The 54,078-nt window shown below is 63.1% G+C and carries 48 protein-coding genes, 1 tRNA gene and 3 pseudogenes; 18 read left to right on the top strand and 34 right to left on the bottom strand.

All coding sequences use genetic code 11. The annotated features are described in order from the left end of the window. Nucleotides 1-363: 363 nt before the first annotated feature. From clpB to HLH25_RS17810, 3 genes and pseudogenes are all read right to left on the bottom strand, one after another. Nucleotides 364-2,967, bottom strand: a complete 2,604-nt coding sequence (gene clpB, locus HLH25_RS17820) for an ATP-dependent chaperone ClpB (protein WP_182975351.1) — start codon at nucleotides 2,965-2,967, stop codon at nucleotides 364-366. Between the two features lie 176 nt (nucleotides 2,968-3,143). Beyond that, on the bottom strand, nucleotides 3,144-3,623 hold the full coding sequence (locus HLH25_RS17815; protein ID WP_246402694.1) for a GlcG/HbpS family heme-binding protein: 480 nt from the start codon (nucleotides 3,621-3,623) through the stop codon (nucleotides 3,144-3,146). 63 nt (nucleotides 3,624-3,686) lie between these two features. Then, nucleotides 3,687-4,746 (bottom strand): annotated as a pseudogene (locus HLH25_RS17810) (aldo/keto reductase). A gap of 101 nt (nucleotides 4,747-4,847) precedes the next feature. On the opposite strand from HLH25_RS17810, the gene HLH25_RS17805 reads away from it, so the two are divergent. Then, the gene (locus HLH25_RS17805) at nucleotides 4,848-5,756 is read left to right on the top strand and encodes a LysR family transcriptional regulator (protein ID WP_182975350.1); all 909 of its coding nucleotides are present in this window, start codon (nucleotides 4,848-4,850) and stop codon (nucleotides 5,754-5,756) included. Here HLH25_RS17805 and HLH25_RS17800 read toward each other — a convergent pair. The 3 genes from HLH25_RS17800 to HLH25_RS17790 are packed head-to-tail and all read right to left on the bottom strand — an operon-like array spanning nucleotide 5,741 to nucleotide 7,803. After that, nucleotides 5,741-6,436 carry a fumarylacetoacetate hydrolase family protein gene (locus HLH25_RS17800; RefSeq protein ID WP_182975349.1) on the bottom strand — a complete coding sequence of 232 codons (696 nt, stop codon included), beginning with the start codon at nucleotides 6,434-6,436 and terminating at the stop codon, nucleotides 5,741-5,743. The two genes, HLH25_RS17805 and HLH25_RS17800, sit on opposite strands and share 16 nt — an antisense overlap. A 33-nt stretch (nucleotides 6,437-6,469) precedes the next feature. Then, nucleotides 6,470-7,030 (bottom strand): GNAT family N-acetyltransferase, encoded by a 561-nt coding sequence (locus tag HLH25_RS17795; protein WP_182975348.1) that lies wholly within the window; start codon nucleotides 7,028-7,030, stop codon nucleotides 6,470-6,472. Next, nucleotides 7,030-7,803 (bottom strand): class I SAM-dependent methyltransferase, encoded by a 774-nt coding sequence (locus HLH25_RS17790; protein ID WP_182975347.1) that lies wholly within the window; start codon nucleotides 7,801-7,803, stop codon nucleotides 7,030-7,032. Before HLH25_RS17790 ends, HLH25_RS17795 begins: the two co-directional genes overlap by 1 nt. Before the next feature lie 87 nt (nucleotides 7,804-7,890). Here HLH25_RS17790 and HLH25_RS17785 point away from each other — a divergent pair, with 87 nt between their 5' ends. Next, on the top strand, nucleotides 7,891-8,706 hold the full coding sequence (locus HLH25_RS17785; protein ID WP_182975346.1) for an AraC family transcriptional regulator: 816 nt from the start codon (nucleotides 7,891-7,893) through the stop codon (nucleotides 8,704-8,706). A gap of 179 nt (nucleotides 8,707-8,885) precedes the next feature. Here HLH25_RS17785 and ilvC read toward each other — a convergent pair whose 3' ends face one another. The 4 genes from ilvC to miaA all read right to left on the bottom strand — a co-directional run bounded on the left by ilvC (nucleotide 8,886) and on the right by miaA (nucleotide 13,462). Further along, nucleotides 8,886-9,905 (bottom strand): ketol-acid reductoisomerase, encoded by a 1,020-nt coding sequence (gene ilvC / locus HLH25_RS17780; protein ID WP_182975345.1) that lies wholly within the window; start codon nucleotides 9,903-9,905, stop codon nucleotides 8,886-8,888. Nucleotides 9,906-9,951: 46 nt separating this feature from the next. Then, nucleotides 9,952-10,461: an acetolactate synthase small subunit gene (gene ilvN, locus HLH25_RS17775; protein WP_375272981.1), complete on the bottom strand. Its 510-nt coding sequence runs from the start codon at nucleotides 10,459-10,461 to the stop codon at nucleotides 9,952-9,954. 105 nt (nucleotides 10,462-10,566) lie between these two features. Continuing rightward, nucleotides 10,567-12,393, bottom strand: a complete 1,827-nt coding sequence (ilvB, locus tag HLH25_RS17770; RefSeq protein WP_182975343.1) for a biosynthetic-type acetolactate synthase large subunit — start codon at nucleotides 12,391-12,393, stop codon at nucleotides 10,567-10,569. 70 nt (nucleotides 12,394-12,463) lie between these two features. Continuing rightward, nucleotides 12,464-13,462: a tRNA (adenosine(37)-N6)-dimethylallyltransferase MiaA gene (gene miaA / locus HLH25_RS17765; RefSeq protein ID WP_182975342.1), complete on the bottom strand. Its 999-nt coding sequence runs from the start codon at nucleotides 13,460-13,462 to the stop codon at nucleotides 12,464-12,466. Nucleotides 13,463-13,492: 30 nt separating this feature from the next. Between miaA and serB the strand changes: the two genes are divergently transcribed. After that, nucleotides 13,493-14,389, top strand: a complete 897-nt coding sequence (gene serB, locus HLH25_RS17760) for a phosphoserine phosphatase SerB (protein ID WP_182975357.1) — start codon at nucleotides 13,493-13,495, stop codon at nucleotides 14,387-14,389. Between the two features lie 129 nt (nucleotides 14,390-14,518). On the opposite strand, the gene HLH25_RS17755 is transcribed toward serB, so the two are convergent. Continuing rightward, nucleotides 14,519-14,911, bottom strand: a complete 393-nt coding sequence (locus HLH25_RS17755) for a hypothetical protein (protein WP_182975341.1) — start codon at nucleotides 14,909-14,911, stop codon at nucleotides 14,519-14,521. Nucleotides 14,912-15,330: 419 nt separating this feature from the next. Further along, nucleotides 15,331-16,266, bottom strand: coding sequence for a cation diffusion facilitator family transporter (locus tag HLH25_RS17750; RefSeq protein WP_182975340.1), 936 nt, complete (start codon nucleotides 16,264-16,266; stop codon nucleotides 15,331-15,333). Between the two features lie 201 nt (nucleotides 16,267-16,467). On the opposite strand from HLH25_RS17750, the gene HLH25_RS17745 reads away from it, so the two are divergent. The 6 genes from HLH25_RS17745 (at nucleotide 16,468) to HLH25_RS17720 (ending at nucleotide 22,600) form a co-directional block, all read left to right on the top strand. Continuing rightward, nucleotides 16,468-17,307, top strand: coding sequence for a carbon-nitrogen hydrolase family protein (locus HLH25_RS17745; RefSeq protein ID WP_182975339.1), 840 nt, complete (start codon nucleotides 16,468-16,470; stop codon nucleotides 17,305-17,307). 28 nt (nucleotides 17,308-17,335) lie between these two features. Then, complete coding sequence (locus HLH25_RS17740) at nucleotides 17,336-18,139, top strand: NAD kinase (RefSeq protein ID WP_182975338.1); 804 nt, start codon at nucleotides 17,336-17,338, stop codon at nucleotides 18,137-18,139. 257 nt (nucleotides 18,140-18,396) lie between these two features. Beyond that, nucleotides 18,397-20,526 (top strand): TonB-dependent siderophore receptor, encoded by a 2,130-nt coding sequence (locus HLH25_RS17735; RefSeq protein ID WP_375288998.1) that lies wholly within the window; start codon nucleotides 18,397-18,399, stop codon nucleotides 20,524-20,526. Continuing rightward, nucleotides 20,510-20,809 carry a hypothetical protein gene (locus HLH25_RS17730; protein ID WP_182975337.1) on the top strand — a complete coding sequence of 100 codons (300 nt, stop codon included), beginning with the start codon at nucleotides 20,510-20,512 and terminating at the stop codon, nucleotides 20,807-20,809. The genes HLH25_RS17735 and HLH25_RS17730 overlap by 17 nt, the downstream gene beginning before the upstream one ends. Continuing rightward, on the top strand, nucleotides 20,806-22,263 hold the full coding sequence (locus HLH25_RS17725) for a PepSY-associated TM helix domain-containing protein (RefSeq protein ID WP_182975336.1): 1,458 nt from the start codon (nucleotides 20,806-20,808) through the stop codon (nucleotides 22,261-22,263). The genes HLH25_RS17730 and HLH25_RS17725 overlap by 4 nt, the downstream gene beginning before the upstream one ends. 1 nt (nucleotide 22,264) lies before the next feature. Beyond that, a complete protein-coding gene (locus HLH25_RS17720; protein ID WP_182975335.1) occupies nucleotides 22,265-22,600 on the top strand; it encodes a DUF3325 family protein in 336 nt (111 codons plus the stop codon). Here the strand turns inward: HLH25_RS17720 and HLH25_RS17715 are convergent. The 10 genes and pseudogenes from HLH25_RS17715 to aroE all read right to left on the bottom strand — a co-directional run bounded on the left by HLH25_RS17715 (nucleotide 22,573) and on the right by aroE (nucleotide 33,712). Then, nucleotides 22,573-25,278, bottom strand: a complete 2,706-nt coding sequence (locus HLH25_RS17715) for a TonB-dependent receptor (protein WP_182975334.1) — start codon at nucleotides 25,276-25,278, stop codon at nucleotides 22,573-22,575. The genes HLH25_RS17720 and HLH25_RS17715 overlap by 28 nt on opposite strands. Before the next feature lie 129 nt (nucleotides 25,279-25,407). Then, the gene (locus HLH25_RS17710) at nucleotides 25,408-26,343 is read right to left on the bottom strand and encodes a FecR family protein (protein ID WP_182975333.1); all 936 of its coding nucleotides are present in this window, start codon (nucleotides 26,341-26,343) and stop codon (nucleotides 25,408-25,410) included. Continuing rightward, nucleotides 26,340-26,864, bottom strand: coding sequence for an RNA polymerase sigma factor (locus HLH25_RS17705; RefSeq protein ID WP_246402685.1), 525 nt, complete (start codon nucleotides 26,862-26,864; stop codon nucleotides 26,340-26,342). Before HLH25_RS17705 ends, HLH25_RS17710 begins: the two co-directional genes overlap by 4 nt. Before the next feature lie 6 nt (nucleotides 26,865-26,870). Further along, on the bottom strand, nucleotides 26,871-27,572 hold the full coding sequence (locus HLH25_RS17700; RefSeq protein WP_182975332.1) for an ABC transporter ATP-binding protein: 702 nt from the start codon (nucleotides 27,570-27,572) through the stop codon (nucleotides 26,871-26,873). Further along, nucleotides 27,569-28,774 carry a hypothetical protein gene (locus HLH25_RS17695; protein ID WP_182975331.1) on the bottom strand — a complete coding sequence of 402 codons (1,206 nt, stop codon included), beginning with the start codon at nucleotides 28,772-28,774 and terminating at the stop codon, nucleotides 27,569-27,571. Before HLH25_RS17695 ends, HLH25_RS17700 begins: the two co-directional genes overlap by 4 nt. Before the next feature lie 59 nt (nucleotides 28,775-28,833). After that, a pseudogene (locus HLH25_RS20790) lies at nucleotides 28,834-29,016 on the bottom strand (cupin domain-containing protein); the annotation flags it as partial. A gap of 116 nt (nucleotides 29,017-29,132) precedes the next feature. Then, a complete protein-coding gene (locus tag HLH25_RS17690) occupies nucleotides 29,133-31,325 on the bottom strand; it encodes a pyrroloquinoline quinone-dependent dehydrogenase (RefSeq protein WP_182975330.1) in 2,193 nt (730 codons plus the stop codon). Beyond that, on the bottom strand, nucleotides 31,325-31,621 hold the full coding sequence (locus HLH25_RS17685; protein WP_375288999.1) for a glycerol dehydrogenase: 297 nt from the start codon (nucleotides 31,619-31,621) through the stop codon (nucleotides 31,325-31,327). Before HLH25_RS17685 ends, HLH25_RS17690 begins: the two co-directional genes overlap by 1 nt. Nucleotides 31,622-31,990: 369 nt before the next feature. Next, entirely contained in the window at nucleotides 31,991-32,710 is a 720-nt protein-coding gene (locus HLH25_RS17680; protein ID WP_182975328.1) for a DedA family protein, read from the bottom strand. Between the two features lie 144 nt (nucleotides 32,711-32,854). After that, nucleotides 32,855-33,712, bottom strand: a complete 858-nt coding sequence (aroE, locus tag HLH25_RS17675; RefSeq protein ID WP_182975327.1) for a shikimate dehydrogenase — start codon at nucleotides 33,710-33,712, stop codon at nucleotides 32,855-32,857. A gap of 233 nt (nucleotides 33,713-33,945) precedes the next feature. Between aroE and HLH25_RS17670 the strand changes: the two genes are divergently transcribed. Continuing rightward, nucleotides 33,946-35,091, top strand: a complete 1,146-nt coding sequence (locus HLH25_RS17670) for an SMP-30/gluconolactonase/LRE family protein (protein WP_182975326.1) — start codon at nucleotides 33,946-33,948, stop codon at nucleotides 35,089-35,091. 358 nt (nucleotides 35,092-35,449) lie between these two features. Here the strand turns inward: HLH25_RS17670 and HLH25_RS17665 are convergent, their stop codons facing one another. After that, the gene (locus tag HLH25_RS17665) at nucleotides 35,450-37,924 is read right to left on the bottom strand and encodes a TonB-dependent siderophore receptor (protein ID WP_310889143.1); all 2,475 of its coding nucleotides are present in this window, start codon (nucleotides 37,922-37,924) and stop codon (nucleotides 35,450-35,452) included. Between the two features lie 226 nt (nucleotides 37,925-38,150). Here HLH25_RS17665 and HLH25_RS17660 point away from each other — a divergent pair, with 226 nt between their 5' ends. The 4 genes from HLH25_RS17660 to mazF all read left to right on the top strand — a co-directional run bounded on the left by HLH25_RS17660 (nucleotide 38,151) and on the right by mazF (nucleotide 40,707). Next, entirely contained in the window at nucleotides 38,151-38,654 is a 504-nt protein-coding gene (locus HLH25_RS17660; protein ID WP_182975325.1) for an RNA polymerase sigma factor, read from the top strand. Nucleotides 38,655-38,909: 255 nt separating this feature from the next. Then, complete coding sequence (locus HLH25_RS20595) at nucleotides 38,910-39,875, top strand: FecR family protein (RefSeq protein ID WP_182975324.1); 966 nt, start codon at nucleotides 38,910-38,912, stop codon at nucleotides 39,873-39,875. A 248-nt stretch (nucleotides 39,876-40,123) separates the two neighbouring features. Then, nucleotides 40,124-40,366, top strand: coding sequence for an AbrB/MazE/SpoVT family DNA-binding domain-containing protein (locus HLH25_RS17650; RefSeq protein WP_182975323.1), 243 nt, complete (start codon nucleotides 40,124-40,126; stop codon nucleotides 40,364-40,366). Next, on the top strand, nucleotides 40,363-40,707 hold the full coding sequence (mazF, locus tag HLH25_RS17645; RefSeq protein WP_182975322.1) for an endoribonuclease MazF: 345 nt from the start codon (nucleotides 40,363-40,365) through the stop codon (nucleotides 40,705-40,707). Before HLH25_RS17650 ends, mazF begins: the two co-directional genes overlap by 4 nt. Nucleotides 40,708-40,849: 142 nt before the next feature. Here mazF and HLH25_RS17640 read toward each other — a convergent pair whose 3' ends face one another. The 11 genes from HLH25_RS17640 to HLH25_RS17600 form a co-directional block, all read right to left on the bottom strand. Further along, nucleotides 40,850-41,875: a DUF4268 domain-containing protein gene (locus HLH25_RS17640; protein ID WP_182975321.1), complete on the bottom strand. Its 1,026-nt coding sequence runs from the start codon at nucleotides 41,873-41,875 to the stop codon at nucleotides 40,850-40,852. Between the two features lie 329 nt (nucleotides 41,876-42,204). Further along, a complete protein-coding gene (locus tag HLH25_RS17635; RefSeq protein ID WP_182975320.1) occupies nucleotides 42,205-43,134 on the bottom strand; it encodes a DJ-1/PfpI family protein in 930 nt (309 codons plus the stop codon). Beyond that, complete coding sequence (locus HLH25_RS17630; protein ID WP_182975319.1) at nucleotides 43,134-45,323, bottom strand: TonB-dependent siderophore receptor; 2,190 nt, start codon at nucleotides 45,321-45,323, stop codon at nucleotides 43,134-43,136. Before HLH25_RS17630 ends, HLH25_RS17635 begins: the two co-directional genes overlap by 1 nt. A 119-nt stretch (nucleotides 45,324-45,442) precedes the next feature. Beyond that, the gene (locus tag HLH25_RS20695; protein ID WP_375289001.1) at nucleotides 45,443-45,697 is read right to left on the bottom strand and encodes a DUF2946 family protein; all 255 of its coding nucleotides are present in this window, start codon (nucleotides 45,695-45,697) and stop codon (nucleotides 45,443-45,445) included. A gap of 421 nt (nucleotides 45,698-46,118) precedes the next feature. Then, nucleotides 46,119-46,316, bottom strand: a complete 198-nt coding sequence (locus HLH25_RS20690; protein ID WP_310889144.1) for a DUF6538 domain-containing protein — start codon at nucleotides 46,314-46,316, stop codon at nucleotides 46,119-46,121. Between the two features lie 89 nt (nucleotides 46,317-46,405). Next, nucleotides 46,406-46,491: transfer RNA gene (locus HLH25_RS17625), tRNA-Leu, on the bottom strand. Nucleotides 46,492-46,554: 63 nt separating this feature from the next. Then, nucleotides 46,555-47,232 carry a M48 family metallopeptidase gene (locus HLH25_RS17620; protein WP_375289000.1) on the bottom strand — a complete coding sequence of 226 codons (678 nt, stop codon included), beginning with the start codon at nucleotides 47,230-47,232 and terminating at the stop codon, nucleotides 46,555-46,557. Between the two features lie 41 nt (nucleotides 47,233-47,273). Continuing rightward, entirely contained in the window at nucleotides 47,274-47,756 is a 483-nt protein-coding gene (locus tag HLH25_RS17615; RefSeq protein ID WP_182975317.1) for a YcgN family cysteine cluster protein, read from the bottom strand. 48 nt (nucleotides 47,757-47,804) lie between these two features. Beyond that, complete coding sequence (locus tag HLH25_RS17610; RefSeq protein ID WP_246402675.1) at nucleotides 47,805-48,251, bottom strand: hypothetical protein; 447 nt, start codon at nucleotides 48,249-48,251, stop codon at nucleotides 47,805-47,807. Beyond that, a complete protein-coding gene (locus HLH25_RS17605) occupies nucleotides 48,248-49,192 on the bottom strand; it encodes an extracellular solute-binding protein (RefSeq protein WP_246402674.1) in 945 nt (314 codons plus the stop codon). Before HLH25_RS17605 ends, HLH25_RS17610 begins: the two co-directional genes overlap by 4 nt. Nucleotides 49,193-49,277: 85 nt before the next feature. Beyond that, on the bottom strand, nucleotides 49,278-50,342 hold the full coding sequence (locus tag HLH25_RS17600; protein WP_343065508.1) for an ABC transporter ATP-binding protein: 1,065 nt from the start codon (nucleotides 50,340-50,342) through the stop codon (nucleotides 49,278-49,280). Between the two features lie 403 nt (nucleotides 50,343-50,745). Between HLH25_RS17600 and HLH25_RS17595 the strand changes: the two genes are divergently transcribed. The 4 genes and pseudogenes from HLH25_RS17595 to HLH25_RS17580 form a co-directional block, all read left to right on the top strand. Next, nucleotides 50,746-51,183, top strand: a complete 438-nt coding sequence (locus HLH25_RS17595) for a hypothetical protein (RefSeq protein ID WP_182975314.1) — start codon at nucleotides 50,746-50,748, stop codon at nucleotides 51,181-51,183. A 313-nt stretch (nucleotides 51,184-51,496) separates the two neighbouring features. Beyond that, nucleotides 51,497-53,731 (top strand): FUSC family protein, encoded by a 2,235-nt coding sequence (locus tag HLH25_RS17590; RefSeq protein ID WP_220791891.1) that lies wholly within the window; start codon nucleotides 51,497-51,499, stop codon nucleotides 53,729-53,731. Then, entirely contained in the window at nucleotides 53,731-53,925 is a 195-nt protein-coding gene (locus HLH25_RS17585; protein ID WP_182975313.1) for a DUF1656 domain-containing protein, read from the top strand. The genes HLH25_RS17590 and HLH25_RS17585 overlap by 1 nt, the downstream gene beginning before the upstream one ends. Nucleotides 53,926-53,967: 42 nt before the next feature. After that, nucleotides 53,968-54,078: pseudogene (locus HLH25_RS17580) on the top strand (efflux transporter periplasmic adaptor subunit); the annotation flags it as partial.

Here is a 54,078-nt window from a genome sequence, read left to right as displayed (position 1 = left end):
CAATCAAACCCAGGCTAAACCCAGATCAACCAATCCCAAATCAACCCACTTCCGCAGGCCGTCAGAACGCCGCCAACATATCCCTTCCATTCCATATTCTGTTGTCAAAGAACCGGTCCGAAGCGGTAGTGCCGTTCGGTGAGGCGGGTTTTACGGAGATCGGGGAGGGATGTCAACGCGCCGCAAAATCGCCCGCAAACACCCTGTTTTTCCCGGAAAACCGGCCCACCCAACCGGGAGCCCACACCCCTCTGTGGATAAGGAGTGGATAAGAAAATGAACTTTTTCTGCTTTTCCATGTCAGGGCGGCAAAAAGGGCCGCGGATGGGGCGGCGCATCGCAATGCGCCGCCCCGGCAACCGTTCAGCCTTCGGCGATCGACCGGCCGTTGATGGTCAGGCCCTTGTCGTCGGCCGACACCTTGATGCGCTCGCCGTCATGGATGGTGCCATCCAGCAGCAGCCCGGCCAGGGGGTTCTGCAACGTGCGCTGGATCACGCGCTTCAGCGGACGCGCACCGTAAACCGGATCATACCCTTCCTCGGCCAGCCAGAGATGCCCCGGCTCGTCCAGGTCCAGTTCGATATGCCGGTCGTCCAGCAGCTTGCGCAGACGCCCGATCTGGATATCGACGATCCGCGTCATGTCCGCCCGCTGGAGGCGGGAGAACAGGATGATCTCGTCCAGACGGTTGAGGAATTCCGGCCGGAAGTGATTGCGCACCACCTTCATGACCTCGGCCTGCACCATATCGGTGGATTCATTGTCCGGCAGATGCGCCAGAACGTCGGACCCCAGATTGCTGGTCAGGACGATGATGGTGTTGCGGAAATCGACCGTCCGCCCCTGCCCGTCCGTCAGGCGCCCGTCATCGAGCACCTGGAGCAGGACGTTGAAGACATCCTCGTGCGCTTTCTCCACCTCATCGAACAGGATCACCTGATAGGGCCGGCGCCGCACGGCCTCGGTCAGCACGCCGCCTTCCTCGTAACCGACATAGCCCGGAGGCGCGCCGATCAGGCGGGAGACCGCGTGCTTCTCCATGAACTCGCTCATATCGACGCGCAGCAGCGCCTTCTCGTCGTCGAACAGGAAACGGGCCAACGCCTTGCACAGCTCGGTCTTGCCCACACCGGTCGGGCCGAGGAAGAGGAACGAGCCGATCGGCCGATTGGGGTCCTGCAAGCCCGCACGGGCACGCCGCACCGCATTGGCCACCGCCTTCAGCGCCGGTTCCTGACCCACCACGCTGCGACGCAGTTCGTCCTCCATCCGCAGCAGCTTGGCCCGCTCGCCTTCCAGCATGCGGTCCACCGGCACGCCGGTCCAGCGTGACACGACGGAGGCGATGCCCTGCTCGGTCACGGCCTCGCTGACCAGCCCGGCACCGGCGGCGGCACTCTCGTTGGCCTCCTGCGCGCTGGCGATCTTGCCCTCCAGATTGGGGATCACGCCGTACATCAGCTCCGACGCCCGGCCCAGATCGCCGCGCCGCTGCGCAACCTCGACATCCGAACGCGCCTGATCGAGCTGTTCCTTCAGCTTCTGGATCGCGTTCACCCGATCCTTCTCGGCATGCCAGGCCGCCGACATGGCGTTCGATTTTTCCTCGATTTCCGCCAGTTCGGCTTCCAGCTTCACCAGACGCTCGCGGCTGGCCGAGTCCTCTTCCTTGCGAATGGCCTCGCGCTCGATCTTGAGCTGGATCAGCCGGCGGTCGAGTTCGTCCAGTTCCTCCGGCTTGCTGTCGATCTGCATCCGCAAGCGGCTGGCCGCTTCGTCCACCAGGTCGATCGCCTTGTCGGGCAGGAACCGGTCGGTGATGTAGCGGTTGGAGAGCGTCGCCGCCGCCACCAGCGCATTGTCGGTGATCCGCACGCCGTGATGAAGCTCATACTTCTCCTTGATGCCGCGCAGGATCGAGATCGTGTCGGGCACCGACGGCTCGCCGACATAGACCGGCTGGAAACGCCGGGCCAGCGCCGCGTCCTTCTCTATATATTTGCGATACTCATCCAGCGTGGTCGCGCCGATGCAGTGCAGCGTGCCGCGTGCCAGCTCCGGCTTGATCAGGTTCGAGGCATCCATCGCGCCATCGCTACGACCCGCACCGACCAGCGTGTGCATCTCGTCGATGAACAGGATCACCTGCCCCTCGGCGCTCTCGACCTCCTTGAGCACCGCCTTCAGCCGTTCCTCGAACTCGCCGCGGAATTTGGCACCCGCCACCAGCGCACCGAGATCGAGCGACAGCAGCCGCTTGTTCTTCAGCGCCTCCGGCACGTCGCCATTGACGATGCGCAGGGCCAGCCCTTCCACGATCGCCGTCTTGCCCACACCGGGCTCGCCGATCAGGACCGGATTGTTCTTGCTGCGCCGGGCCAGCACCTGGATCGCCCGCCGAATTTCCTCGTCGCGCCCGATCACCGGGTCCAGCTTGCCCTGCTGGGCAATTTCGGTCACGTCGCGGGCGTATTTCTTCAGCGCGTCGAAGCTGGCTTCGGCGTTCTCGCTGGTCACGGTGCGCCCCTTGCGGATGGTGGCAACCGCCTTGTCCAGCGCCTGCGGCGTCGCACCGCCATCACGCAACGCGCGACCGGCGGGTGTTTCCGACGCGGCGATGGCGACCAGAAGCCGGTCCTGCGCCACGAATTCATCACCAGCCTTCTGCGCCGCGCTCTGCGCTGCATCCAGCAGACGAACCAGATCCGGCGTCGCCTGAGGCTGGCCGGCCCCGCCACCCTGCACGCGGGGCAGCTTGGCCAGCGCCGCTTCGACCGCCGCCTGAATGGCCGGCACCTGCCCGCCGGCAGCACGGATCAGCGCGGAAGCCGCCCCTTCGGGGTCGTCCAGCAGCGCCTTCAGCAGATGTTCGGGCGTAAGTTGCTGATTGTACTCACGCACCGCAATGGTTTGCGCGGCCTGGAGGAACCCGCGCGACCGTTCCGTAAATTTCTCGATATTCATAATCCCATGTCCCTTTCACTCAGGCGACCTGAAGCTTGGGGGCGCCATCCCTGCACGAGGCAACGGCGCACCACACCAAGGCCGAGATGGGGATAATGGGACGTTGTTACAAGAGCATGGTGACGCGATGGCACATGGCTGCCACGCCCCTCACGCGGCCGCTTTCATGACACCGGTCATTGAAAACGGGGCGAGACCTCCTTGACCGCCGCAACCGCGCAGGCCTCGTCCAGTTCGCCGCCCGGCGCGCCCGACACACCCAGCCCGCCCAGCACAGACCGATCCGCCCGGCGCAGGAGCACCCCACCGGGCACGAAGAGGACCTGCGGAATCGTGTTCAGCGCCCCATTGGCTGGCCCGGTGACCTTGGCCGCGATCAGGGCGCTGGTCGTGTCCTTGTCGAAGGTCATGCCATAGGCATAGGCCGTGTAGGCCTTGCGGTAGGATACCGACAGCGATTGCAGCGGCACCGTGTCGCCCTTGATGATCACCTGCTCATGGCCGGACGGATCGACCACGGCGGCGGTGACGGACCAGCCCCGCGCGGCACAGATCCGCACCGCCGCCGCCGCGAGCTGGTCGGCGATCTCCCACGACAGTTTCTGGGTGGTGATGACGGCCGGCCCGGCGGCCCAGGCCGGTGCCACGTTCATCATGCCCGCGACCGTGCCGGCCGCGAGCATGCAGGCCGCAATGCGGCGATAGCGTGCCATGGCGCCTCAGCCCTTGCTGATCGAAGGGCCGAGCAGCAGCAGATCGGCCGCCGACAGGCGATCCGATGCCGTGCGCGCCTGATGCCAATTAAGGATAAAGCAGCGGCGGGGCACTGGCGGCGTCCAGACGCGCCATTTCCTCGGCCGACAGGGCCAGTTCGGTCGCCTTCAGATTGTCGGCAAGCTGGGCATCGGTCCGCGCCCCGATGACGACCGAAGTGATCGCCGGACGATGCGCGACCCAGGCCAGCGCCACCTGGGCCGCCGACACGCCGCGCTCCGCGCCGATCGCCACCAGAACCTCGACGACATCGTACAGCTTTTCGACATCGTAAACCGGCGGCTCGCCCCACTGGGCCAACTGGCGCGTGCCCTCCGGTTCGGGCTTGCCGCGCCGATGCTTGCCGGACAGCAGGCCACCCGCCAGCGGGCTCCATACCTGCACGCCGATGCCCTGATCCAGCGCCACCGGCAGCAATTCGTATTCCGCCTCGCGCGCCTGGAGCGAATAATAGATCTGCTGCGCCACCGGGGCGATCAGGCGATGACGTTCCGCCGTGCTCAACGCCTTCATCAGATGCCAGCCCGAGAAATTGGACACCCCGGCATAGCGGATCTTGCCCGAGCGGGTCAGCGTGTCCAGCGCCTCCAGCGTTTCGTCCAGCGGGGTCTGGCCGTCCCATTCATGCAGGTAATACAGGTCGATATGGTCGCGACCCAGCCGGCGCAGGCTGGCCTCGGCCGCCGCGACGATGTGATAGCGCGACAGGCCGGCATCGTTCGCCCCCTCGCCCATGCGGAAGCGCGTCTTGGTGCTGACCAGGATGTCCGAAGACCGCCCTTTCAGGGCCGCTCCAAGAATCTCCTCCGACACGCCGGCGGAATAGATATCGGCGGTATCGAAGATATTGATCCCGGCCTCGATGCACATGTCGATCTGCCGCTGTGCGCCCGCGAGGTCGGTATTGCCGGTCTTGGCGAACGCGCCCTTGCCCCCGAACGTCATGGTCCCGAGCGTGAAAGCCGAGAGACGCAGGCCGGACCGGCCGAGCTGACGATACTGCATGGATTGCCTCCTGTAACGGATCGGTCAGCGGGACTATGGGCGCGCCGGGCCGGGAATGATAACCGTCAAAACCGGAAAACAGTTTCCGGAGAAGGCGAACGATGCGCGACATCGACGAAATGCGGGTGATGGTCGAAATCGTCCGCCATGGCGGCCTGTCGCCAGCCGCGCGCCATCTGGGCCTGGCCCCCTCGGTGGTCAGCGACCGGCTGGCGCGGCTGGAACACCGGCTGGGCACGCGCCTGCTGGTGCGCACCACCCGGCGCCAGACCCTGACCGAGGCCGGGCGCATCTATCTGGATGAAGCGACCGCGATCCTGGCCGCCACGGAGAGGATGGAAGCAAGGGTGCGCGAAACGGTCAGCGCCCCCGGCGGCATGCTGCGCGTCACCGCCCCCACCCCGTTCGGACGCTTGCGGCTGGCGCCGTTCATCGCCGGTTTCGTCCGCCGCCATCCGGGCATCCGCGTGCATCTGACATTGGAGGACCGGATGGCCGATATCGTCGGCGAAGGGTTCGACATCGCCATTCGCGGCGCGCCGGTGGTGGATACCACCCTGACCGGCCGGCGCCTGATGGAAAGCCGCCGCGTGCTGGTGGCCAGCCCGGACTATCTGGCCCGCCGGGGCACCCCGAAGACGCCCGCCGATCTCGCCCACCATGACTGCCTGGTGGCCAACATGACCGGCCAGTGCCGGGCCACATGGCGCTTCGGCCGTGGGGATGCCGCGCGCCCCTGGCGGATCGACGGGCTGCTGGCCTCCAGCAATTCGGAACTGCCGGTGCAATGGGCGCTGGCCGGCATGGGCCTGACCCAGAAATCCCTGTGGGAGGTCGAAGAGGCCGTACGGGCAGGACGGCTGGTCACGGTGCTGGACGCCTGGGAACCGGACCCGGTGACCTTCTATGCCATCCACCCCGTCAGTACCGCCCATTCGCAGAAGATCGCGCTGTTTATCGGCGACCTGCTGCAACCGGGCGGCATCCTGTCCGATCAGGCGGCGTCGTAAGTCACATCCAGCGTACCGACCCCGACGCACCTTGCATGCAGCACATCCCCCGGCTGCACCGGGCCGACACCCGCCGGCGTGCCGGTCATGATCAGGTCCCCCGGCGCCAGCGCGACGAAGGCACTGAGCTGCGAGATGATATCGGCGACCGGCCAGATCATGTCCGACACATCGCCCTGCTGGCGGATTTCGCCGTTCACCGACAAAGCGATCGGCCCGCGCTCCGGATGGCCGATCGTGGCCACGGGCGCCACCGGCCCGATCGGGCAGGACTGGTCGAACCCCTTGGCCAACGCCCAGGGCCGGCCGGCCTTCTTGGCCGCCGCCTGAAGATCGCGGCGCGTCATATCCAGACCCAGCGCATAGCCATAGACATGCGACAATGCCTGATCCGCCGGGATATCCCGCCCGCCGATGCCGATCGCCACCACCAGTTCGACCTCATAATGCAGATTGGCGGTCTTGACCGGAAACGGCAGCGCCCCGCCGCCGGGAACGACGGCATCGCCCGGCTTGGCGAAGAAGAATGGCGGCGCACGATCCGGATCGCCCCCCATCTCGCGCGCATGCTCGGCATAATTCTGCCCGACGCACCAGATCCGGCGCACCGGGAAACGGGCCTCGGTCCCCGAAACCGCCAGGCTAGGCTGCGGCGGCTGCGGGATGACGTACTCGGTCATGGTCGGTGTCCTTGCTCCTGAACCTGCCCGACCTTATGCCCACTCTCCCGTCGCACGAAAGTCGAACAGCCTGCGCATCCGCACCAGCGGCACCATAATGCCGTTCACATTCGCTTCGACCGTCTCGACGGGCGCATACCCGCTGGCGGCGTAGAGCGGCTGACCGCTCAACGTCGCCATCAGTTCCACCGCGGAAAACCCCTCCGCGCGGGCGGCCTGTTCGCATCCGGCGAGAATCACCCGGCCGATACCCTGCCGTGCATAACGCGGGTGGGTATACATCGCCCGGATCTTCGCGGGGTCACGCGCAGGGTCGAGAAGCCTGGGGTCACGCAGGCTGGTGCTGTGATCGCCGCCATACAGCGTCGCGCGCCGGCTCCAGCCGCCGCATCCCACGATTTCGCCGTCCCGTTCAGCCACCAGATAAGTGCCGTCCGCGACAAGCTGGGTATCCAGCCCCATGATCGCATGGCTGGCCGCGACCTGTTCGGGCGAGAGAAACGCCGCCTGCAAGGTCCCGATCGCCAGCGCAATCAGACTTTCCAGGGCAGGAAGATCGGCCTCGCTCGCCCATCGCGTGCTGACAGCCTGCATCAGCCGGTTCCTTTCACGCAGTCCCACGCGACGATCGACACCGGAAAATAAAACCGGATTCCCGTCGAACCATGCCACGCCCCCACACCGAGGCGATCCCGCCCGCCCGCGATATCCGCCTCGAACAAGGCCGCCAGAGCCGGCATATCCCCGGAATCGGCCAGCGTATCGAGTTGCGCTTCCAGACGGTATCCATCGACCGTCACTTCCTCCAGCCCCGCCGCACGCCCGATCCGTCGCAATTCATCCAGCGTCAGGGCACTGGTATGAGACGGGTCCCGCAGCCGCTCCATCTCGTCATAGGCACGCTGCGTCTCGGATGACGGTGTCGCATCGATGACGATGATCCGTCCACCCGGACGGCATACGCGCACCATCTCGGCCAGCACTTCAGCCGGGTCCGGCATATGATGGAAACTGTAGCGCGTCGTCACCCGGTCGAAACAGTCATCGGGAAACGGCAACGCGGTCGCATCGCCGATCCGCCACGCCACATTCGCCAGCCCGTACGCGGTTTGCCGCGCCTGCGCCTGTGCGATCATGGCAGGCGTGATATCGATGCCGGTAACATGGCCCACCTGCCCCGCCATCGCGCATGCCAGAATACCGGGACCACAGGCGACATCGAGAACCGAGAGGTCCGGCTCCAGAGCACACGCGGCAAGGGTGCGCGCCATGGCATCGGCCTCGGCATGGATCGGCAGTTCGGCAAACGGCTTCGCCCACCGGGTAAACTGGCTGACGATACGCTGGTTATGCGTGATATCGGTCATCTCATCCTCATCGGTCTCCCAAGGAGATAGCCAGGAGACTGCCTGACCGGCTAACGCTCTTCGGTCATAAATGAACGAATGCCGGCCATGCGCATCCTCGACGACGAAGAAACCCACGCCATTCTCCGCAGCCATGGCCTCGACCGGCCCACCGGCATCGGGTTCGCCTTTCGCTACGCCGCCCGCAATGTCCTCTATGACTGGCACGCGCACCCGTACCATCAGTTGATCTACGCGGCGGCCGGCCCGGCGCAGATCGAAACCGAACAGGGCCGCCATATTCTTCCGCAGGGACGCGCGGCATGGATACCCGCCGGCACGCGCCACCGCTCCCTGGTCAGCGACGATCACGGCGCCTCGCTGTATTTCTCACCGGATTCCGTCACCGACACATCGTCCCATGTGCGCATCCTGGTCGCGAACCCGCTGATGCGCGAAATGATCCTGTACGCGACGCGCTGGGAACGCGGCGCCAGTGAAACCGATCCCCTCGCCGACAGCTTCCTGCGCGTGCTCGCCCGGCTATGCGGCGAATGGCTGGAGCAGGAACTGAAGCTGTTTCTGCCCAGCACCACCCATCCCTCCCTCCGTCGCGCCATGGATTACGCACTGGCCGATCTTGCCGGCGCGACCCAGACGGGCGCCATCGACCATGCCGCCGTGTCCGAACGCAGTTTCCGCCGCCTGTTCATGCGCGAAACCGGCCTGACATGGCAGGCATGGCTGGGACAGGCGCGGATTCAGATGGCGATGGGGCTGTTGATCCAGGGCCGGCGCGTCACCGACGTCGCGGCCGATGTCGGCTACGCTTCGCTCAGCGCCTTCGCGAAAGCTTTTGCCCAGACCGCCGGGGAAGGACCTGCACAGTTCCGGAAACGGCATCTGGCGGCTCAGTCCCGGTAGATGCCAGAGTTTCCGTTCTTTTTTGAAAAAAAGAACCAAAAAACTTTGATTCGTTCAGGAGTCTTGTGCTGGGGCACGCGATGGCCCCAAACAGACAGAAGTCTTTTTGCTTCTTTTTCTTCAGAAAAAGAAGACACACGGCCGGGCGGGCACAATCGCCCGCCCGGCCTGTATCATGATCAGTTGCGAGTCTTGTCGACCAGCGCGTTCTTGCCGATCCACGGCATCATCGCGCGCAGCTTCTCGCCGACCTGCTCGATCTGGTGGGCGTTGTTGCGGGCGCGGATGGCCTTGAAGCCGACATTGCCCGACTGGTTTTCCAGGATGAAGTTGCGCACGAACGTGCCGTCCTGGATGTCGGTCAGGACGCGCTTCATCTCGGCCTTGGTCTCGGAAGTCACGATGCGCGGGCCGGTGACGTATTCGCCGTATTCCGCCGTGTTCGAGATCGAGTAGTTCATGTTCGCGATGCCGCCTTCATAGATCAGGTCGACGATCAGCTTGGTCTCGTGCAGGCACTCGAAATACGCCATCTCGGGGGCGTAGCCGGCTTCCACCAGCGTCTCGAACCCGGCGCGAATCAGCTCGACCAGGCCACCGCACAGCACGGCCTGCTCGCCGAACAGGTCTGTCTCGACCTCTTCCTTGAAGGTCGTCTCGATGATGCCCGCACGGCCGCCACCATTGGCCGAGGCATAGGACAGCGCGATTTCCAGCGCGTTGCCCGACGCATTCTGCGCCACCGCGACCAGCGAGGGCACGCCGCCGCCACGCTGATATTCCGAACGCACCGTATGGCCGGGGCCCTTGGGCGCAATCAGGAACACGTCGAGGTCCGGACGCGCCTCGATGATGCGGAAATGGATCGACAGACCATGCGCGAACGCCAGCGCCGCGCCCTGCTTCAGGTTGGCTTCCAGATGCTCCTTGTACAGCGCACCCTGGCCCTCGTCCGGCGTCAGCACCATCACCACGTCGGCCCAGGCGGCGGCGGCGGAGGGGTCCATGACCTTGAAGCCGGCGGCCTCGGCCTTGGCCACGGCGGACGAGCCCGGACGCAGGCCGATCACCATCTCGGTGACGCCGCTGTCCTTCAGATTGTTGGCATGGGCGTGGCCCTGGCTGCCATAGCCGATGATCGCGACCTTCTTGGACTTGATCAGGTTCACGTCGGCGTCGCGATCATAATACACGCGCATGATAAGACCTCCTGTTGAGACGAAAGAAAGGATGCATGACCCGCGGTCAGATCGTCCGGGGACCCCGGATAATCGCGGCCACGCCCGTGCGGGAGACTTCGGCCAGGCCGAGCGGACGCATCAGGTCGATGAACGAATCGAGCTTCTCGGTCGCACCGGTCAGCTCGAAGACGAAGGATGTGGCGGTGGTATCCACCGCGCGGGCGCGGAAGGCCTCGGCGATGCGCAGGGCCTCGGTGCGGGGCTCGCCGCTGGAGACGACCTTCACCAGCGCCATTTCACGCGCGACATGCGGCCCCACCTGCGTCAGGTCGGCCACGCGATAGACCGGCACCAGCCGGCCCACCTGGGCCTTGATCTGCTCGATCACCTGCGGCGTGCCCGATGTCACGATATTGATGCGCGACTGGTGGCGCGACTGCTCGACCGGCGCCACGGTCAGGCTTTCGATATTGTAGCCGCGCCCGGCAAACAGCCCGATCACGCGCGCCAGCACGCCGCTTTCGTTTTCCACCAGAATGGAGATGACCGCGGAGACAATCGTCTCGTCCTGCATGGTCATGATGAGAATTCCCGAACAGAACCCGGCACGGGGCAAACCCCGCTGCCGGTATATATAAAAGGAAGCGGCCGCGCGGGCCGGAGGCGAGGAAGCGTCGGATCAGACCAGCATGCGGCCCTCGGCGCTGACCTTGACCTCGCCTTCCTGCTCCGGGCCCAGAAGCATCTGGTTATGGGCCGCGCCGGACGGGATCATGGGGTAGCAGTTCTCGTCCTGCGCCACGCAGATATCGGCCACCACCGCGCCGGGCTCGGCCAGCATGGCGCGGATCACGTCGTCCAGCTCGCCCACGCAGGTCGCGCGCATACCCTTGGCATGGAAGCTCTCGGCCAGACGGATGAAATCCGGCAGCGCCGCGCTGTAGCTTTCGGAATAGCGCGAGCCATGCAGCAATTCCTGCCACTGGCGGACCATGCCCATATACTGGTTGTTCAGGATGAAAATCTTCACCGGCAGGCGATACTGCGCGATGGTGCCCAGTTCCTGGATGTTCATCAGGGTCGAGGCTTCGCCCGCGATGTCGATCACCAGCGCATCGGGATGCGCGATCTGCGCGCCCACCGCCGCCGGCAGCCCGTACCCCATGGTGCCCAGCCCGCCCGAGGTCAGCCAGCGGTTCGGCCGGTCGAACTGGAAATGCTGCGCGGCCCACATCTGATGCTGGCCCACTTCGGTCGAAACGAACGTGTCGCGCCCGGTCTCCATCGCCAGTTCATACAGCCGGCGCACGGCATGCTGCGGCCGGATGATCGCCGACGGCGTCATGTCCTGGTCGAAATGCAGGCTGCGGATACCGCGCCATGCCTCGATCTGCTGCCACCACTGGGCCAGCGCCGCCGGGTCGGAGGCGCCGTCCTGCCGGTCCCATTCCTCCAGCATCATCTCGATCACCCGGCCGGCGTCACCGACGATCGGCACATCGACCTGCACGATCTTGTTGATCTGCGAGGGCTCGATATCGGCATGGATCTTGAACGATCCCGGCGAGAACGCATCCAGCCGCCCGGTCACCCGGTCGTCGAACCGCGCCCCCAGCGCGACCAGCACGTCGCAGCCATGGGTAGCCAGATTGGCCTCGTACGTCCCATGCATGCCCAGCATGCCCAGGAACTGCCGGTCGGTCGTCGGATAACAACCCAGCCCCATCAGGGTCGAGGTGCAGGGGAAGCCCGTCCTGCGCACCAGCCGGCCCAGCGCCTCGCTGGCCTGCGGGCCGGCATTGATGACGCCGCCGCCGGTATAGAACAGCGGCCGGCGCGCACGCTTCATCGCCGCCACCGCACGCACCACCGCCTCGCGCTCCGGCTCGCTCTGCGGGCGGTAGGACGGATGCGGCGCGCGCGATGCCGGGGCATAGGGCGCCGGCCCCACCGAGATGTTCTTCGGCAGGTCCACCACCACCGGGCCGGGGCGGCCGCTGCGGGCGATGTGAAAGGCCTCGTGCGCCACGCGGGCCAGGTCGGCCGGGTTCTTCACCAGATAATTATGCTTGGTGGCCTGACGGGTGATGCCCGTGGTGTCGGCCTCCTGGAACGCATCGGTGCCGATCAGCGGCACGCCCACCTGCCCGGTGAAGCACACCACCGGAATGGAATCCATCAGCGCATCCACCAGCCCGGTCACGGCATTGGTCGCACCGGGGCCGCTGGTCACCAGCACCACGCCGACCTTGCCGGTCGAGCGCGCATAGGCCTCGGCCGCATGCACCGCCGCCTGCTCGTGCCGCACCAGAATGTGGCGCACCGCGTTCTGCCTGAACAGCGCGTCGTAAATGGGCAGCACCGCGCCGCCCGGATAGCCGAAAATGACATCGACCCCCTGATCGACGAGAACGCGAAGCAGAACCTCGGCACCGGAGAGGACGACATCCGCTCCATGGGCATGCGTGTTCGGCTTCAGGTCGTTCAGGTTGGGTGTCGCGTTCATGTCCCTGCTCCTCCATCCGGCGTGTTTGACGCGGGACCAAAGGCCCCTCCGGACGGAATGTCGGCTGGGTTTAGGGAAACTGACGGCCCGCGTCAATCCGGTTTAGAATAAAAGAAATGACGCTAGCGTAATTTCTTTCCATTTGTTGCGCATCATTGCCGATCCGCGTGTCGATCACCCTCGTATCCGCCACCTCGGCGAGGCTATGATGCGCGAACCACGTCGTCTGCCGCCGCGTATAACGCCCGGTCGCCAGCACCGCGCGGCCCATGGCCTCCTCCAGCGACAGCTCCCCGCGCAGATGGGCGGCCAGTTCAGGCACGCCATGCGCCCGCATCGCCGGCAGGGCCGGGGACAGATCCTGCGCCAGCAATGCCCGCACTTCCTCCAGCGCCCCGGCCTCCAGCATCGCCTCGAAACGCCGCGCAATGGCGGCCCGCAGGATATCGCGCGGCGGCTCCAGCCGCACCGCCACCCGGCGGCAGGCCAGCGGCGGCAGCGTCGCGGTGCGGCGCCAATGGGCCATGCCATGCCCGGTGCCCGTCCACACCTCCCACGCGCGGGCCACGCGCTGGCTGTCGGAGGGGCGCAGGGCGGCCGCGCTTTCCGGATCGCCCGCCGCCAGCCGGGCATGCAGCGCCGCCGGCCCCTCTTCCTCCACCAGCCGCCGCGCCTCGGCCCGCGCTTCGGCCCCGGCATCGGGGATGTCGGTCAGCCCGTCGGTCAGCGCGCGCATATACATGCCGGTGCCGCCGCACAGCACCGGCAGCCGCCCGTCCTCCCACGCCGCCTCGATCGCGGCCATCGCGCTGGCGCGCCACCACGCGACGCTGCCGGTCTCGTGGGCGGGCAGCACGCCGTAGAGCCGGTGCGGCACGGCCGCCTCCTCCTCCGGCGACGGCCGGGCGGTCAGAACCCGCAGGTCGCGATAGACCTGCATCGAATCCGCATTGATGACCACGCCGTCCATCGCCCGCGCCACCGCCAGCGCCAGCGCCGATTTGCCCGAGCAGGTCGGCCCCGCGATCACCACCACCGGCCGCCCGGACAGATCCACCGCTTGCGTCATGCCGCCTTCCCTGTCACACGCCTGTTCGTCATGTCGCTGTCCTATACAATCACGCTCGTCGCCCGCCGCGACGCCACGACCCTGACCGACGCCGATGCCCGCGCCGCGCGGGACATGGTGAAGGGCGGCGTCCCCGTCATCCTCTCGCCCGGCGAGGCCGTGGACATCCCCAGTCCGGCGCCCCATGCGGGCATGCCGACGCTGGATACGATGCGCGCCGTTTTCGGCCCGCGCCAGATCGACGTCCTTCTGACCCGTTCGCGCGGACGACGCAAAGGGCTTCTCGTCGCGGACATGGACAGCACCATCGTCGCCAACGAAACGCTGGACGACCTCGCCGCCCATGCCGGCATCGGCGAGCGCGTCGCCGAGATCACCCGCCGCTCGATGAACGGCGAGATCGACTTCGCCGCCGCCCTGCGCGAGCGCGTCGCCCTGCTGGCCGGCCTGCCCGCCACCCTGCTGGAAAAGGCATGGAAGGACGTGAAGCTGAACGAGGGCGCGCGCGAACTGGTGGCGACGATGCGCGCCCATAACGCCCGCACCGCGCTGGTCTCCGGCGGCTTCACCTTCTTCACCGGCCGCGTCGCGGCACAGTGCGGCTTTGCCGAACACCACGCGAACGTGCTGGACATCCAGAAGGGCATCCTGACCGGCACGGTCGACGAGCCGATCCTCGGCCCCGACGCCAAACTGGCCCACCTGCGCCGCCTGGCCGAAGAGGGGCGCCTGAAACCCGCCGCCACCATGGCCGTGGGCGACGGCGCGAACGACCTGGCGATGCTTAAAGAGGCCGGGGTGGGCATCGCCTTCCACGCCAAGCCGATCGTCCGCGCGGCGATCGGCAACCGCGTGGACCATGCCGGCCTGCGGGCGCTGCTGTTCGCGCAGGGCTATCCGGCGGCATCTTTTGTGAGTGGCGAGTAAGGGCCTTCTTTTTCTGAAGAAAAAGAAGCAAAAAGACTCTTAATCCTTCCGGGGCACTATCAGCTCATCGAATAGACGCTTCGCACTCGCCATCCTACTGTGGCGGATATCCGCATAGTGCAGCGGCACTTATGCTTGGTCGCCATGGTGGGGATTGGAGAGTCCTGTGCTCTTGCCCTCCCTGGTCGCCTTTACCTTTATCTCTCGATAAAGGAAACTTCCAACAACCGTTATTGCAGTTGAACTTCCAACTGCAATAGCAGCATTATCATGTCCGGATATTGCAAGAAGATATGTACAATACATAGCAATAGAGAACGCTGAAAGTGCAAATATACGCTGCACCAGCGCATCGCAAAACTGAAACACTTGCGCTCTCAAGCGCATCTTTCTTTCAGCTTCAGAATTTTTCTCCGCCATCGACATAATTCTGTCCGGGAGGTCTTCTCTGACCTCCTTATACCCAGACATTTCTTCAGATGCGGGAATCGGTCCGGTGACGGTCTTTTGCGCAGCCATCATGATCGCGCCCGCCCCAGAAGGAAGGGGGCCATAGATCGGCGTCTGCGGTATATGAGCCGGATTAGTGATTGACGAGGGGATGGGAGACGCGTCCGATTTCGGCATCAATCTGATTCATCGAATGGCGCATTGATTCCCCCGTCGCCTTCCACGCCGATGATGTGATATCTTCGGCTGTTGAGACAGGGTAATCTCTCGCAGGGGCACCCAGATCAAGCAATTCATTGAATGCATTCAGGATTGAGCGCGCCGAAACTGATTTTAGCATTGCTTCCTCCGTCACCAATGGTTGCTATCCACATCAAGTTGGACATGGCACAGTTTTCCGTCAAGTGAACTCTGCCGTCTCAATTCGGTTGCCCCAAACGCACCTTCCTATTCGCTTCCATATCTCCCGTATCATCTGGCTTCAGCCATCCCTACTGCCGCCCCTTCGCCAGCCGCGCCGAGGCATCCTGCGCCTCGATGAACACATGCGTCACTTCCGGCACGGCGGCACGGATCTGTTCCTCGATCCGCGAAACCGTCTGCTCCACCTGCCCGGCGCTCAACCCGTTATCGAAATCCAGGCTCAGCGCCACCAGCACGTCCGACGGGCCGAAATGCATCGAGCGCATTTCGTTCAGCCCCAGCACGCCGGGTTCACGCAGGGCTAGCCCCCGAACCCTGGCCTGCGATTCCACCGCCATGCCCTCGCCGGTCAGCAGGGACTGGGTCTCCCGCGCCAGGAAGGCGGCGGTCACGGTCAGGATCACGCCGATCAGGATCGAGGCCACACCATCGAGCATCGGCAGATCCAGCGTTTCCGCCAGGATATTGCCCAGCAGCGCCACCCCAAGGCCACACAGCGCCGCCGTATCCTCGAACAGCACGGTAAACACGGTCGGGTCCTTGCTGTGGCGCACCGCCTCCAGCCAACCCCGCCGCCCCTTGCCGTTGCGGCGGAACGCCCGCAGCGCCGTCAGCCACACCGAGCCCTCGAACAGGATGGCCAGCGCCAGCACCACGTAATTGACGACGACATGATCCACCGGCTGGGGATGGCGAATACGGCTCACCCCCTCGATCACCGAGACCCCGGCCCCGAGCCCGAAGATCAGCAGCGCCACCACGAAGGTCCAGAAATACAGTTCCAGCCCGTAGCCGAACGGATGCAGGGCGGTGGCCGGCCGCGCGGCGCGGCGTAGCCCCACCAGCAGCAGCATCTGGTTGCCGGTATCGATCAGCGAATGGATCGCCTCGCTCAGCATCGCGGCGCTGCCGGTCATGAAAGCGGCAACGAATTTGACGACCGCGACCAGCAGGTTCCCCCCCAGGGCCGCATAGATGACGAAACGGGACGACGAGGGGGCCATTGATCACTCCGGACAACGGCCTCCTATAGACCGGATTCCGCCCGCGTCGAAGCGATCCGAAACGAAAACCAGCCCCCTCGAGCGGGCGGCAGTTGCGGGCGGATCGGCCAGCATCTTATAAAGAGCCGCTGACGATCCCCCTCGCGGATCGGACCAATGGATCGGCCGCCCGGCCGCATCCGCCTTCGCACGGAGTGTCAGGTGCGCACCACTGTCGTCCAGATGGCCCCCGGCTCCTCGCTGCCGGACAATATCGCCCAGGCACGCGACCTGATCGCGGCCGCCGTCGCCGCCGACCGGCCCGACCTGGTGGTGCTGCCCGAAATCTGGAGTTGCCTGGGCGGCACGGCAGAGGTGAAGTTCGCCAATGCCGAGGAACTGCCCAACCCCGGCGCCACGGCGGGCGCAGGCCCCCTCTACCGCTTTCTGTCCGAGACCGCGCGCACGCACGGCATCACGCTGCATGGCGGCTCGATCGGCCAGCGCCACGGCGACAGGCTGCTGAACACCAGCCTGGTCTTCGGCCCCGACGGGGTGGAGCGCGCGCGCTACAGCAAGATCCACCTGTTCGACATCACCACCCCCGGCGGCGAAGGCTACCGCGAGAGCGATACCTACGCGCCGGGCAGCGAGATCGTGACCGTCCCGGTCGGCGCGTTCACCGCCGGGCTGGCCATCTGCTACGACCTGCGCTTCGCCGAACTGTTCCTGGCCCTGCGCCGGCGCGGTGCGAACGTGATCGTGCTGCCCGCGGCCTTCACCGCCGAAACCGGCGAGGCCCATTGGTCCACGCTCCTGCGCGCCCGCGCAATCGAGACCCAATGCTCGGTCGTGGCCTGCGGCACCACCGGCACCCATATCGACGCGGGCGGCCATGCCCGCCGCACCTACGGCCACTCCATGATCATCGACCCATGGGGCACGATCGTCGCCCAGGCCTCGAACGGCACCGGCTGGGCCACGGCGGCCCTGAGCCTCGATAAGGTCGAACATGTCCGCGCCGGCATGCCCGTCCTCGCCCATCGTCGTCTGAATACGTGACGGCGCCACACCCGGCCATGACCGCGCGATGACCGAAGTTCACCCCCCCGCCTGGCCCCACAGTGGCGCCCCGCGTCGCCTGAGCTTCATCTCGGCACCCAACGAGCAGGCGCGCCGGACGCACGACGAACTGGTCGCGCGCTACGGCCAGTACGCACCACACGACGCCGATGCCGTCATCTGCCTGGGCGGCGACGGCTTCATGCTGGAAACCCTGCACAGCATGCTGGGCGAACCGATCCCGGTCTACGGAATCAATTGCGGATCGGTCGGGTTCCTGATGAACCCGTCCCTGCCCGACGACCTGCCGGCGCATCTGGCCCAAACACAGGCCGCGACGCTGCACCCATTGCGCATGTGCTCGATCGACCGGGCCGGCGTTGAGACAAAAGCCCTGGCCCTGAATGACGTGTTCCTGTTCCGCCAGACGCGTCAGGCCGCGAAGATCGAAATCGCGGTCGATGGCCGGGTCCGCATGCCCGAACTGATCTGCGACGGCGTGCTGGTCTCCACGCCCGCGGGGTCCACCGCGTATAATCTGTCCGCCCACGGCCCGATCGTCCCGCTCTCGGCCAACCTCCTGCCCCTGACGCCGATCAGCGCCTTCCGCCCCCGGCGCTGGCGCGGCGCGCTGCTGCCCTCCACCGCACGGGTAACGCTGACGATCCTGGAAAGCGAGAAACGCCCCGTCGCGGCTGTCGCCGACTTCACCGAAGTCCGCGACGTGGTGCGGGTCGAAATCGAGGAAGACCGCACGCTGCACGTCACGCTGCTGTTCGACGCGGGCCAGAGCCTGTCCGAACGGATTCTGGCGGAACAGTTCACGGTCTGACCCACAGTCCGGGGCAAACGCGCCCCTTGGAATGCGCACCAAGGCACGCCCACGTCGCAAACCGCTTATAAATCAGACGAAAACAAGTGTTGCTTCACAAAATGTAGTTGAGATTAATTATCATATGCATAATAGTGCGCCTCCTGAAACGGAGAGCGCAAGTGTCAGCCGAAACGCGACATTCCAGACCTATTTCCCTTGCCGTCGGTTTACTTCTGGCAACCACACCGGCCCTGGCGGCGGAAAGCAGCCAGCCCGTGCCGACCAGACAGGCGCCGGACGGCAACACGCCCGCCACTGGAGCGAAAACGACCGATACGAAATCCAGCCCGACAGAGGCCGAACAGATCGTCGTCAGCGCACGCCGCGCCGCGACCGTGGCCGCCTCGGCCACCAAGAGCGACACTCCGCTGATCGACACCGCCCAATCCGTCACCGTCGTCACCCGCAACGAAATGGACGTGCGTGGCGTGCTGAACCTCAACCAGGCCGTTCGGTACGCGGCGGGCATCACCCCGGACCTGCGCGGCGGCGTGGGCACGCGCTACGATCAGTTCCTGCTGCGCGGGTTCATGGTCCCGACCTTCCTCGACGGGCTGAAACTACAGGACAGCCCGACGGGTTACGCCGTCGCGCAGACCGACACCTCACGTCTCGACCGTCTTGAAATTCTCAAAGGCCCGGCATCGGCTTTGTATGGTCAGTCCAGTCCGGGCGGACTGGTCGCGCTCTCCAGCAAGCTGCCCACCAACCTGCGCTCCTATGGCGGCGTGGCCGCGACGGGCGGCATGTTCGATCTTTATCGCGTGGATGCCGATGTCGGCGGCTACGCGACGGATGACGGCCTCGTCCGCTACCGGCTCTACGGCACCGTCAACGGCCAGCACACCCAGCTTGCCAGAACGGGCAGCCGGCGCTTCTCGATCAGCCCGTCCTTCACCTTCGGCGGCGACGGGCCGACGACGCTGACGCTCCTGGGCAATTATCAGTACGACCCCGAGAACGGCACCTATGGCGGCGTCCCGCTGGTCGGCTCGCTCAGACGCGCATCGTTCGGCTACCTGCCACGCGATTTCTATGACGGCGACACGTCGTACGAGAAGTTCAACCGCCGCCAGGGCGCGATCACCTACATCTTCAACCACCAGTTCAACACGGACTGGAGCTTCACGTCCCGTGGCCGCTACGACGATATCATGACCGAATATCGCAGCGTGTACGACATGGGATATTACGACAACGAAGCCGTAGGTCTCCTGAGCCGCTCCGCGATCGCCACGAAGGAGCACGCGCACAACCTGGCCTTCGACAGCCAGTTCAAGGGCCACGTCCGGACCGGCCCCCTGCACCATACGATGATGTTCGGTTTCGACTACATGCAGCAGAGCGCCACGGAAATCGGACAATATGGCGCCGCCCCCAGCCTCGACGTCTTCCACCCCGACTACCACATGGTCATTCCCACCCCCGGCCCGTGGGTGAACTACCTGACGGATTCCCACCAGGCCGGCGCCTACGGTCAGGACGAAATCCACTGGGACCGCCTGATCCTGACCGGCAGCCTGCGTCACGACTGGTACCGTTCGAAGCAGACGGACAGGCAGTCGGGCAGCGGCACGACGCGGCAGAGCCCCGGCCAGATCACCTGGCGTGCCTCCGGCCTGTATCATTTCGATTTCGGCCTGGCGCCGTACATCAGCTATTCGACATCCTTCCAGCCGCAATCGGGGCTGGTCTCCGCCGATGGCGGGCGGACGCTCCACCAGGCCAGTCCATCGGTCGGCAAGCAGCTTGAAGGCGGCCTGAAATACCAGCTTCCCGGCACCTCGCTCCTGCTGACCGCCGCCGGCTTCCATATCGAACAGACGAACGTCCTCGTTTCCGTCGCCAACGCCGGCTATTCGGTCCAGAGCGGCCTGGTGCATTCCGACGGCTTCGAGTTCGAAGCCCACGCCGAAGCGTTCAAGAACCTGATGATCGACGCGGCCGTCAGCGTCCAGAAGGTCCATGACGACTCGACCGGCAAGCCGCTGATGCAGTCGGGCAAGGGCAATGCCTCGCTGTTCGCCTTCTACACGATGCCCTCCGGCCCGGTGAAAGGTCTCGGTTTCGGTGGCGGACTGCGCTACACGGCAAAATCCTATGGTGGAGAAGCCAATTACGGCAGCGTCTGGGTGCCGCAATACGCCGTTTTCGACGGATCCCTGCGCTACGACCTGTCGAATGCTTCCCGTTCGCTTCGTGGCTGGACGGCATCGGCCAGTGTCCGCAACCTCTTCGACACGAAGTTTGTCGCCAACTGTATGGCCTATGCATCCTATGGGCAGGCATTCTGTTACTACGGCGAACGCCGCAACGCCCAGGCCACCATTGGCTACACCTGGTAATGCCCGCCAGGCCGCCATGCGCATGGGCATGATCCTGCGCGTGGCGGTGGCCATCGTCGGCGGCTACGCCGTCGCGGCCCTGGCAGGGATCGCCCTCTCCCGGTGCCTGCCCTGGTCGCGCGCCGAAAACGTGACGGCCGGCATGCTGGCGGGGCTCCTGCTCTGGCCCGCCATGGTCATGACGGGCTTCGCGCTGCGCACGCTGCTGCATGTCTGCGCGGCCATCACCGGCATTGCCGCGTTGCTGGCCGCCCTGGCGCTGCTGGGCGGGTGGCGGCCATGAAGCCCACTTTCCGCACCGCGATGACGTGGCTGCACGACTGGACCGGCATCCTCACCGGCTGGGTTCTGCTGGCGATCGTACTCTCCGGCACGCTCAGCGTCTTCCGTCCCGAAATCACCGTCTGGATGCACCCCGAACTTGCCGGGCGCACCGCCGATCCGGTACAGGCCAGCGTCGCCGCCATCGACTGGCTGCACACCCACGCCCCCCATTCGCCCGCCTGGTATCTGACGGCGGCCGGCCCGCGCGCCCCCTTCACCTGGGCGGTATGGCAGCAGAGCGACGGACAGTTCGTCCAGCGCGCGCTGGACCCGTCATCAGGCGCCCCCAATACGATCCGCGACACGCTGGGCGGCGAGTTCTTCTACCGCTTTCACTTCGAACTCCAGCTTCCCTACCCGTTCGGCCGGCTGCTGGCCGCCATCGCCGCCCTGGCGCTGGTGCTGGCCCTGGTCACCGGCATCGTCGCCCACCGGCGCTTCTTCACCGATTTCTTCACGTTCCGCCCCCGCAAGGGGCAGAGAAGCTGGCTGGACGCCCATAACCTGCTGGGCGTGACCGTCCTGCCCTTCCACCTGATCATCGCGTTTTCAGGCGCCGTCACCCTGGCCACCCTGCTGCTGCCCTGGGGCATCCTCGCCGCCTATCCCGGCGCGCCGGCCCGGTTCGGGGACGATCTCTCCCCGGCGATGTCGGCACGACCGGCCGCCGGCACCCCCGGCACGCTGGCTCCGGTCGAACCGATCCTGCGCGACGCCGCCCGGCATTTCGGCCCCGACGGAATCGCCCAGATCTATGTCTACAATCCCGCCGACGCCGCCTCGACCATCATCGCCATCGGCGGCAACGGTACGCATGTCGGCTTCAACACCCATGTGCTGCGCTTCGACGGCACGACCGGGCGCCTGCTGGCCGATTATCGCGAGCACAGGCCGCTGATCTCGGCTTCCGCCGCGCTCTACGGGCTGCATGTCGCCCGGTTCGCGCCGCTGCCCACGCGCTGGCTCTATTTCATCTGCGGCCTGCTGCTGGCGGCCGTCATCGCCAGCGGCCTGCGCCTGCGCACCCTGCGCCGCCGCCGGCAGGGCAAGTCCACCGAAGCCGTCGAGCGGCTGAACGCAGGCATGATCGCCGGCACGCCCATCGCCTTCGCGGGCTATTTCCTGGCCAACCGCCTGCTGCCCGCCGCCCTGCCCGACCGTGCCGGGCACGAGGTCCAGGCCGTGTTCATCGTCTGGGGCCTGATGCTGGTGCTGGCCATCGCCCTCCCGTCCGCGCGAAGCTGGCGGGTCCTGTCCGGCCTGGCCATCCCGGCGCTGGCGGGCGTCGCCGCCTTCAGCGCCCCGTGGCTGACCGGCGTGGAGCAGGGCACGGCCGCCGTCGCCATCCTGCTGGCGGCCGGCTTCGCCTACGCCCTCAGTCGCCGGCCCCCGCCCTCCAGTCGGGCGAACTGACATGCCCATGGTTTCGATCCTGTGCGAACTGGCCGGGGCGCTGCTGCTGGCGGCCGGCAACGAACGGGGCAGCCGCGCATTGCTGCGGCGCCCCGTCCCCCCTGCCCCGCGCCGCCTGGCGCGGCTCACCGGCTTCGCCCTGCTGGGCACGGCCCTGTGGGGGCTGATCCGCGATGAAGGCAACCTGCTGTTCGCCCTGACCACATGGACCCTGTCCTGCGGATGGGCACTCCTCGCGGCCGCCCTGGCCTGCACGCTGCGGGACAGCGCCCCCGCCCGGCCCCATGCGCCCGGACGGGCGCGCGCCCGTCAGAACGCGACCGACACCGTGCCGTAGAAGCTCCGTGGCGTGGTCGGATAGGCCGTATAGCTGGTCGCATCGCCCGGCGAGAGGCTCGACCAGGTGCGGGCATCGGTCAGGTTGTAGATATTGAACTGAAATGTCAGCGCATTGACGCGCGGGATATTGTGAAACGTGTATTTCGTATTGAACCCCATGGTGAACCGGGCAGGCGCATAAAGCTGGTCGGTATAGGTACCATAGCGGATATCCATCCACTCGCCGTTCAGTTCGGCCTGGAACCAGCCATATCTGTAGCGCAGCACGAACTTGTCCGACCATTCGGGAATCCCCGCGACCCTATCTCCCCCGATCCGATAAAGAGTCGCACCGCTTATAAAATTATCATTGTAAACACTACGGATATACGAAACCGCATCATAGAGCCAGAAATGCTCGCCAAGACGCACGGTCAACGCCATATCCACCCCGTCGGTCGTGACACCGCCCAGGTTGGCAACCGTGCTGCCCACACCCGAGATCCCGGCATAGGGCGGGGTAATCCTGCCGATCCGGTCGGCGAAATCGACATGATAATACGCAATCTGCCCTGAAATTTCCTTCAGGATTCCGGCATCGAGCGGCCGCGCCGTACGCAGACCCACTTCATAGGTCCACGACGTTTCAGGATGCCCCTCCCTGCGGAACGCCTCGAACTCCTGCTGGGAACTCACGCCCCATGGCGACGCCCCGCCATATCCGTCTTCGGCGTAGGAATTCAGGTTCCTCTGGATATTGAAGAACATTTCCTCATATCTGGTAAAATCCCACACCGCGCCGACCGCCGGCAGAAACGGCTTGAACGAGGACAGCGTACCCCCGGCAACGGTATTCGTCTCCGAATCCAGCCCCCCGGCCCCGGCGGTCGCGGAAGACTGCGCCTGCGGCAGCGACGCAACGGGCAGCGTGCCGTTCGTATTCACATGCTCCAGTTTCATGCCGACCATAAGCCGCAGATTCGGCAGGACATGATACGTATCCTGCATGTGGTAGACGAACGTATCGGTATGGAAGACGTTGACGAACTGCGTAATCAGCGGATGTTTCGGCATGTCATAAGGCGAGAGCGTATCGGCCGCACCGAGCGGATACCAGAACCGCCCCTGCGCATTGTCATTGCGTTCGTACCAGATGCCGGCCTCGACATCATGCCGGCCCGCCCGGTAGTGGACGGTGCTGGTAATGCCACCGCGATTGTCGTTGTACTCGGTCGTGCGCACGGCAAAGCCGGTGCCGCCCGTCCGGTTCCAGACCACCGGATCGATGCCGCCATTCGCGTAAGTAAACTGGCCGTTCCGGATATAGTGTGAAGCCGTCGGGTCCAGATACGCCCCCAGGATGGTCAGGATGGCCGCACTGCGGATAGACGTGGCGACAAGACCGGCACCCCGGTCGTAATGATAGTAAAGCGTATGATCCCAACTGACCTGATCCGAAAATTTATGTGAAATATTCACATAAGCCAGATAATCCGTACGCTGCGCGGCCGAGAAGTAATATTGATTGTTCGGCGCCGAAGGGCTGGCGGCCGTTGACGACCGGGCAGGATAGTTCGCCATCGCGGCCCTCAGATCCGGATAGAACGCGCCGCGCGTGTAGGATTTCGCCGGATTGTCCAGCCAGTCGTTCGTGTTGATGCTGAGCCCCTGCGTATTCGGCTCCACCTTGTCCTGCCAGTCGAAATAGGCCGTCACCCTGGTCTTCTCGCCCTCATGGACGAATTTTCCGTTGACCTGGTATCCGCCCTGCCGGTTGGCTGACCCCAGGTTCCAGGGCTGCGCAACCTGCCGCGCAAAGGCGAAATAGGCGGCATTGCCCTCGCCGAAGCGGCCGGTATCCACCCGCGCGAAGGTGCGGAAGGTGGCAAAACTGCCGAATGTCTGCGTCAGGGTCGCACCGGCCCGCCGGGCGGGGGCGGATGTCTTGAAGGCGATGGTCCCGCCCAGATTGCTGGTGGACGCCGTGCCGAGCGCACCCGCGCCGGACGACAGCGACACGCTGGCGATATCCTCGCTGATCGCCGCGCGCTGCGAGGACAGGCCATTGTAATTGCCATAGGCCCCGGCCCCCAGAGGCACACCATCGAGCGTGTAGCCCAGTTGGGTCGTGGAAAACCCATGGACGTACATGCTCGCATTCTGCTCGTTATTCCCCCACGGATCGACATCGGTGAAGATCACGCCGGGCAGGATGCTCAGGGCCTGCATCGGGTTCTGTCCCGGCATCAGGTCCTGGATCTGTTCGCCGCCGACACGCATCACCGCGCGCGTCATCCGCTGCCCGGTCGCCACGATATCTTCCCGCACCGCCCTGGCATGGCGCGTCGGCCCCGAGGGCGCGCGCGCGGCCACGCCCCTTTCGATCATCAGCCCACCAGCGGGCGTCGCACGGAGGGTCAGGCCGCTACCCGCCAGCAGCCGGCGTGCCGCGTCCTGTAGCGTGTACTCCCCCTTCAGCGCGGGTGCCTGACGCCGGCCGACCACATCGGGCGCGAACATGACGTTCTGCCCGGCCTCTCGGCCAAGTTCCGTCAGGGCCTGGCCCAGGGGCTGACGCGCCATATCCACATGCAGCAGGCCAGACGGTGCGGCCACCGCATCAGGCCCGCCCGCCAGAAGGACAGACATCGTGGCGAAAAGAAGAAAGAGGCGCGCGCGGATAACGCCGTCTGCCATTGTTCCGGTCTGCCCCTCGTCACCCGGCCACCAGCGCGGCCCCGCAGCACAGACAACCCCGATGCCGAAAACTTTCAACGCCGCGAAAGGCTCTTCATAAAATCTTAACGAAACATCACCCCGCCCCGCTCACACCGGAACCAGCCGGTAGCAGGACGGATCGGCAACGACGCCCAGCGGCAGCAGGCGCGAGAGAATTTCGAGAAAATCCTGTTCCTTCCCGAAATTATAGATACCGCTCAACCGCATGCCGGCCAGACGGGGCGTCGAGAGGACGATCTTGCGCGTCGTATATCGGTTGACCTCGGCCACGATGTCGGCAAGCCGCCCGTTGCGAAACACCAGGTTGCCCCGCCGCCAGGCCAGAAGCTCGTCCAGATCCGGCCGATCGTGCTCCACCCGTCCGCCCGCGAAAACCCGCAGGCGCTCGCCCTGCCCCAGCCATGTCGCCCGCCCGGTCTGCGGCGCCTGCACCATGACCCTGCCGCTGACGGCGGTCACGCCGGCCGACACCGCGTCTTCGCGCACATCGGCCTCGGCGCGGGAAAAGAACCGCAGCACCAGCGGCCCGGCGCGGAAGGCGAACGGGTAGGCAGCCCGCCAGTCCACGAAAACCTGCCCGCCATCCAGCAGGCCCAGCCGCCGTGCGGGAATCAGCGTCACACGGCTGTCGGTATCCAGCCGGCACACCGCCCCCCCGTCGATCGCGAAACCGCGCGTCTCGCCCACCTGCGTCCGCAGGATGCGCCGCGCGTTCGCCGCGGGCGCCAGCGGCACGACCAGTCCGGCCACGCCACACACCGCGACCGCCATCGCCTGGCGCCGCGACAGGGCCGGCATGGCCAGGCGCCGCGCTGCCACCGCAGGCGGAACGGGCAAGCTGACGCCCGCGCCCATATCCCACAGATCGGTCAGACATTCGAACATCTGCGCATGGGCCGCATCGGCATGGAGCCAGTGCAGGAAACGCGCGCGATCGTCATCGGTGCAATCATCGGCATGGAGACGGGCAATCCAGAGCGCAGCATCGTCCCGAATGCGCCCGGCTTCAGAGCCGTCTTTCAATGCTCCATCCAAGATTGCAGAAAAATCAAAGCCTTGGCCATTTCCTTCTCGACCGTGCTTTCGGAAACGCCCAGCACGGAAGCAATCCGCCCGTATGGCATCTTTTCCACGCGATTCAGCACGAAAACCTGCCGCATCCGTTCGGGTAACTGCGCGCACCCGTCCTGGAAGCGGGCCATGCGCTCCCGCGCCGCGACAATCTGGTCCTGCAAGGGCGTGACATCGCCGGCCTGCCCGTCCAGGGCGGTCCAGTCCATCGGCTCCACCGGCGCCCCCTGCTCCCGCCGACGTGCGTTATGCGACAGGTTGACGGCGCTGCGCACGATATACGCCTCAGGATGCCGGACGCTGCCTTCGGGCCGTTCGATATAATTCAGCAGCGCGGTCTGAAGATGATCATCCGCATCGTCGCGTCGCGTGGCCGCCCGCACCCGCCGGGAGAGGCTCTGCCATGTTTCCTGACACAGGGACCAGTATTCCACCATCGACGCCGCGATTCTCACCTTGGAAAATTCGGGCATAAGTAATCACGGGGCGGGCGTCGCAATGTGAAGTTTTGATGAAACACCGCCGCCACTGTCGGCGCTCATGCCGCCCGGACGAAAGAGAGAACGCATCTCGATGCTCGTCGCACCGCAGGCCGCCATGAATTCCACGTCGTGCGACGAGAACAGGACCATCTTCTCCTCTCCCGCGCGACACAGCAGATCCGCCAGATAATCGCGCGCCTCCGGGTCCAGCCCGTTCGACGGCTCGTCCAGCAGCAGCACGGGCGGGCTGCCGATCCAGGCGGCGCACAGCAGCATCTTCCTGCGCGTCCCCAGCGACATGGCATCGAAGCGCGTCCGCAGGTGCCGCTCCAGACCGAACCCGTCGAGCATGGCACGCAGCCCGGCCCCGACCGCCACCCGCCGGGCGGCGGCAACGAAGCGCAGCAGGTCCTCCCCCGTCATGAACGGATAGACCGGGCTTTCATCCGGCACATATCCCAGCCGCCGCCTGGCCGCCTCCGGCGCCTGCGTCAGGTCGATCCCGTCGATCACGACCCGCCCCGCCTCAAGGGGCTGCGCACCGGCCAGCAGACGCAGCAGCGTCGATTTGCCGATCCCGTTCTCCCCTCGCAGGGCATGCACCCCCAGCCCGAGATCCAGCGCGATCCCGTCGAAGACCGTCCGCCCGCGCACGGCAGCCCGGAGCCCCGAGCAGGCCAGATGCCCCCCGCCCATCATCGTGACACCGCCGCCATCGCGGCGCCCGACCAGCCGGCGGCCAGCAGCAGGCTGAGGACCAGCCGATGGCGCCCGCCATGCAGCACCGGCCAGCGCAGCAGCACCAGCAGCGCCTGCCCCGCCACCGCCAGCCCGGCCAGAACCGCCAGCAGGCTCCCGCCCTGCCGCCCCTGCGGCCGAAGCAGGACCGCCAGCGGCACCAGATTGACCAGCATCAGGAACCCGGTATCGCGCAGCGGCCAGTAACGCGGGGGCAGAGGCAAGCTCGCCAGATACCCCGCCGCCGCCCGATGCGCCTCGGACAGGGTGCGGTAGAGGCCCGCCAGCAACAGGCCGATCACCGCCACGGCCACGATCAGGGTCGGCACGGCGCGGCTGTCGAAGTCGAACAGCGCCACCAGCCGCGCCACGCCGAAGGCCAGCGCAACCGCCGCCCCGATCCGCAAGACGGACAGGACCGGCCGATCCGCCAGAATCCCCCACTGCACCCGCACGGCCGGCGCCACGATCCCGGCACGATCGCGCACCACCGCCCGCCCGGCCCGCAGGCGGCGCCACCGTCCACCAGCCACCGCCAGGCGCTCGCCGAAGCCCGCCACGGCCACGGCACAGGCCAGCGCCGCGCCAGCCAGGCCCCAGCGCCCCGCCGCCGACGGGGCATCCAGCCCGGCAGCAAGAAGCAGGTCACCAATACCAACCCCACCGAGCACGACCAGCCGCCGGCTGAGGGCGGCATACTGAGCCACTCCCGCAAGACCCAGCACCACCAGAAAACAGCCAGCCAGATACATCCCCTCTGCCTGCGAGGCGATCCGCGCGGCGGCCAGTCCGGCCGCCAGCAGCAGGGGACCATTCGCCACCACCAGCATCGTGGCACCGACCCCGAGCCGGACATGGCGTGGCACCGGCAGGGTGGCCACATACCCCATGAACGCCCCGCCCAGCAGCGCCCGCCGCTGCGGCAGGACCCACAGCACGGCCACCAGGTCGATCACCACCGCCAGCAAGGCATGTCCCGCCATTCCCGGACCGGGCGCGACCGCCAGCCCCAGCAGTTCGGCAAATCTGAGAAACGGTGCGACGATCGGCGCCCCAGGTACCAGCAGCGTGGCCAGCAGCGCCCATTGCCAGTACCGGGCCAGCAGGTCGCGTCCCACCCGCGCGTACCAGTGCAGACGCAATCGTGCCAGACGACCATACATTCCGCTCTCCCCGATCCCCTCAGCCCGCCGGCCGGCATGGCACAATTGACCCACAATATCCGGCTTTCGCCATCATGCGCGTTCATGAAACGATGCGGGCGCAGACTGACAAAGCGAAAACTGTCGCCGGCTTCCAGCAGCATGTCCCGATCTTCGACGGTCAGCACGATCCGGTCCGCCAGCACCAGCCCGCCCCCCCCCCCCGGACCGATCACCGGCCTGCTCGAGAAACCGGAACGCATTAAAGCGCGGGCTCTGCCCGCACCCGCAAGGGGCCAGTCGGCCCCTTGACCCCCATACAAACGGTTTCCAAAGGCGCCGCCTTTGGCGGGGTGCGGGGCAGAGCCCCGCGTTTACGTCACTTGTTTTCAGGCAGCGCGTAGACCACCAGCGCATCGCTCACCGGCGTCATCATGAAATGATGCCCGCCCGCCATGATGGCGACATACTGCCTGCCCTTATGCTCATACGTCATCGGCGTCGCCTGCCCACCGCCCGGCAGCACGTCGTTCCACAGTTCCTTGCCGGTCTTGGCATCGAACGCATGCAGCATGTTGTCGGTCGTCGCGGCGACGAACACCACGCCGCCGGCCGTCACCACCGGCCCGCCATTATTGGGCGTCCCGATCGTCAGCGGCAGGTAGGTCGGTATCCCCCACGGACCATTCGCCCGCGCGCTGCCCAGCGGATGCTGCCACAGCACCTTGCGGGTATGCATGTCGATCGCCGTGATCATGCCGTAAGGCGGCTTGTTGCACATCATGTGCGTGTACTGGTTCCAGAACGGCGACACCACGATGCCATAGGGCGTATCGGCCATGGCCCCATTGCCTTCCGCCCCGCCGCCACCGGGCTTGAAGTTCGGATCGTCAAGCGGCATCAGCCCCAGTTCGTCGGCCTTCTTGCGGGTGACGAGCTGGTCGTACATCGGCGTCACGTTCCAGTTGGCGATCAGCACGCCCGTCCTGGGGTCGTACGCCATGCTGCCCCAGTCGCTGCCGCCGTTATAACCGGGATATTCGATCCACGGCTTGCCCACGCTGGGGGCCGTGAATTCGCCCTCATATTTGGCCCGGCGGAATTTCAGGCGGCAGAAAAGCTGGTCGATGGGCGACATGCCCCACATGTCGCTTTCCTTCAGGTCCGGCAGGCCCAGACGCGGCATGCCCACCGACCAGGGCTGCGTGGGCGAACGCGGATCGCCCTCCACATCGGTGTCGGTCGGCGCCGGGCGTTCCTCGACCGGCAGCAGCGGCTTGCCGTCACGGCGATCGAGCACGAAGGTCTGGCCGCGCTTCGTCGGCACCACCAGCGCCGGCACCGGCCCATCCTGGCCAGGGAAGTCGATCATGGTGGGCTGGGAGCCGATGTCGTAATCCCACACGTCCTTATGGACGGTCTGGAACACCCAGCGCGGCGAACCGGTCTTCACATCCAGCGCCACGATCGCCGACGATACCTTGTTCTCCTCCGGCGACCGCATGGCGGAGTAATAATCGGCCGCCGAATTGCCGGTCGGCACATAGACCAGCCCGAGTGCGTCGTCCCCCGTCATGGTCGCCCAGGAATTGGGTGTGCCCCGGCTGTAATGCTGGCCCTCGGCGGGCTCGCCATGCGCATCCGGGCGGTTGACATCCCACGCCCACAGAAACTTGCCCGTCTCGGCATCATAGCCACGGATCACGCCCGAGGGCGCCCAGCGACGCTGCCCATCCAGCACTTCATGATTCACCACGATCGCACCATTCACGATCGGCGGCGGCGCGGTCATGGACACGAAGCCGGGCACCGACTCCCCCATGCCCTTCATCAGATTGACCTGCCCGTGATAGCCGAAGCCTTCGCACAGTTTGCCCGTATCGGCATCCACCTCGATCAGCCGCATATCCAGCGTGCCTTCGAGAATCCGGTTATGGCAGGGCTCTCCCTCCGGCACGGTCGAGGAGGTATAGTACACCACCCCCTTGCACGCCGCCGTATAGGGAATGCTGGCATATTTCACCCCGGCGTCGTGCCGCCAGATTTCCTTGCCGGTGGCCGGGTCCAGCTTCATGATGTCATTCATGGCCGAACACATATACAGCCCGTCCCCCACCTTGATGGGCGTGGTCTCGGCGGCCCATTTGTTCACCTGCCCCGGCGCCGGCTTGCTGCCGGTGTGATAGACGAAGGCGCGCGTCAACTGCCCCACATTCGCAGGCGTGATCTGCTCCAGCGGCGAATAGCGCGTGGCATCGGTATCCCGCCCATAGGCCGGCCAGTCCCCATGCGCCGGATGGCTGCCGATCTGCTCGACGGCCGGCGTCACCTCCCCCGGCTCCGCGGGCGGCCCATCGGGAATATTCGCGGCATTCACCCCCGGCGCCTGCGGCGCGAAAGGCGACGGACCGGCGAACTTGTTACCGGCCTTCCCCGGCGCATCCGCCTCTCCCGGTCCGGGCGGTGCCGGCTGATAAGCACTCTGGGCGCGTGCCGGCGCAATGCCCGCCACGGAGGAAAGCAGCAGCAGGCCGCACAGCGAAGTGGCGGCGGAAAGATCTCTCCTGGACATCACGCAATCCCCTTCCGCACCAACGATGTTTTCTGCGCGCGACGCAGAACGGGAATGGTCAGCACCACCAGCACGGCAATCAGCGTCGGCCCCAGCAGGCGCGGCAGCAGCCCCCAGCCATCGAACCCGACTTCCCACAACGCCCACGGCCAGGTCAGCAGCCACGCCAGCAGATACAGCAGCGCCCCGGAAACCGACCCCATCAGCATGAGAACGCCGCCGGCAATAATCGCGGCACCCGCCAGGACATAGTAAAACGAGCCCCCGAGCAGGGCCAGTTCAGCGCCCATGATCAACAGGGGAAGCCCAAGAAGAACGAGCAGTACCGCAACCGCGCACGTCGCCCATTCAGCGGCCCTTCGGGGCCTGTATAAACCTGTCATTCGACAATGCTCCACACAAAACAGAACCCGAACGCTTCAGGATCTGTCGGGTTCATTGACAAAAGAGACGAATATAACTGAATAGTTCAAAATAAATTGCAATCATGGAAACGCGGTGCGCAACCGTGACCGTCTTCGTTCTTTTTTGAAAAAAAGAACCAAAAAACTTTGATTCGTTCAGGAATTTTGTGCTGGGAACACGCGATGGCCCTGAACGATTAAAAGTCTTTTTGCTTCTTTTTCTTCAGAAAAAGAAGAGACACCCCCGACCCGCCCGACCGATCAGGTCCCCGGATAAGCCGAGAGTTCCGCTGCGTCCTTCATCGCCTGCTGCGTCAGCCTCTGTTCGTTCTTCCTGAGGAAGAGACCCGAACCAACCAGACCGATCAGCGTCACAATGCCAATGGCAATGCCCGTCGGCCCGGAAACCTGCGAAATCTTGCGGCCGAGCATGTAGGTGCCCAGCGCATAGCCACCCGCCCAGCATGTGCCCCCCAGCGTATTGAAGAGCATGAAGCGGCGCCAGCGCATGTTGCAGGCCCCGGCCAGCAGCGCCACGAACACGCGCAGAAGCGAGACGAAACGGCCCAGAAAGACGATGGCGCTGCCATGACGGCTGAACAGATAGCGCCCGAGAATCAGCCGTTCGCGGGTCAGGCCGATGCGCGCACCATGTTTTTCGAGCAATGGCATGCCGAAATGCCGCCCGATCATATAGCCGAAATTATCACCGATGATGGCCCCGGCGATCGCCGCCAGCGCCACCCCCTGGATGGCCAGATGATGCGTCTTGAGGCAGTAAAGCGACGCCGTAATGATGCAGGTCTCGGCCGGAATGGGAACGCCCATGCTCTCCAGCAGAACGGCCAGGGTCACGATGCCGTAACCATAATGATGCAGCAGGCTATCCAGATGCTGAAGCAGGGGAGGCTTTCCTTGCGCTGATCGACCACCCGCTTGATGGCGGCAAAATACCCAGGAAGGGAAGAGGGAATAGCGCATGACAGCCCTTCCCCATCAACCGAAAGAATCCGACACGCCGAAAAATGGCGCAAACGCCACGACAACCGCCCCACGGTCGAAAACGGACAAATCGGCCGAAAATGCGTTCCGGCGGCGAGCCGACAGCCGCCGCCGCCAGCCACATCACCCGGCGTCGCCGAAAATATCCTGAAGCGCACGTTTCATGACGGCCGCATCAACCGTTTTCCCCAGCCATAATTCAACGCAGATCACCCCCTGATTGACGAGCATACCCAGGCCATCCAGCGGCGTACAGCCCCGCGCCCGCGCCTCGCGCAGAAGGCGCGTCCTGGGCGGATTGGGAATCACGTCGGCAACCACCTGCCCTTTCTTCAGGCTATCCAGCGCGATCGCCGGCATCGCCTCCCCGTCGCCCAACCCCACAGGGGTAGCATTGATAACGATGTCAATGCCGTCGGAAACCGTCACCGCACCGTCCCACGCCACGGCCGATGCGTCGCTCCCGGTATTGTCGCGCACCAGCGCCGCGATGGTTTCGGCCTGCGCGACATTGCGATTGACGATCGTGATATGCGCGGCACCGGCCAACCCCAGTTCCACGGCAATCGCGCGGGCGGCACCCCCCGCCCCCAGCAGCAGGATCGCCTTGCCGCGCGGGTCGGTCACCTCTTTAAGCGAGGCCAGGAAGCCCTTCCCATCCGTATTATCACCGGTCAGCCGGCCATCGCGGATCGTCACGCAATTGACCGCGCCGATAATCTTCGCGGCGTCCGACAGCGCGTCCAGATGCTCGATCACCGCGACCTTGTGCGGCAGCGAGCAATTGAACCCGACCCATTCCATTGCCTTCGCGCCCCGCACGGCATCGCCGAGATTGCCGGATGTCACATCGCAATTAATGTAGCGGGCGTCGATGGCATGATGCCGGTACGCCGCCTCGATCATGGCGACCGTCGGATTGTCGGCACACGGCGTGGAGAAAGATCCCGTCAGAATACTCAGGAAGTTCTTGTCACTCATTCGGCGCTCCGAAAACTGAGGGGTGCAGTCAATCAGGTTTCCCAGCTATGCATAGCCGGGGTCCGAATGTCCAAGATCAAGACATGACACAAAATTTAAAGCTGCGGCCGCCCCCGTTACGCGTTATCAATTGTACGTCAATCACGTTTTACACGATCCCGATCCCCATGATCGCGCGTAAGAACCTGGAATGCTACGGACAACGGGAAAATATGATGCAGGCGGGAGCGAAGATGCGACAGAATGGCAAGACAACCGGCGCGGCACTCGCCCTCTGCACGGTCCTGGCGCTGGCACTGGCACCATGGCACGCCCGCGCGGCCGACAGCGTGGATCATGGCGCCGCCCCTTCGGGCAACGTAACCATCGCGGCGCGCTTTGCCGACATGCAACCCTCTGGCATCGTCGTCCTGCCCGATGGCAGCGTGATCCTCGGCTTTCCCCGCAGCGCGCAGGACCATTCCGGCCCCAGGCTCGCACGCCTGACGCCCCACGCGGACGGCCGCCCCGACCTGACTCCCTACCCCGACGCCGCCACCCAGGCCCGGCTGATCTCCCCGCTGGGCATGACGCTGGACACACGCGGACGGATCTGGATCGTCGACGAGGGCACGGTCGCCGGCTCCTCCGCCCCCCCCAGACCGGCCCTCGTCATGGTCGACCCCACACCGGGCGGCGAGGGGGTCAGAATCCTGCCGCTGCACGCGCCCGCGATCCGTCCGGACAGCCACGTCAACGACGTGCGGATCGACCTCACGCACGGCCGCGCGGGCCTCGCCTTCATCACCGATACCTCCATGGCCGACCACCCGGCGATCGTCGTCGTCGATCTGGCCAGCGGGACCGCCCGGCGCATCCTCGATGCCGACATCTCCACCCGTGCGACACCGGGCTTCGCGATGGAGGTCGACGGCCAGATGCACCGCTTCGACCTGGTCCACCCCGCCATGGGCCAGGGCGGCGCCGACGGCATCGCCATCAGCCCCGACAGCAGCGTGCTCTACTGGCAACCCCTGTCCAGCCGCCGGCTCTACAGCGCCCCCACCGCCCTTCTCGGCGACCCCCGCGCCACCCCGGCGGCCCTGGCGGCCGGGGTGCATGATGAAGGCGAGACCGGGGTGGTGGACGGCATGGCCACCGCCCCGGACGGCAGCCTCTACCTGACGGAGCTGGAGCGCCACGCCATCCTGCACCGCGCGACCGACGGCACCTTGTCGATGGTCGCCCACGACCCGCGCCTGATCGCCCCGGACGGCCTGGCACTGCACGGCGACACATTATGGCTGACGATCGGCCAATGGTCCCGCCTGCCGGTCTTCCACAACGGCCAGGACCGGCAGGAACGCCCCTGGCTCCTCGCCCGCATCCGTCTCCCCTGAAAACCGCGGCCGAAAACGCAGCATCTCACCCGTGCAGCTTCGAAGGCGGTCCTGCGACACCCTCTCACCGACAGACCGCTGGACCGCTGGACCGCCGAACAGCCGAACAGCCTCGCCGCACGGACCGTCACGAGCGTATCCCGCTCCCGGATCATCCGGTATCCGACGCCTAACGTCGGCGCGACAGCCGAGAAAGCCCTCATCTCGACCGGATGCACCGCGTTGAGATCGGGGATAATGAACTTGCGCGAAGGACACGCCACCAGAGCGCATTTTAGGTCAGGCTCTCACAGAAATCTTCCAGGGCAAGCCGGTATGCGGGCCGCACTGGAAAATCGCTCCAATGGGCCTTCGTTCCTCAAAAATGATAACCGATTGTACCATATGCAACACGTTTATCACCGTAATAACAGAGGTCGGTAGAATTACACTGGACGTAGATCTTGTTAGCAACATTGTTCATGCTCAGTCTGATGTTCAGTCCTTTCATGGAAGAAAACACCTGCCCCGCGTCCCAACTGAAACCCGTATCGAACAGAACATAAGCGGGATTACGGAAGGAGTTGGCCTGATCCGCCCAGCTCCGGCCCTGATAGCGAACGCCAAAATTGATCGACAGACCCGGCGCGATCCCTTTGGGGAAACGATAGTCGATAAATCCGGAGGCCATGTTCGTCGGCTGCTGCGCGTGTCGCTTGCCAAGCAGCGAAACCGTTTCGCCTCCGATCGTCTGCCCGGTCAGATTCGTGCGTGAATTATAAACCCGGTTCCACGTGTAGTTCAAAATCAGGTCCAGACCCTGCGCCAGGTTGGCATGGGCCGAAAGTTCGACACCCTTGGATTTTACCTGACCGACTTCACTGCTATATCTTGGAAAATCCGGATTGCTCACAAGCACATTGTTTTCGGACAGATCATAATATGCAGCGGTCAGAAGGGACTGGGTATGCGGAATCTGGTATTTCAGTCCGCCTTCCCACTGATGTCCGTTCAACGGATCAGGCTGCACAATATTACCGCTTCTATAAACATTCCCGATCTGGGGCATGAATGATTTCGCGTAATTGAAATACGGTGCAAGACCGATGCTGGAAACATAGTTTATCCCTGCATTCCATGTAAACGGCCGGTTAAAAAGAGCGCCATATCCGTTCCAGTCCTGACGCCCGGCGAGCGTTACGTAGAAACGGCGCCACTTGATCTGATCCTGAAAATAGATACCGTCCTGCCAGTAGTTATACTTTGCCCACGTAGACTTCCCTTTCCCATAATCATTGTAGTCCGAGAATGTATACTGTCCATAAACCGGGTGGAGAATGCTTGCATCTGGGACTGTCGCAAAGTCGAACCCCCAGTAACCGTCCGACCATTGTGCGCGATAATCGACGCCAACGAGGAGAGCGTGCGAAATCGGTCCTGTTTTTAACTCATAGCCAAGATTGGCCGTCATCTGAGATGAACGTCCCTTGATCGAGCTATTACAAAATGCAGATCGACTGATCGTCTCGGTAGTTTGGTCGACGTTATTAAGCCAGAGACCACACCCCCCGTTACTCTGCGCATCGAAACGTGCGGTCGAATTAAACTGAAGATTTCGCGTAAATTCATGGTGGAAAATCGCTTCAACCATGTATTCTCGATTCCAGTTATAATTAAAAGACGGATCTCCGTAATATCTCGATACCGGAAGGCGACCAAAATTGGCTTTGATCAAGCTGCCATATGCAGGAACGCCAATCCATGGGTCGAGTGACTCCGGATCATAGGAAAACTGTCCGATGATGGTGAGATCAGTCTTTTTATCAATCTTCCATTCGATATCACCCTGAGCAGCCAGCCGCTTGTAGTGATTGTAATCTATCTGCGATCCCTGGGTAATACCCACTCCAATAAGGCGATAAAGCAATGTCCGGCTCTTATTGAGTGGGCCGCTGAAATCGACTTGCCCTTCGTAACGCCCGTAATTGCCAAAGCCTGCATTCGCCTGCCCCTGAGCCTTTTCGGTCGGGCGTTTGAGCGTCATGTTGATGAGACCGCCGGGATTGGCCTGCCCGTACATGACTGATGACGGACCGCTCAAAGCTTCGATCCGGTCCAGAAAGAATGGATCGCTGACGGACGTTCCATTCAGCAACCCATCCACGAATGTGTAGGATTCGAAGCCACGCTGATGCACCGGCTGGAACAGGCTGGCGGAAGGCGTACTGTCATTGGCGCTCAAGCTGACGATACCCGGCGTATAACGCAACGCCGCGCCGATCGTGAGCGGTTGCAGATCATCCATCTGCTTGCGCGTGACGACATAGACCGACTTCGGCACCTCGATCAGCGGTGTATCGGTCCGGGTGGCGGAGGCGCTGCGGGTCGCGACAAAACCGACGCCAGGGCCGTAAGCCGATTGCGCATCCCCGCCGGACAAGCGTGCCGTGCCGCCAACGCGCACCGGACCGAGCAGGATGGCAGAGGCCGCTTTACCGAGCGTCACGCTGTTCGGGCTCGTGAAACGGTATGTCAGGCCCGTGCCGGCCAGCAGGCGGGACAGTCCCTCCTGAGGCGTGAAATCGCCCGTCACGGCGACGCTGCGAACAGCCCCCGCATCGGACGTCGGATAGGCCACCTGAACGCCGGATTGCCGAAAATACGCCTGCAAGGCGCCGCGCAGAGGCTGGGCCGGGATCGAGAAATGCCGGATCGTCGCCGAGGGAACCGTGGGGATGATTTGCCCCTCGGCCGCGCGAGCGCCCGGCCCCGCAAGGCAAGAACCCATCAGCAGGGCAATGGCGTAAAGCCGCGAGAATGACCTGACTCCGCGATGGCACCTATGGACTGTCACCGAAACTTTCCCCGCTGAAAATGAAACGTATTCTTAAGAACTACAGACCTATGACGACGGAGCGGCGCCGCTCTCTACACCTGCTGCGCTCTTTTTTTGCCGTTCCCTCGGGGAAAGAGCCCGATGGCGTCGTCTTCCGAACGGAACAACAGTCACACTCATGGATTTGCGAACCATTCTCATGAATGGTAGGAGGCGGGGAGAAGCATCGGACAGGCGGCGCGTCATGCAGGACAACATCGCGGTTTTGACGGACCTGATTTCCGCGGAACGGCATAAACTGCTCAACGTCATCCAGCGGATCGTCGGCAACCCGGAAGCGGCCGAGGACGCCGTGCAGTCACTGTTCGAAAAGATCCGGCGCATCGAGAATGCGGCGGAGATCGTCAATCCGCGCGCCTTCCTCTATCGCCTCGCCTCCAACCTCGCGATCGACCACGCCCGGCAGGCCAGGCGGCGCGAGGAAGTCCAGAGCGACATCCACGATCTTCTCTGGATCGAGGACGACACCCCCTCGCCGGAACGCACGCTATTCGCCCGGCACGAGCTGGAAGAGATCGAAAAGGCCATCGCGGCCCTGCCGGAACCGATGAAAACCGCCTTCGTGCTCAACCGCTTCCATGGCGTTCCCCAAAAGGAAATCGCCGCGCGCATGGGCCGGTCCATCGCCCTTGTCAGCCGATATATCTGCCGCGCGCTGGATATCATTTCATCGTCCCGAACGGGCTGACCTTCCCGGAATCATGGTTCGTCTGTTAAATCGTGCGATGACCGTTCGTCTCAGAGCCTGACCGAGAATGTGGGCTGGCGAGCAAGAGCGGCCCGTATTGGACCGCGCCCGACATGTGTTTCCGAGCATCGGAGCGGAGTGGCCTTGATGGCCATGAGCACCGAAGCGCAGGAAACGCGCGGGGGGCACGCCGCCAGCGCGCATTTTCGGTCAGGCTCTCAGGAAGAGGGGCGAAAACACGGCGAAGGGCACTACGTGACAGACCAACCGCACGACATCGCGGAAACGGCGCGCCACTGGATTGTCCGCATGGCGTCCGGCGCCATGACGGCCGAGGAACTGAGCGCGTTCCGACGCTGGCGGGCCGCATCACCGGATAACAACGCGGTCTTCGAGCGGGAACGGGCGTTGTGGCGCGCGCTTCACCTCACACCGGAACAGGACCGCACCACGCGCGGCACCTGGCAACGGCTGGGTCAAAGGCATCGCGTGCGCCGGAGCATACGCCGGAGCCTGTTCCTCGGCAGCGCCGCGATGGTTGCGTCTGTTCTCGTGCTGTATGCCCCGGTCGCCTCAACCTGGCTCAGAGCCGATCAGTGGTCGGGAACCACGGTGCAGACGCTGACCCTTGCCGATGGGTCGCGCGCCATTCTCGACGCCGATACCGCCATTGCCACGCGCTATACCGCGACGGAACGCACGATCACGCTGCTGAAAGGCAACGCGCTGTTCGAAGTGAAACATGATCCGCACCGTCCTTTCCGGGTGGTGGCGCGCAATGGAACGACGGAGGATGTGGGGACGGCGTTCGAGATCCGCCGGGAAGAGGCAAGTGTCCGTGTGACGGTCGCGCGGGGCATCGTGGATGTTCATGCGCCGCACCACGCTCCCGCCCCCGTCAGGCTGAAGGCCGGAGACCGCACCAGTTACACCGACGGCACGATCGCGTCGGTCGAACATGGTATCGCGCCCGAAGAGATCGCCGCCTGGGCGCACGGCGATCTCATTCTGGACAACGCACCAATCCATGAGGCCGTCGCGGCCGTCGCACGATACCGACGCGGCCGCGTCTATGTTCTGGCCGATGACACCGCAACACCGCCCATCAGCGGGGCATTTCGTACTGATCAGGCAGACGCGGCCATCACGGCCATTGCCGCGACAGCCGGGATGACGGTGACGCATCTACCGGCGGGCATCTTGCTGCTACGAAGACAATAAGCATCCCATGCTACGTCAATAGGTTGGTGGTGCAAACTGCGGGACTCGAACCCGCTCGCTTTCGTCGCAACCAATCAAACAACTGATTGAAACAGAACGATAATTTCAGACGAAATCATCCTTCGCATAGTGACTGCGGGTTCACTCTGCGGGCAAAGCCGTGGGGCAGTCAAGAGAGGGATTTGTCTGGCCTCTGGTGGGAATATGATGTATATACGACGTATAAACTTTACGTAAGGAAAATCATCATGCAGGGCGTTGTCAGGAAATGGGGGAACAGTGCAGCCATTCGTCTTCCTGCTGGTGTGCTTGAAGCCGTCAGTCTGAAGATTGATCAGGCCGTCGATGTGCGAGAAGAAGATGGGAGGATTATCATCGAGCCAGTCAGAGCAGTTCCTCTCAAATTGGAAGAGTTAGTGTCTGGTATTACGAATAAGAATCGCCATGATGAAATCGATTTCGGTCCATCTGTTGGTGGTGAAAGCTGGTGAGTGCCAAAGCAACGACTGTCTGGGTTCCTGATTGCGGGGACATTGTCTGGCTTGAGTTTGATCCGCAGGCGGGCAGGGAGCAGGCTGGGCACCGACCTGCTGTTGTACTGAGTCCTGTCAGCTATAACGCTAAAGCTGGAATGATGCTGTGCTGTCCGACAACGACCAAGATTAAAGGCTATCCTTTTGAAGTGGCTCTGACTGGAAAAACTGCCAGTGTGGCCTTGTCAGATCAGGTGAGAAGTCTGGATTGGCGCGTGAGAAAGGCAAAGCTCAAAGGTAAAGTTTTACTAGAAGAGCTTGAGGCTATCCGGCAGCGTATCAGATTGCTGGTCGGGTGATAAAAGTAAGTTTTTCAATAATTTTTCAAAAACAAAAGAAAAACAGGAAGCCAGCCGTGCAAACCAGCGGACACGTTGTGTCACGATGGTTTGCAAACTGGTCAGGGGAAGAACAAAGCTCTCCCCCGTGAACCCCCTCTTTTTAGTTGCTTTCTGAGGTAAGATTTATATCGCTCTCATTTTCTGGTATTTCTATATTTTCATCGAGATCAATCTGCTTTACGCGTTCGGTAAAAACCTTTCTAAACTTAGTGATTTCTGTCAAAATCCACTCTTGTTGGCGAGGCCAGTTATCTTTGTCGGTAATACTTGAATTAGGCAAAGATACAGCAATTCTTGCGGCACAGCGGTCAGGTAGAGGTTGCCAATCCAAAGTTGTGCCGAAGTCTCTTTCTACACTGTCACGTTGTGCATATAGGGCGTTATAGGCTTGATTAGGAGGCATGTTTTTTTGATGCATATAAAGCTCAACTCGTATCTCATTAGTCGCACGCGCTATAGTCACAACAATCTTAAATCCGCCTCGACCTATACTGAAGGGGAGCCACTGTCGCGGCCAAGTTTTAGGAAATCTTCGGATATTTCCCAATTTTTCATAGGCTGCTTGTAGCGATATCCAGAATTCTTGATAAAGGAGACCTGTGCTACCTGTTGCTTCTGATGAAATGCGGCGTGCGGTTTGACGTGCTTGTTTAGCCCAGTCGTTTGGCATTGCTACTACATTGAAGCGTGGGGCAGGATCACTTTCGCCAATACGTAGAACTTCAATTTCGATCCCAAAAAAATCAAACCCATCAATAGTATTTCTGTTGAGCCATTCTATCGCAGCGCGATGTTCTTCTCGAAAACGGGTTGAAATCCAGATGATATTTGCCTCATCATTATTAATTCCAGAAAGATATGTTATTACTTGACCAAGATGACGGTGGTCGGTTAGTTCCAGTTGGTTTTCAATTAGAACTGGAGTGTCGTTTTCATCAACGGCAACAATGTCCGCAGAAAAATCTCCAACGCTAACTTCTGTCGCTTCTAATCTTAGTTCGCCAAGGTGTAAAACTTTCCCCAGAGCTATGAGGTTCTCAGCTTTAGCTAACCAAGGAGTAAAATGACTTGCTTCATTTTGCCAAATTGTACGAACCTCAACGGTTTCGATATGCCCTAACCTCATGTGATTTGTAATTCCATAGCGATTATATAAACTATTATATTTAATACCTTACGTTGGTTGGAAAAGGAAGACAAAATATAGTTTATCAATCTATAAAGGGGGTCAACGGGGGAAGCATTGACCTTGCCCATCAGTCCCTATCCAGGCCGGGGATAGCTTATCACCCTGTCCGAAAAACCGGGGTCAGCTCTGGGACCATGTCTGGCGTGAGGGCGGCTCGTTCAAAAAAGAGAATAGCCAGCCGTGCAAACCAGCGGACACGTTGTGTCGCGATGGTTTGCAAACTGGTCAGGGGGAGAGCATTGCTCTCCCGCGTGAACCTCCTCTTATTATAGCTTTAATCGTTTTGAGGCTGTTTGTGCTGCTTGCAATGCTTTCCCGTCCATCCATGCTCTACGGCTACGTTCAAGTGCCATTTGGGCTTCCGGAATTTCCGATGGGTCGCCATGATGAAACGGGGGCTGAGGTGCATACTGGATAATGAGTTGAATATGTTCTGCTGCGGCCTGCCCGCGTAATTGCGCTGCGAGAGTAAGCCCAAAATCAAGGCCAGCAGTCACACCGCCTCCTGTAATCCTATTGCGATCCTGCACAACGCGTTCGTGGCTTTCAATAGCCCCCATTAACGGCAGCAGATTAACAACACCCCAATGGGATGTCGCTTTGTATCCCTCCAATAACCCTGCTGCGGCAAGAATAAGGCTACCTGTGCAAACGCTTGTAATGAAGCGAGAGTGTGGTGCACGACTTATCAAGAAAGCAAGTACGTCGGGATCGTTCATGCAGGCAATTGTTCCCATTAGCCCGCCCGGTACAAACAATACATCCAGTTCCTGTGGGCACGTCGCTGGTGTGTCTGTTGGAGGGACAGGAATACCGACATCGGTGGAGACCGGCGTCATAGTCATGCCAACCAGATGAATTTCGGCACCTAGAATTTTAAAAATGGTCTGCGGACCGACAAGATCCTGAAGAACCATGTTCGGGTAAACAAGCATGGCAATTTTGATCGGGGGGCCAGAGAATTTCATACCTTGCATATGCTCCAGATGCTCTTTTTCAGAACTGCCCGTTGCTGCCTTGGCACTTTCTGAGACTATGGAGGCCATGATAAGAGTGGCAAGGGCACGTCGTTTAAGACCGGGTAAAGAAGAAGCGTCTGGCAGTAAATTTGGCATGATTGTTTCTTTATAAGAGGGTTTGATCTGAGCAAAAACAACGCACGAGCCGCTCTCAAGAGAGCTGTTGGGTTTCGTCATCAGAATGTCACCTGAAGTGAACCCAAAGCCGAACGGGGAGCTTCCGCGCGCATGGAGAATGTTCCATTCGTGTCATAAATTCGGGCATTGGTCAGGTTTGTCATATTAAGCTGAGCCCTGACGGGTCGTCCGTGTAAGGAAAACTTATACCATAAGGCAGAATCAAGCCGGAAATAGCCAGGAAGGTAGAACGAATTGGGAAGTGTTGCCTCCCGTCGGGTGGCGGCTCTAATACCCAGTCCCAAGCCTAGACCATGCAAAACTATTCTGTCTGCAAATTCGTATGTTGTCCAGACGTTTCCAGTATGTTTGGCAGCGCCAGCAAGAACACTATTGATGGGATACTTGTTGTCACGAGTTACATTGGCAAAAGTGTACGCGTAACTGAGAACGGCTTTCCAACCCGATAAAATCTCACCAGCTATATCAGCTTCTATTCCTCGACTACGCTGCTGGCCAACAGCAATGGAATAAAGTGGATGAGCAGGGTCTGTCGTGGCAACATTTGAGCGACGAATATCATATACCGCGACTGTCGCCTGAACGTGCTCATGAAACAGTTGTTGTTTGATGCCTGCTTCAATCTGGCGAGACCTTCCGGGTGAAAGGGGAGTTCCAGTGAAGGAAGAGGTTGATGTAGGAATAAAACTCGTTGACCAGTTAAAATAAAGAGACGTTGTTCTGCGTGCGGCATAGAGAATGCCAAGCCTAGGAGAAAATTTATTGTCAGAGACAGAGGTGTTGATTTCTTTTATTTTATTGAGAGAAGATGTTGTTGTGGCATCATAGCGCCCCCCACCAAGAACATAGAAGCGATCAAAAAGAGAAATGTAATCCTGAAAATACACAGAGGCGGCTTCTGCCTGTGTTGAAATATTTGAGCGCAATCGTGCAAGTCCTAGTGCCCCCGTATAAATGGGATCTGTAAGAACAAGTGCAGGAAGTGAGGCACCATAGGTTTTTGCACTATAATCTGTCTGATAGAGCTCGCTGCCGACCAGCCAGTCATGTTTTAGTGGACCAGTATGAAAAATACCTGAAAATTCATTCTGGAGATCAAAATCTTTACCCATCTGAGGGCCGCTGGATACTCCTCGGCTCAGGGTTCGTCCGTTCGGTGAGAGAGCAAAGGTGCTCATACGATCCGTACCGAAATCATAGTTGTTGATTGAGTTTGCAAAGCCTGAGCGAAATCGGAATGAATCAGAAAATTTATGTACCCAGTTGTATCCTAAACGCCAGGAGTTCTGATGCGAGGCTCCAAGAGCCTGATTATCGAAGTTATAGGAGAGGGGTAGGGCCAGAGCTTTTCGGATCAAAGGGGTTTGGGATGCACCCCAAGTATAGTTTGAAAGCTGCCAAGACGCGAAGAAATCAATCTTATCATGAAGAGACGGAGTCCACCGAACAGTGGGTGCAACATAGGTTGCTTCGTTGTAACCGAAGTCTCGGAATGTATCATCATGCTGATAGGCGAAATTGATACGCCCAACAATTTTTCCATCTCCTGATAGATCACGGTTACCGTCTGCGGTTCCACGGAATAATCCAAAACTTCCCCCTGATAATCCGGCATTCAGAAAGTTATGGTTTGCAATGGCTCGCTTTGTCGTGACGTTGACGGTACCGCCTGAAGAGGTTGAACCACCGTATAACACCGATGCGGGACCTTTGAGGACTTCAATGTTATCAACGCCCTGAATATCTTGGGTTCCGGTCTGTTCTCTAAAACCATCTCGCAAGGTTGTAGAAGCGTCCACAAATCCACGCACACGAAAAGTCAGAGAATTAGGGAAGGTCAGATTACGTTCAACACCGCTGACTGTCTCGATGGCCTGATTAATGCTGAGAGCGCCACGATCCTGTATGACAGCATGAGTGATGACCTGTACCGATGCTGGTGTTTTCTGAATGGAAACAGGAATTTTTAGAGCTGAACTATTGGTCTGAGCAAGATAATTTTCGGCAGGCTGCCGTGTTCCATTAACGATCACAAAGCTTTGTGACTGGGACGCGACCTCTATCTTTTTCTCTTTCTGAGGCAACATCCCAGTCTGGGGAAATGATGTTTTGTCTGTGCTGCTCTGCGCCCATAAAGGTGTAGCGGTAAAACCGTAAGACAGCACGACGACGCGCGCGATAACGCGACGCGCTAACGCTCCTTGAGCGCCACGGGTTTTTTCATACATAGTTAAAGAAAATCCTGAACTGAGAAAGACTCAGCACTGGGTCGTGCAGAAACACTCCCAAACACGCAGAAAAGCGGCGTATAGGGTGAGATGACGCACACCAGAAGCTGACGAAAGGCTCAGGAAAGTAAAGGGGGGCCGCGCGACGGTGGCAGACCTGTCAGAACAGATGGCGGCGCTCTGGGAGGATGCGCCCGCATTTCCTGTTGATATCGATACACAGTATAAGCAGGCAGTGCTGGGAGGTTCGTCAGAATAACAGCGACAAGTTCCAGCAACGGGCAAAGCGGACAGCTTTTGTCGTGATGATGTGTATTATGGTGATGACCTGACATGCTCATAGGCATATCCATCATCGCCATATCATGGCTCATGTTGCGCTGCGGGCTGATATCAATGCCCGTTAGCCGCTCAATTGCGCTCCTTGGCGTTTCGTCAGGTAGGGAAAAACCCTGAAGGAGAAGTTGTCCTAAAAACCCGACAAGAACCAACACCCTCGCAAGAATTGCGAAGAGTGGTGTATTGTGTTTCTGTCGAGTTTGGGGAGTAGTCAAGACTATTGATAACTCCAATACATTTCCGGTTTCATAAAGAGCTATTAGTTGACGATGTCAAGAAGGGTAAAAAGAGCAGCCATAAACGCAGACCTTCGCGGATAAGAGCCTGACCGAAAATGCGCCCTGGTGGCGTGTCCTCCGCGCGTTTCCTGCGCTTCGGTGCTCACGGCCATCAAGGCCGCTCCGCTCCGATGCTCAGAAACACACGCCGGACGCGGCCCTGATGAGCCGCTCTCGCTCACCAGACCGCATTTTCGGTCAGGCTCTGAGAGAATAATTCTGTGGTTCTGGCATGAATGAGTGATGCCCGTTTGCTGGCTTCGTTCTGGTAACCGGTTTTCAGGGAAACCCAGATTTCCCGCCGGTTTAACGCTGCTCGCAAGGCAGGGGGAACAATACGGCGAAAATGGTAAATGGTGCCTCGGACACAGAGCATAAAATCTTCCCTCGGCGGGGAAGGACGATGGAGCAAAGACAGCCTTTGCCCCCCTATCAGCCGAAAAATCGTGCCATTTCAGGTGCCTGTGGTGCGAACTGCGGGACTCGAACCCGCACACCCTTGCGGGCGCAAGATTTTAAGTCTCGTGCGTCTACCATTCCGCCAAGCTCGCCCGGTGCGCCCTCTAGCACACTCGCGAGACCAGTGAAATCCGGCAGTTGCCGTTTTCCGCAGGCTAAGCGGCGCGCAGCAGAGCCGGTCCGTGTCGGCGCAGCCAGGTTTCCGCCATATGGCGATGCGGCGTCAGGGCAGCCACCAGCACCCAGAAATCCGAGCCATGATTCATATGCCGCAGATGCGCCAGTTCATGCGCAATCACGTAATGCTGCACATCCACGGGCGCCATCACCAGCCGCCAGTTCAGCATTACCGTGCCGTTCGCACTGCAACTGCCCCAACGGCTACTGGTATCCTTGATCACCAGCCGCCGCGGCCGCAGGCCGGACGATCCCGTAAGCGCGGTCAGCCGCTCCCCCAACCGATGCCCGGCTTCCTGCCGCAGGAACGTCGCCAGCCGGCGGCGCAGGAACGGCGCTTCACCGCTCACCTTCACCACCCCGTCCTCGATCCACACTCCCCGCCGCCCATCGGGGCAATGGACGATGCCATGCGCGCACCCATCAAGCACCACCTGCCCCCCATCATGCCACGGCGCCGCCGCCGGCAGGTGATCCAGCCGCGACAGCGCCCAGACAGCATGGTTGCGCAGCAACGCCATCCCGGCCTCGCGCTCCGCCCTCGGCGGCAGGGTAATGACGATTTCGGCCTCGCGCGCATCGATCCGCAACGACAACCGCCGCGCCCGGCTCGACCGGCGCCAGCGCACCGGCACATCCCGCCCTGCGAGCCGCACAATCTCGGCCTCCGTCGGCCTCAGCCCGGAAAGGCCGGCCGTCATGCCCGATCGCGCGCTCGTGGCCGGCGCGGACGGGGCATCTTGCCGGGCCAGTCGACAATGTGATGCTCCAATTGCCCGGCCCGCCGCTCGCTGATCGCCCGCCCCCGCACCGAAACCCCGGCCTCATGCACGGTGTCGGGCGAGCCTGAAACCAGCGGATGCCACCATGCCAGCGGCCGCCCCTCGGCCACCAGCCGATAGGCGCATGAGGGCGGCAGCCAGTCGATTTCCGCCATGGCCTCGGGGGTCAACTGCACGCAATCGGGCACCTTGCGCCGGCGGCACGCATAGTCCGAACACAGGCAGGTTTCCAGATCCAGCAACCGGCAGGCAACATCGGTAAACAGGATCTGCTCGGTCACGTCTTCGCGCAGCTTGTGCAGGCAGCAGCGTCCGCACCCGTCGCACAGCGACTCCCATTCCTCGGTCGTCATTTCGTCCAGCCGGCGGACCTGCCAGAACGGCTTCATATCGGTCATGGCGACCGTCTTACTGAATCCCGGCTCCAGAGAGAAGAAAAACGCCGCCTACCCGTCGAGCACGCCAACCATCACGGCCCCCGCCACCGCCAGCACCGCCGCCGCGAGCGCCGACGGGCCCAGCAACGGCAACCACAGGCCGCGCAACCGCACCATCCGCCCCGCCCCCAGCCCTGCCGCCGTCCGCGTCAGTCCGGGCGGCAACCGGTCGAACGCGTGCAGAAGCGGCAACAGAACCAGCGGAACAAGGCAGACAGCCTGCATCACGACAGGTTCCGCACCACCGTCGCGCCAGGGGCCGGACAGCATCACGGCCCCCATCCATCCCGGAATTGCCAGTGCCAGGGCACCGATCCGGGCGCCCGACAGCACACGCCGCCCCTGCGGCCGTGCCCGCAACAGCAGGCCGAGCCCGCATGCAGCCCCAGCCGCCACACTTTCCACCAGCAGACTGACAACCAGCGCCGGCACCGAGAAAGCCGGCAGCCCGCTCATGGCGCGGCCAGCCAGTCCGCGAAGCGTTTGGAGAGATCGGGCAGATGCTCATGCCAGAAGGCGGCATCCATCAGCAGCGGCTGCGCCGAGCCCACATCGCCATGCGCGTGATAGAGCGACGCGAACCGCGCCACCTGCTCGGGCTGGGCCATGAAATGCAGCAGGCTGCGCGCCCGGTCGCGCGCCGCCCGGTCCAGATCGGGCGCAACCCCCCAGGACAGACCATCATCCAGGCTCTGCTCCCATTGCAGCCCCACATCGCGCTGACCCGTCGCGGCCGCCATCACCTCGCCCCCGGCCGCGCTGGTCATCAGCACGCTGCCATTGCCGATGATGCGCGCGGATTCCGCCGGACTGGTCCACCACTCGATATAAGGACGCAACTGGCTGAGCTTGCGGAAGGCCCGCGCCACTCCCTCGGGCGTGCCCAGCACGGCATAGACATCGGCCGGCGCCACGCCATCGGCCATCAGCGCGATCTCCAGCGTCGAACGCGGATCGCGACGCAGCCCCCGCTTGCCGGGATAGCGCACGACATTCCAGAAATCGCTCCAGTGCGGGGCCACCGGAATGCGCCCGCGATCCCACGCCAGGGCAATTCCCTCGCGCATCGCCGGCACGCCGCAGGCATCGGCGCTGCCGGGGGCGCCGCCCAGACGCAGCAGAAATCCCTGCATGCAGGCGGCACGGGCGGTGCTGTCTTCCATCAGCGCCACAGTCCAGGCACGGCCGGCATGCCCCGACCGGGGCTGCGGATCGCCATCCCACACATACCGCAGAATACCGACCCCCATCTGGGCCGCGAAGGGGCGGAAAAACGCCTTGTCCTGGGCCGCACTCAGGGCACCGCCCAGACTGTTCACCACCAGCGCATGCGTGCGCCAGCCTGTCCGGGCGTTCCCGCCGGTCGGCACGATCGCCAGCAGCAGCAACCCGATCAAAAGACGGCGAAGCGATCGGAGAATGCGGGGCGGGCGGGACAGAGGAATGAACTTTCGCAGGAGACAGGATAAACAGGCGGCCACGCTAGCCCATTTCCCCCCGAAACGGAAAGGCCACCGCATGGGCCGGCTGCCACGCCAGCCGCGCGGTGCGTCCGGGCACGAGCCCCGTCAGGCTCTGCGCCGGCGGCCGGCGGACCAGAACCTCCTGCCCATCCTCCAGCCGGAAACGCAGCCGGATATGGTCGCCCATATGATGCAGCCCCGCCAGCACCGCCGGCAGCGTGTCCTCGCCATCGTCATCGGCGGCGGCCCGGCCGGTCGGAAACAGGGTGGCAATCCGGTCGGGCCGGACACACAGCGTGCACAGCATGTCGTCAGCCAGGCCCGGCCCCGCCATGGCCTCGACCCGCGCACCGCTGGCCAGATGGACCGAGGCCAGATCGTCTTCCACCCACGCGACGCGCCCGGTCAGGGCATTGGCGTCGCCGAAGCCGGTGGCAACCCGGTCGCAGGCCGGCCGATCGAACAGTTCGGCGGCATTGCCAACCTGCAACAGCGCGCGACCCGACAGCACGCCGATCGCGTCGCCCAGCAGCAACACGTCCTCCCGATCGCCGGTCGCCAGCAGCAGCGTCAGGCCCTGCGCCCGCGCCACCCGCGCCAGCAGGCGGCGCATCGCCAGCCGATCCCCCCGCGCCAACCCGGCGAACGGGTCGTCCAGCAACAGGACGGACGGCGCGAAGACCAGCAACCGGCCAAGCCGCGCCCGCCATTCATCCTGCGGATCGAGGGCGCGCGGCCGGCGAGAGGCGCATCCGTCCAGCCCCAGCAGCGCCAGCACCGCATCCACCCGCGCCACGATCGCCGGACGCGCCATGCCGCGCGCCTCCAGCGGAAAGGCCAGGTTCCGCCGCACGGTCAGATGCGCGAACAGCGGATCGCGCGCGCTGAACAATCCCATCCCCCGATGGCCGGCCGGCAACGCCGCCACATCCCGCCCGTCGAGCAGAACCTCGCCGGCCACACACGGCAGATGGCCGGCCAGCGTGTCCAGCACGCGGGAGAGATCGACCGCGCGGTCCCCCAGCAACGCCAGGCACCCGCCAGGCGCGATCGAAAACGACAGCGCGGGCGTGGAGGGCTCCACCGGCGCGCACACAAATCCGCGAACATCAAAACGTGGAGAGAGGGGAGCCATGCGAGAAGCGAAACCTGCCAGGACGGAGCGAAAGCCGGCGAGTGTAGCCAACCCGCATGAAAGATACGACCGATCTCGCGGCGCAAGCCCGCAAAACCGCCCGCACACGCTGCGAACGACCGTTTTCATCCCGCCATCGGCCAGGGCGCGCGCCATTGGCCGAACCGCGCACCGACGGCCCACGGGTCGTTGCCAAGCCACGCGAAGTGGCCGATCATCGGCCCGATATCCGAGCCGCCGTGCGCCGAATGCGACCGGCGGCCATCGCCAGCCATGCCGCGATCAGCTATCTGGCCGGGCGGGCATTCCGGCGGAGCGCCCGCCAACGAAGCAGAGGGAAGAAGCAAGGACCATGAAGATAGCCGAACTTGGCAAAGCCACTGTCCAGGCGGAACTGACCGTACGCCGCGAGATGGCCATCCGCATCGGCAGGCAGGTGGCGTTCCTGGTCGTCGCCGCCGTGTTCGGCCTGCTGGCGATCCTGTCGGGACACGCGCTGCTGTGGGCCTTCGCCTACCAGACGCTGGGGTTCAGCGTGCTCGGCGCGGCGATCCTGGTCTTCGCGGTCGATGGCGCCATGGCCCTGCTGTTCCTGCTGCTCGGCCGCCGCTCGATCATGACCGCGACCGAAATCCGCGCCCGCTTCGCCCGCGAACACGCGCTGAACGAGCTGCGCCAGGCCATGGCCCTGACGGCCGTGACGACCGCGATCGCCGGCCCGGTCGGCCGCCAGGCCCTGCGCGCGATCCTGCACCTCGTCCGCTCGGTCTTCGGCCGCAAGGGCATCTAACCCCTCCGATCAGCGCCGGATTGCCTGAGAGACGCCAAAGCCGGTTGGGGACCATGCTGAAATTGCATTGGCCCCCGCCCGCCATTTCTGGAAACGTATTCCCTGGTCACAATTTCATGAGCACGCAGACCTGATGCGTTCTCATGACAAGTCAGGGAAACCGGGTAGCTGTGGAGAAGGCGGACTCCGAGCGTAGTGCACGGGCACGATCCTTTGGACGTCGTCTGACCCATAAGAGCACGCCCCGACAGGGACGGGCCGGCCGTGATCCGTTGCCTTGCGGCCCGGCCACCGCAGGCGCGGCAATCCGGGCATGAGCATCCGGCTGGTTCCTCCGCACACGGCGCTGCATTTTCCGCGCTCGCTGGTCCGCTTCGGCGGTTTCGCCTTCCCCGACTGGAAGGCCCTTTCGCCGACGATCACCTACAGCATCCGCGCGCTGCTTGCCGTCGGGCTGGCCCTGTTCCTGGCATTCTTCTTCCAGCTCCAGACACCGATGTCCTCGGTCACGACGGTCCTGATCGTGGCCAATCCGGTCGTCGGCGCCATGGTCTCCAAGAGCTTCTGGCGTATTTTCGGCACCGTGATCGGCGCAACGGCGGCGGTGCTGCTGATGGCGGCCTTTCCCCAGTCGCCGATGCTCTATTTCATGGGCCTGTCGATCATCATCGGCATTGCCTGCTGCGTCTCCACACTGCTGCGGTTCTACAAGGCCTATGCCGCCGTGCTGGCGGGCTACACCATCGTGCTGGTTTCCATTTCCACCTTCGCCGACCCCGACCGAATCTTCATGGCCGCCATGTCGCGCCTGTCGGCGGTCACGGTCGGCATCGTCAGCACGGCCGTGGTGTTTCTGGTCACGTCGGTCAGCAGGCCGGAAAAAGTCCTGCGCCAGGTCGACCAGACACTGCGCAACATCACCGGCCAGTTCTCGCACCCGGCGGATCTGGAGGACATGGCCCCCGGTCAGACCCCCATGCCGGACGATGGCGGCCAACCGTTCTCGTTCCGCGCCATGACGCTGACCAGCTATGACGCTCGCGCACGCCTGCTCTCCCAGGCCAATGCCCTGGTCGAAGCGATCGAATATGCCGCCGCCGACAATTTCGCGATCGGCCGGCGGGCCGCCGGCCTGCGTGCCGGCGTGGCCCGGCTGCTGGGGCTGCTCAGCACCCATCACCCGATCTGGCGCGACGACCCGCCCGACAATCCGCAATCCGCAGCCGCCCGCGACCTGGTGCATGACGTGATGGCGCGCTTCGCCGTCATCCCCCCGGAAAACCTGCACCTCGACGATCCCGCCGGCATGCGTACCCAATTAGCCGCCGCCATCGACACCCTGGACGACCTGTCAGAAGAAACCAAAGACCTCCCCACCATCGCGTTCATCGACAACGAACGCGACATCCTGGTGCAATTGCGCAGCGCGCTGGACGATTTCGTGGGGCCGCAGGCACATGTCCGCCCGATCCGGCTACGACTGTTCTTCGACTGGCCGGCGGCGCTGCGCAACGGCACGCGCGGCGCGTTCGTCACCCTGCTGGGCTGCCTGACATGGTATGTCTTCCGCTGGTCGAACGGCGCCACCATGCTCGCCTACCTCATCCCGGCATCCTGCCTGCTGGCCACCAGCCCGGTGGCATCCCGCGCCAGCGTCATGTTTGCCAGCGGCACCCTGGCCGCGATTCCCGCCGCCTTCATCTGCCAGACCTTTCTCCTGCCCCGTATCGACGGTTATCCGCTGTTGTGGCTGTCCCTCTCGGTTTGCCTGCTGCCGGGCATCTGGCTTCAATTCCATCCCCGCCACGCCATGCGCGGCTTCGGTTATGCGGTGTTCTTCAATGCCATGGTGCAGATCCGCAATCCGATCTCCTATGACGACCTGTCCCTGATGAATGTCTGGCTGTCCTACCTGATCGCCCTGATCGGGCTGGCTCTGGTCTTCCGGGTCATCCTGCCGTCCGACCATCGGCTGGACACCGCCCGACTGGTCACGTCGATGAATCGCGCTACCCAGCAACTGGCCAGCCTGCCGCTGAACCGGCACGTCAGTTGGACGGTGTGGGAAAACCTGCAGATGCAGAAGATCCTGCGTATGATCCAACGCTTCTCGCTGGTCGCGCCGCCTGCCCGCGTCTACGAAACCACCGATGCGGCGTTCATCTGCGTCTCGGTGGGGCGCCTGATCGCGCGGCTGCGGCATCTGGTGCAGAATCCGGCGGTGCACGAACAGGACCGCGCCTGCACGCTGGCGGCGCTGGCGTCGTTCCAGCATCTGTGCACCCAGCCCACGCGCACCGCGCTGATCCTCCGCACCGCGGCGCAGGACGTGATGCGCGATGTCGAAGAGCGCCCCGCCGCATCCCACGTTCCCACCCGGCGCATTGCCGCCTGCCTCGAACAGGCATCGCTGCTGGTAGACTCGGCGCCCGGATTCTTTCACAAACAAGGTCCCCTGCAATTGCCTGGCGACATGCCGGGCGCCAATAACAGGCTGAATATGGCCATCCCACCCCAGACGCGTTCGTTCGGAATGAGAGCCGCGTGATGCTGACCGAGTTCAATTTCTTCGGCGTCTTCATGGCGCCGATCGTCGTCTACGCAATCGCCGCTCTGCCGGTGACCATGCTGATCCGCTTCGCGCTGTGGTGGACCGGCATCATGAAATGGTTCTGGCACCTCGCACTGTTCGAGGTCGCCCTCTACACTTGTGTTCTGTGCCTGATGATCCTGTTCGTCTGAGAAACGGTCGAACAACTGCCCCTGCAAGGTCCGAGATAGACAATGCCCCTTCTACGCACCCTGATCCGCGTGGTTCTGACCCTGAGCGTCGTTGTGCTGGCGATCGTTCTGGGGGTGACCCTGTGGGACACCTATATGATCGCCCCCTGGACG

The sequence above is a fragment of the Gluconacetobacter dulcium genome, from assembly GCF_014174165.1.
Lineage (GTDB): Bacteria > Pseudomonadota > Alphaproteobacteria > Acetobacterales > Acetobacteraceae > Gluconacetobacter > Gluconacetobacter dulcium.
Note: the sequence above shows the minus strand (reverse complement) of the source record. Positions and strands in the feature narration are given on the sequence as shown.

Coding starts and splice junctions, on each gene's coding strand:
- clpB (WP_182975351.1), bottom strand. CDS start 2,967: ATGAATATCGAGAAATTTACGGAACGGTCGCGCGGGTTCCTCCAGGCC.
- HLH25_RS17815 (WP_246402694.1), bottom strand. CDS start 3,623: ATGATGAACGTGGCACCGGCCTGGGCCGCCGGGCCGGCCGTCATCACC.
- HLH25_RS17805 (WP_182975350.1), top strand. CDS start 4,848: ATGCGCGACATCGACGAAATGCGGGTGATGGTCGAAATCGTCCGCCAT.
- HLH25_RS17800 (WP_182975349.1), bottom strand. CDS start 6,436: ATGACCGAGTACGTCATCCCGCAGCCGCCGCAGCCTAGCCTGGCGGTT.
- HLH25_RS17795 (WP_182975348.1), bottom strand. CDS start 7,030: ATGCAGGCTGTCAGCACGCGATGGGCGAGCGAGGCCGATCTTCCTGCC.
- HLH25_RS17790 (WP_182975347.1), bottom strand. CDS start 7,803: ATGACCGATATCACGCATAACCAGCGTATCGTCAGCCAGTTTACCCGG.
- HLH25_RS17785 (WP_182975346.1), top strand. CDS start 7,891: ATGCGCATCCTCGACGACGAAGAAACCCACGCCATTCTCCGCAGCCAT.
- ilvC (WP_182975345.1), bottom strand. CDS start 9,905: ATGCGCGTGTATTATGATCGCGACGCCGACGTGAACCTGATCAAGTCC.
- ilvN (WP_375272981.1), bottom strand. CDS start 10,461: ATGCAGGACGAGACGATTGTCTCCGCGGTCATCTCCATTCTGGTGGAA.
- ilvB (WP_182975343.1), bottom strand. CDS start 12,393: ATGAACGCGACACCCAACCTGAACGACCTGAAGCCGAACACGCATGCC.
- miaA (WP_182975342.1), bottom strand. CDS start 13,462: ATGACGCAAGCGGTGGATCTGTCCGGGCGGCCGGTGGTGGTGATCGCG.
- serB (WP_182975357.1), top strand. CDS start 13,493: ATGTCGCTGTCCTATACAATCACGCTCGTCGCCCGCCGCGACGCCACG.
- HLH25_RS17755 (WP_182975341.1), bottom strand. CDS start 14,911: ATGATGGCTGCGCAAAAGACCGTCACCGGACCGATTCCCGCATCTGAA.
- HLH25_RS17750 (WP_182975340.1), bottom strand. CDS start 16,266: ATGGCCCCCTCGTCGTCCCGTTTCGTCATCTATGCGGCCCTGGGGGGG.
- HLH25_RS17740 (WP_182975338.1), top strand. CDS start 17,336: ATGACCGAAGTTCACCCCCCCGCCTGGCCCCACAGTGGCGCCCCGCGT.
- HLH25_RS17725 (WP_182975336.1), top strand. CDS start 20,806: ATGAAGCCCACTTTCCGCACCGCGATGACGTGGCTGCACGACTGGACC.
- HLH25_RS17720 (WP_182975335.1), top strand. CDS start 22,265: ATGCCCATGGTTTCGATCCTGTGCGAACTGGCCGGGGCGCTGCTGCTG.
- HLH25_RS17715 (WP_182975334.1), bottom strand. CDS start 25,278: ATGGCAGACGGCGTTATCCGCGCGCGCCTCTTTCTTCTTTTCGCCACG.
- HLH25_RS17705 (WP_246402685.1), bottom strand. CDS start 26,864: ATGCCCGAATTTTCCAAGGTGAGAATCGCGGCGTCGATGGTGGAATAC.
- HLH25_RS17700 (WP_182975332.1), bottom strand. CDS start 27,572: ATGATGGGCGGGGGGCATCTGGCCTGCTCGGGGCTCCGGGCTGCCGTG.
- HLH25_RS17695 (WP_182975331.1), bottom strand. CDS start 28,774: ATGTATGGTCGTCTGGCACGATTGCGTCTGCACTGGTACGCGCGGGTG.
- HLH25_RS17690 (WP_182975330.1), bottom strand. CDS start 31,325: ATGTCCAGGAGAGATCTTTCCGCCGCCACTTCGCTGTGCGGCCTGCTG.
- HLH25_RS17680 (WP_182975328.1), bottom strand. CDS start 32,710: ATGCGCTATTCCCTCTTCCCTTCCTGGGTATTTTGCCGCCATCAAGCG.
- aroE (WP_182975327.1), bottom strand. CDS start 33,712: ATGAGTGACAAGAACTTCCTGAGTATTCTGACGGGATCTTTCTCCACG.
- HLH25_RS17670 (WP_182975326.1), top strand. CDS start 33,946: ATGCGACAGAATGGCAAGACAACCGGCGCGGCACTCGCCCTCTGCACG.
- HLH25_RS17660 (WP_182975325.1), top strand. CDS start 38,151: ATGCAGGACAACATCGCGGTTTTGACGGACCTGATTTCCGCGGAACGG.
- HLH25_RS17650 (WP_182975323.1), top strand. CDS start 40,124: ATGCAGGGCGTTGTCAGGAAATGGGGGAACAGTGCAGCCATTCGTCTT.
- HLH25_RS17640 (WP_182975321.1), bottom strand. CDS start 41,875: ATGAGGTTAGGGCATATCGAAACCGTTGAGGTTCGTACAATTTGGCAA.
- HLH25_RS17635 (WP_182975320.1), bottom strand. CDS start 43,134: ATGACGAAACCCAACAGCTCTCTTGAGAGCGGCTCGTGCGTTGTTTTT.
- HLH25_RS17630 (WP_182975319.1), bottom strand. CDS start 45,323: ATGTATGAAAAAACCCGTGGCGCTCAAGGAGCGTTAGCGCGTCGCGTT.
- HLH25_RS20695 (WP_375289001.1), bottom strand. CDS start 45,697: ATGAGCCATGATATGGCGATGATGGATATGCCTATGAGCATGTCAGGT.
- HLH25_RS20690 (WP_310889144.1), bottom strand. CDS start 46,316: ATGCTCTGTGTCCGAGGCACCATTTACCATTTTCGCCGTATTGTTCCC.
- HLH25_RS17615 (WP_182975317.1), bottom strand. CDS start 47,756: ATGACCGATATGAAGCCGTTCTGGCAGGTCCGCCGGCTGGACGAAATG.
- HLH25_RS17610 (WP_246402675.1), bottom strand. CDS start 48,251: ATGAGCGGGCTGCCGGCTTTCTCGGTGCCGGCGCTGGTTGTCAGTCTG.
- HLH25_RS17595 (WP_182975314.1), top strand. CDS start 50,746: ATGAAGATAGCCGAACTTGGCAAAGCCACTGTCCAGGCGGAACTGACC.
- HLH25_RS17590 (WP_220791891.1), top strand. CDS start 51,497: ATGAGCATCCGGCTGGTTCCTCCGCACACGGCGCTGCATTTTCCGCGC.
- HLH25_RS17585 (WP_182975313.1), top strand. CDS start 53,731: ATGCTGACCGAGTTCAATTTCTTCGGCGTCTTCATGGCGCCGATCGTC.